Here is a 55,869-nt window from a genome sequence, read left to right on the forward strand (position 1 = left end):
GGCCCGGCCTCCCCGGCCCGCCCGGCCGGCCGGGCGGAGGCGGACCGTTCAGCCCACCGGCATGTCCGCCGTCGTCGGGAGTTCCGCTCGTACGGTGAAGCCGCCGCGCTCTCCGGCGGTCGCGGCCAGGGTGCCGCCGGCCGCCGCGAGCCGTTCCGTCAGGCCCTTCAGGCCCGTGCCGCCCACCGCGCCGGGCGGTGGGGCGTCGGAGCCGCGCCCGTCGTCGGTCACCGTCAGCCGCACCCGTTCCCCCGTCCCCGTGACCGCGATCTCGCACTGGCGGGCCTGGCTGTGGCGCACCGCGTTCGTCACCGCCTCCCGGACCACCCACCCCAGCAGCGCCTCCGTCTGCGCCGCGAGCGGCGGCCCCGAGCGACGCACCACGGGTTCGATGCCCGCCGCGCTCAGCGCGGAGCGCGCCCGGTCCAGTTCGGTGGACAGGCTGCCGTCCCGGTACCCGGTGACGGCCTCGCGGATCTCGGTGAGCGCCTGCCGCCCCACCGACTCGATGTCGGTGATCTGGGACAGCGCCGCGTCCAGGTCGCGCGGCGCCAGCCGCCGCGCCGCCTCCGACTTGACCACGATCACCGACATGGTGTGCCCGAGCAGGTCGTGCAGATCGCGGGAGAAGCGCAGCCGCTCCCGCTCCACGGCCCGGTGCGCCAGTTCCTCCCGCGCGGCGCGCAGTTCGCGCACCGCCTCGGACAGGGAGAGGATCGCCGCCGTCACCATCGTCGAGATCCAGCTGGCGTACGCGATGGTCATGCCGTCCCAGCCGTCGTGCGCGCAGGACACCACCCCGGCGAGCACGGCCACCCCGGTGCCCACCGCCTTCAGCCGCGGCCCGCGCACCACGGCGCCCGTGGCCAGCCCCAGCAGCGGGAAGAACAGCAGCCAGTTGTCGCCGTACGCGATGGCCAGCCCGCAGGTCACCGCGGCCATCAGGCCGAGGGCCAGCCATGTGGAGCGCGCCTGCCGCTTGTCCTTGTCGAACGCCCGGAAGGCGACGTAGATGTAGAGGGAGTTGAAGGTGAGCAGGCCGAGGCCGCCGATAAACGGGTTCGGGGTCGTGCCCTGGAAGATGTTGGAGAAGGCGCCCAGGCCCATGAGCAGCCAGGGCAGCAGCGTGTAACCGCTGGGCGGCGGTCCCGGGTCCTCCTGCGCCTTCTCGCACCGGCGGGCCTCCCGCGAGCGCGCCGCCCGCGCCCGGCCCGCCTTCGCCACTGCCCGCCATGCCCGCAGCCGGCATCTGACGCCGTCTCCCCATGTCATGCTCGAATTCCCCCGATCGGTCCGTCCGGTCGGCTCGTCCCGCCACCGCGGCGGCACGACGCGCCGGTCATGTCCCCGACACTACGGGTGCCGGCCGGTGTCCGGCAGATGCGCTTGTACGGACCTCGGCAGGACAAATGTCACGGCCGCCGGAGGCGGGACACGCGGATCTGACGAGGCGTCAGGAGTCTTCACAACTGCGGACCGCTCGGCTATACAGAGGACCGCCGGACTGGAACGCGTTTCAGTTCACGGGTTCCGGTCCCGCCCCGTGTCGACCTCGGTGCGGCCGACGGTGCGGACAGCCGCACCGAGGTCTCCAGCGACGTCAGGAGCCCCATGCCCATCGACGCAGCCCAGGCCCTCGCGGCCGAGCCCCGGACCGGCGACATCTCCTGGACCGCCAAGGACGTCCAGCTCTACCACCTCGGCATCGGCGCGGGCCGCCCCGCCACCGACCCCGACGAGCTGCGCTACACCCTGGAGTCCCGGCTGCACGTCCTGCCGAGCTTCGCCACCGTGGCCGGCTCCGGCGCACCCGGTGTGATCAGCGGGCTGTCCATGCCCGGCGTCGACGTCGACCTCGCACGCGTCCTGCACGGCGGGCAGTCGCTGACCGTGCACCGGCCGATCCCGGCCCAGGGCACCGCGACGGCCACCTCCCGTGTCGCCGCCGTCCACGACAAGGGCAAGGCGGCCGTCCTGGTCCTGCGCACCGACGTCGAGGACGCCGACGGGCCGCTGTGGACCAACGACGCCCAGATCTACGTACGAGGGGAAGGCGGCTGGGGCGGCGACCGCGGGCCGTCCGCCCGCCTGGACGCGCCCACCGGCGAGCCCGAGCGGGTCGTCGAGCGGGCGGTCCGCGAGGACCAGGCGCTGCTGTACCGCCTCTCCGGCGACTACAACCCGCTGCACGCCGACCCCGAGTTCGCCAAGGTCGCCGGCTTCGACCGGCCCATCCTGCACGGGCTGTGCACGTACGGCATGACCCTGAAGGCCGTCGTCGACACGCTGCTCGGCGGGGACGTGACCCGGGTGCGCGCCTACAGCACGCGGTTCGCCGGGGTCGTGTACCCGGGGGAGACCCTGCGCATCCGCCTGTGGCCTGCGGCGGGTTCCGTACGGGTGGCCGTGAGCGCCGTCGAGCGGGACGACGCCCCCGTGCTCGCCGACACCGTCGTCCACCATTCCTGACACCCGCACGCGGAGGGGACCATGCGCGCAGCCGTACTGCACGAGACCGGCCAGGACAAGCTGGAGGTCCTCGACGACGTCGAGGCGGTGGGCTTCGGCCCCGGCAAGGTGAGGATCCGGGTGCGCGCCACGGGGCTGTGCCACTCCGATCTGTCGGCGATGAGCGGGGTGCTGCCGCAGCCGGCGCCTTTCGTGCCGGGGCACGAGGGGGCGGGCGAGGTGCTGGAGGTCGGCGAGGGCGTCACGCGCCTCCAGCCGGGGGACCGGGTGCTGGTGTGCTGGCTGCCCGCCTGCGGGGCGTGTCCCGCCTGCCGCCGCGGGCAGAGCGAGCTGTGCCTGGCCGGGTTCATGAACGCGGGCACCCCCAACTTCCGTCGCCCCGGCGGCGACGTCTTCGGGTTCGCCGGGACCGGCACCTTCGCCGAGGAGGTCGTCGTCGACGCCGGGTGCGCGGTGCCGATCCCGGACGACGTGCCCTTCGACATCGCCGCGCTGATCGGCTGCGGGGTGACCACCGGGCTCGGCGCCGTGTTCAACACGGCCGATCTCCAGGCCGGTTCCTCCGTCGCCGTCATCGGCTGCGGCGGCGTGGGCATCTCGGTCGTGCAGGGCGCGCGGCTGAGGGGCGCCGCCGAGATCGTCGCCGTCGACCCGGTGGCCTCCCGGCGCGAGGCGGCCCTCGGCTTCGGCGCGACCCGGGCCGTCGCCCCCGAGGAACTGCCCGAGGCCAAGCAGCAGATCACCGGCGGCGAGGGCTTCGACCACGTCTTCGAGGTCGTCGGCCGCTCCACCACCGCCCGCACCGCCTACGACAGCACCAGGCGCGGCGGCACCCTCGTCGTGGTCGGCGCCGGAGCCATGGACGACATGCTCCAGCTCAACATGTTCGAGCTGTTCTTCGACGAGAAGCGCATCCTGCCGTCCCTGTACGGCGGTGGCGACGTGATCCGCTCCTACGAGCGCACCATCGCCCTGTGGCGGGCCGGACGCATCGACCTGGCCGGGCTGATCACCCACCGCGTGCCGCTGACCGGGATCAACGAGGCGCTGGAACAGATGCGCACCGGGACCGCCCTGCGCACCTGCGTCGAGATCTGAGGTGGTGGTGATGGCACGGCCGCTGCAGGGCCGCTGCGCGATCGTCACCGGCGCGGGCCGCGGGCTCGGCCGCGCCGAGGCGCTGGAACTGGCCCGGCTCGGGGCCGCCGTCGTCGTCAACGACTACGGGCAGCCCGGACGGGACGGCACCGGAGCGGCCTCGGCCGGTCCCGCCGAGGAGGTCGTCGCCGAGATCCGCGCCGCGGGCGGCACCGCGCTCGCCCACACCGGGGACGTGGCCGACTTCGACCAGGCCCGAGAGCTGGTCGAGACGGCCGTCGCTCGGTTCGGCGCGCTGGACATCCTCGTCAACAACGCGGGCATCCTGCGCGACCGCATGGTCTTCTCCATGGCGGAGGAGGAGTGGGACGCGGTGATCCGGGTCCACCTCAAGGGGCACTTCAACACGACCCGGTTCGCCGCCGCGCACTGGCGACAGCGGTCCAAGGCGGCCGGTGGCCCGGTGTACGGGCGGATCGTGAACACCTCCTCGGAGGCGTTCCTCGCCGGTTCCGCCGGCCAGCCCAACTACGCGGCGGCCAAGGGCGGCATCGTCGGGCTGACGACGTCCACGGCCCTCGCGCTCGCCAAGTACGGCGTCACCGCCAACGCCATCTGCCCGCGCGCCCGCACCCGGATGACCGAGGACGTCTTCGCCTCCCTCGCCCGCCCCGACGCCGGCCTCGACCCGCTGGCCCCGGAGCATGTCGCCCCGCTCGTCGGCTATCTGGCCTCCCCGGCGGCGGGCGGGATCAACGGGCAGCTGCTCGTCGTGCACGGCGGCATGGTCGCGGTGATGGAACGCCCGCGGGTGCGGGGGAAGTTCGACAGCAAGCAGGAGGCCTTCACCTACGACGAGCTGGACGCCGTACTGACGCCGTACTACGCGGAGCGGCCGGCGGGGGAGACGTTCGCGGCGGCGGAGGTGCTGGGGCTGCGGCGCGGCACCCCCTGAGCGGTGCGCGCCCCCGGGAACCCCCCCGCCGAAACGCGGAACGGCCCCGCCCGGTCGAGGGCGGGGCCGTTCACGCAGGCGCCGTCAGGCCGCCGTTTCGGCCTGTTCGGCCGGCTTGCGGTGGCGGCCGCGGGGGGCCGTCTCGCTGTCCTGCGTCGAGACCTGACCCCACTCACCCCGTCAAACATGATCTTTCGTACAGCCGGGCGAGTGTAACCGGCGCACCTCGGGCGGAATCCAGCCGCACACGCCAACCGGCACCAGTTCGTTACAAGTCGTCCCAACGGCCCCTGCAGGACGGCGGGGGCCGGATTCCGGTGGCTGGGTGGGCTTGCCGGGGTGTCTGTGTGGCGCGCGTGGCAGGGGAGGGGACCGGGGGCCTGGGGTGGCCTGCGGCGGTCGTGTGTGGCGGCCGGTGGTGCTTGGCCACCGGTCGTGCCAGGCGTGCCTGCCGCACGGGCACGGGCCGGGCCCCGGGGCGGCTGGGCTGGCTGCCGTGGGGTCTGTGTGGCGTGCGGTGGCTGGGGAGGGGGCCGCGCCCCGGGTGACCTGCGGCGCCCGCCCGTACCGGCCGGTGCTACTTGGTCACCAGTCGTGCCAGCGGTGCCTGCTGCAACGGCACCGGCCGGGGTGTCGTGGGCTCCGCCGGGGGCTGGGCGGGCTCCTCGGGTGGCTGTGCGGTCAGGGGTGGCACGGTGACGCGGGCGAGGCCGCAGGGGACCTCCTCGGTGGTGTACGGCAGTCGCAGCTCGCCCTCGCGGGTGAGCAGCCCGGTGCCCGTCAACCAGCCCGCCGGCGCCGCGAGATGGCGCACCTGCCGCTCGGCCGGCCGCCACACCCCGGCCCAGGTGCCCAGCGGCCCGTCGATGCGCAGCGCCACCGCGCACGCCTCGGGCGTCAGCACCTGCCCCGGCTGGATCGCGAACGGCGTCACCCGGCACTCCGGCAGCCTGAGGCTCTCCGGGAACCGCACCGGCAGGGTGCTGCCCAGCACGCCCCAGCCCAGCCGGGGCACGCCGCCCGGATCCGGCGCGTCCGAGGAGATCAGCAGCAGCCCGCTGTCGGGGTCGGCGATCAGCACCCGGTCGTCGCTGGCCTCGGTGATCTGCAGCAGCGGCGACACCTCGCCGCCGCGCCCCAGGTCCACCACGACCGCCTTGGTGCGCCCGCCGGTCTCCCGGTCCAGCGCCAGCATCCGCCCGGCGTGGTCCAGCCACACCCCGCCCGAGCACCGCCCGGGTACCTCGGCGAGCCGCTCCGGTCCGAACGCCCCGCCCGCGACCAGCCACACCGCGCTGGAGCGCGGGCCCACGGCCAGGGCGTACGCCCGCTCGCCGCCCGGCGCCGGCGGCAGCAGCCGCAGCGTGCCGTCCCCCGGGACGGACACCGCGCCCAGCGGCAGCTCACCGGTGCCGGGGCCGGTGGGGTAGAGGAGGCAGAAGTCGTACCGCCCCTCGACCCGGCGCTTGATCAGCACCCGGCCGTCCGCCAGCGGCTGCACCTCGGTGCCGGGCTCCTCGGGCTGGTTCCCGGGCAGCGGTACCGCGTAGGGCTCGGGGCCGGACAGGGTCCAGCGCTCCGGGAAGGCGGACTCGCCCTCGTGGGCGAGGCGCGCGCCGTAGCCGCCGTCCACCGTGAGCACGCACCCGGGCCGCGGGGAGAAGCCGTCCTCGTCCGCCGCGGCGGGCTCGATAGCACAGGCCGTCATGGTTCGGTCACCTCCGGCGACGAAGCTAGTTTTCGCACGCACGGACGTGGCACCCGGGCGGCCCCGCCTTCACACATAAGGGTGGTGCAGAAGCGATTCGTCTGAGGAAACCGGGGCGAATGTGCTGAGTGGCCCACACCCGGTCACAGGGGCGACGACAGCTGTACAGGGGGGCAGATCAGCCAGGTAGCCTTGCACCCGTGCCCCGTCTGTCAGAAGTCATCGCCGCGCTGGAGAAGCTGTGGCCCGCCGAGCGGGCCGAGTCCTGGGACGCGGTCGGCACCGTCGTGGGCGACCCCGACCAGGAGGTCACCCGGGTCCTGTTCGCCGTCGACCCCGTGCAGGAGATCGTCGACGAGGCGGTCAAGCTCGGCGCCGACCTGCTGGTCACCCACCACCCGCTCTATCTGCGCGGTACGACCACGGTCGCGGCCTCCCACTTCAAGGGCCGCGTCGTGCACACGCTGATCAAGAACGACATCGCGCTGCACGTGGCCCACACCAACGCCGACACCGCCGACCCGGGTGTGAGCGACGCCCTGGCCGGCGCGCTGGACCTGCGCGTCGTACGGCCGCTCGTGCCCGACCCGACCGACCCCGACGGGCACCGGGGCCTCGGCCGGATCTGCGAACTGGACCACCCGCTGCCGCTGCGCGAGTTCGCCGCCCGCGTCGCCGAACGCCTGCCCGCCACCGCGCAGGGCATCCGCGTGGCCGGCGACGCCGGGGCCACCATCCGCACGGTCGCCGTCAGCGGCGGCTCCGGCGACAGCCTCTTCGACCAGGTGCGCGCGGCCGGCGTCGACGCCTTCCTGACCGCCGACCTGCGCCACCACCCGGCGAGCGAGGCCGTCGCCCACAGTCCTCTCGCGCTGCTCGACGCGGCGCACTGGGCCACCGAGTGGCCCTGGTGCGAGCTGGCCGCGAGCCAGCTCGACGAGATCTCCGACCGGCACGGATGGGACCTGCGCGTCCACGTCTCGAAGACGGTCACCGACCCCTGGACCAGCCACTCCCCGTCACCTGGAGCCCCCAACTGAACGCCGCGCCTGCCGACCAGATCCGACTCCTCGACGTCCAGGCCCTGGATGTGCGCCTGCAGCAGCTCGCGCACAAGCGGAAGTCGCTGCCCGAGCACGCCGAGATCGAGTCCCTGAACAAGGACCTCACCCAGCTGCGCGACCTGCTCGTGGCCGCGCAGACCGAGGAGAGCGACACCGCCCGCGAGCAGACCAAGGCCGAGCAGGACGTCGACCAGGTCCGCCAGCGCGCCGCCCGCGACCAGCAGCGCCTGGACTCCGGCGCCGTGACCTCGCCGAAGGACCTGTCCAACCTCCAGCACGAGATCGCCTCCCTCGCCAAGCGCCAGGGCGACCTGGAGGACGTCGTCCTGGAGGTCATGGAGCGCCGCGAGGCCGCCCAGGAGCGGGTGAGCGAGCTGACCGAGCGGGTCGCCTCCGTCCAGGCGAAGATCGACGACGCGACCGGCCGCCGGGACGCCGCGTTCGAGGAGATCGACGGCGAGGCCGCCTCGGTCACCAAGGAGCGCGAGGTCGTGGCCGCGGCCGTGCCCGCCGACCTGATCAAGCTGTACGACAAGCTGCGCGAGCAGCAGGGCGGCATCGGCGCGGCCAAGCTGTACCAGCGCACCTGCCAGGGCTGCCGCCAGGAGCTCGCCATCACCGAGCTGAGCGAGATCCGCAAGGCCGCGCCCGACACGGTGGTGCGCTGCGAGAACTGCCGCCGCATCCTGGTGCGCACGGCCGACTCCGGGCTGTAAGGAGCCGTACGGGTGCGGGAGTTCATCGTCGAGGCCGACGGCGGGTCGCGGGGCAACCCCGGCCCGGCCGGGTACGGCTCCGTGGTCCGGGACGCGGCGAGCGGGCAGACGCTGGCCGAGCGGGCCGAGTACATCGGCGTCGCCACGAACAACGTGGCCGAGTACCGGGGGCTGCTCGCCGGGCTGCGCGCGGCGCACGAGCTGGACCCGTCCGCCTCGGTGCACGTACGGATGGACTCCAAGCTCGTCATCGAGCAGATGTCGGGCCGCTGGAAGATCAAGCACCCCTCGATGAAGCCGCTCGCGGCCGAGGCGGCGACAGTGTTCCCGCCCGGGCAGGTCACCTACGAGTGGATCCCGCGCGAGCGCAACAAGCACGCCGACCGCCTGGCCAACGAGGCGATGGACGCGGGCGGCCGGGGCGAGCAGTGGACGGCGTCGGCGTCCCGGGCCGAGCTCGACGCCGGGCCGGCCGTACCGGAGCCGTCGGGTCCGCCGGGGGACGCGGCGGCGGGTGCGGCGCGGGTACGGGAAGCGCTGGCCGAGGGGCGGGGCGCCGCCGTGACGGACTCCGGTGCCAAGGCCGACGCCGACGTGCGCGCCGCGCGCACCGTGGCGTCCGCCGGACCTTCGGCCGGACCCTCCGCCGGACCCGCCGCCGGTCCCGCCGGTACCGCTGCCGGGACCTCCACCGGACCCGCCACCGGGACCTCCGCCAGCCCCTCCGCCCCGGTCACCACCGCCGAGAACTCCGCCCCCGGCTGGGGTTCGGCCCCCGACCTCGGCGCTCCCGCCACCTTCGTCCTGCTGCGCCACGGCGAGACGCCGCTCACCCCGCAGAAGCGGTTCTCCGGCAGCGGCGGCAGCGACCCCGCCCTCTCCGACGTCGGCCGTGAGCAGGCCGAACGCGTGGCCGCCGCGCTCTCCCGGCGCGGCACGATCCAGCACATCGTCGCCTCCCCGCTGGCCCGCACCCGCGAGACCGCCGGCATCGTCGCCGCCCGGCTCGGTCTGGAGGTCACCGTCGAGGAGGGCCTGCGCGAGACGGACTTCGCCGCCTGGGAGGGGCTGACCTTCGGCGAGGTGCGCGAGCGCTACCCGGACGACCTCAACGCCTGGCTGGCCTCCCCGGAGGCCGCGCCGACCGGCGGCGGCGAGAGCTTCGCGGCCACCGCCACCCGGGTCGCGGCCGCGCGCGACAAGCTTATCGCCGCGTACGCCGGCCGGACGGTCCTGCTCGTCACGCACGTCACGCCGATCAAGACGCTGATCCGGCTCGCCCTCGGCGCCCCGCCGGAGTCGCTGTTCCGGATGGAGCTGTCGGCGGCCTCACTGTCCGTCGTGGCGCACTACGCCGACGGCAACGCCAGCGTCCGGCTGTTCAACGACACGGCACACCTGCGCTGAGCGCGGCCGCCTCGCGGGCCAGCCGTTCGACGCGCGGCCAGTCCCGGGCGGCCACCGCGTCCGCCGGGACCATCCAGCTGCCGCCGACACAGCCGACGTTGGGCAGCGCCAGGTAGTCCGGGGCGGAGTCCGGCGTGATGCCGCCCGTGGGGCAGAAGCGGGCCTGCGGAAGCGGGCCGGCCAGCGACTTCAGATAGGCCGTGCCGCCGGCCGCCCCCGCCGGGAAGAACTTCATCTCCCGCACCCCGCGCTCCAGCAGCGCCACCACCTCCGAGGCGGTCGACACCCCCGGCAGGAACGGCACCCCGGACCGCGTCATCGCCGTCAGGAGTACGTCCGTCCAGCCCGGGCTGACCAGGAACCGCGCCCCGGCCGCCACGCACCGCGACACCTGCTCCGGTGTGATCACCGTGCCCGCTCCGGCCACCGCGCCCGGCACCCCCCGCGCTATCGCCCGCACCGCCTCCAGGGCGGCGGGCGTCCGCAGGGTCACCTCGATCGCGGGCAGCCCGCCGGCCACCAGCGCCCGCGCGAGCGGCACGGCGTCGGCGGCGTCGTGAAGGACGACGACCGGGAGGATGGGGGCGAGGTCGAGCACGGAGGCAGGCGAAGACTCGGGCATGGCCTCATCCTGCCCGCCCGGTGCAGAGTGCGCAAAGGTCGTTGCAGAGGCTGCAACGCCAGGTCAATGGATCTCGTCCACCAGCACATCCAGCGACCACGCCCGCCCCGACTTCGCCGGCGCCTCCGCCTCGACGACGTAGCCCAGGTCCCGCAGCGCCTCCACCAGCCGCGCCGGATCCTCGGGCACGGCACCGGCGGTCAGCAGACTGCGCACGATCCGCCCCTTGGTCGCCTTGTTGAAGTGGCTGACCACCTTCCGGGTCGGCGCGTGCAGCACCCGCACCGTGGCCGTCCGCCCCGCGACCTCGCCCTTCGGCTTCCACGCCGTCGCGTACGCCGCCGAGCGCAGGTCCAGCACCAGGCCGTCCCCGGCCGCCTCCGGCAGCACCTCGGCCATCGGCGTGCGCCAGTACGCGCCCAGCGCCCCGAGCCCCGGCAGCTTCACACCCATCGAGCAGCGGTAGGAGGGGATCGCGTCCGTCACCCGCACGGCACCCCACAGCCCCGAGAACACCAGCAGCGACCCCGCCGCCCGCTCCCGGGCCGCCGCGTCCAGCGAGGCCAGGTCCAGGGCGTCGTAGAGCACCCCCGTGTACACCTCACCGGCGGGCCGCGCACCGGCCTCGCGCAGCGCGGCGTTCTTCGCGACCTCGCCGCGCAGCCCCTCGCTCAGCCCGAGCACCACGCGCGCCTTCTCCTCGTCGGCGGCGCACAGCTCGACCAGCTCCTCCAGCACGGCCGCGCGCGCGGCGGTGAGCCCGGGCAGCGACAGCGACTCCAGCGACAGCGGAGCGCCGGGGCCGGAGGGCGCCTTGCCCTCGGAGGGCGGGAGAAGGACGAGCACGGGATTTCTCCTTATCAGGGGGGACCGCCACAGCGTACGGCGTGCCGCCCGCTCGCCCTCGCCCTACCGTGGCGGTATGCCACGCCGCCCCGTCCGTGTGACCGGCACACCCCAGGGCCCGCTGCGTACCGCCCTGGCCGCCCTGCGTGCCCGGCTCGGCGTTCCCGAGGCGTTCCCGCCCGAGGTGCTCGCCGAGGCCGAGCGGGCCGCGCGGGACCCGGTGCTGCCGGAGTCCGACGCCACCGACGTCCCGCTGTTCACCATCGACCCGCCCGGCTCGACCGACCTCGACCAGGCCCTGCACCTGTCCCGGCAGGGCAGCGGCTACCGGGTGCGGTACGCCATCGCCGACGTGGCTGCCTTCGTCGTACCGAACGGGCCGCTGGACCGCGAGGCGCACCGGCGGGTGTTCACCCTGTACTTCCCCGACGGCCGCGTCCCGCTGCACCCGCCCGTGCTCAGCGAGGGCGCCGCGAGCCTGCTGCCCGGGCAGACCCGCCCCGCCGCGCTGTGGACCATCGACCTCGACGGCGACGGCCGGACCCGCGCCGTCGACGTCCGCCGCGCCCTGGTGCGCAGCCGGGCCAGGCTCGACTACGCGGGCGTGCAGCGGCAGATCGACGCGGGCACCGCCGAGGAGCCGCTCGCCCTGCTCAGGACGGTCGGGCGCCTGCGCGAGGCGCTGGAGACCGAGCGCGGCGGCATCTCGCTCGCCGTGCCCGAGCAGGAGATCGTCGAACGCGACCACACCTACGAACCGGTCTACCGCGCCCCGCTCCCCGCCGACGGCTGGAACGCCCAGATCTCCCTGCTCACCGGCATGGCCGCGGCCGAGCTGATGCTGGCGCACGGCACGGGCGTCCTGCGCACGCTGCCGCCGACCCCGCTGGGCGCCGTCGACCGGCTGCACCGCACCGCGTTCGCGCTGCACATCGACTGGCCGCCGCACGTGTCGTACGCGCAGCTGGTCCGCTCCCTCGACCCGCACCGGCCGCGCCACGCGGCGTTCCTCCAGGCGTGCGCCACGGTGATGGGCCACGCCGAGTACACCGTCTTCCGCGACGGGCACATCCCGGAACTGACCACACATGCCGCGGTCGCCGCGCCGTACACCCACTGCACCGCGCCCCTGCGCCGCCTCGTCGACCGCTACACCACCGAGATCGCGCTCGCCGCCTGCGCCGGGCAGGACCCGCCCGACTGGGTGCTCGCCCGGCTGGGCGTGCTGCACGACCGGATGACCGAGGGCGGCCGGCTGGCGAGCAAGGTCGACCGGTCCTGCGTCGACCTGGTCGAGGCGGCGGTGCTCCAGGACCGGGTGGGGGAGGTGTTCGAGGGCTGCGTGGTGGAGCTGACGGACCACCGCGGCACCGTGCAGGTCGAGTCCCCGGCGGTCATCGGCGAGATCAAGGACGCGGGCCCCGACACGCTGGGGGAGCGGCTGCGAGTACGGCTCACCCAGGCCGATCCCCAAGCGGCGAAGGTGAGCTTCGTACCGGCGTGAGCGTTGCCTGACGGTGGGGTTCGTCGTGTGCCACGATCGAGGGAACGGTTCCCGATCTCTCGGACGGGTGATCAGGCGGTCCCGGACCGACATGGACTTCTCCGGGAACAAGGGCCTGACACTGAAGGGCGCGGAGGTGTTCCCGAAGAACCACGCGATCCCGGACATCACGTTCGCCCCCATGGAGTCGGGACTCTTCAGGGCCGCGGATTCCTGGATGGCCTGTGACGGCGTGGCCATGGTGGTCGAGGTGACATCCATCAAGCCGCAGACCGACCGTGAGGCCAAGCGCCGCTGCCACGCCCGCGGAGGCATTCCGCTGTACCTACTCGTCGAACGTGAAGCCTCCATGGTGACGTTGTTCAGCGACCCGGCCGGCGACGACTACCGCAGGCTCCTCAAGCGCGCCTTCGGTGATCCGCTGTCGCTCCCCGAGCCGTTCGGCTTCGGCCTGGACACCAAGGACTTTCTCTGAGCCCTCCGACGTTGCACCCCCTGGGGAAACCAAGGGGTGCACGGATGAACGGACGCGAAGAGGCACGCTGGACCAGGGCACGCCTGGGGCGCTGCGGGCCGCCGCTGGACCTGCTCACCGCCTCTTTCGACCGGCACGTCTACGCCCCGCACGCGCACGAGGAGTACACCGTCGGCGTGTGCGTCGGCGGCTCCGAGGTGATCGCCTACCGCGGCGGCCGCGTCCACGCCGGGCCCGGCTCGATCGTCGTCCTCGCGCCCGGTGAGATGCACACCGGAGGCCCGGCCACCCCCACCGACGGCTACGCCTACCGCGCCCTGTACGCGGCGCCCGGCCTGCTCACCGACGGCATGCTCGGCGGACTGCCGCACTTCAGGGAGGCTCTGCTCGACGACGCCGAGCTCGCCGCGGCCCTGCGTCTGACCCACACCGAGCTCGCCGCCTGCCCCGATCCGCTGGAGGCCGAGTCCCGTCTGCCCTGGCTGCTGACGGCCCTGGCCCGCCGCCACTCCACGGCCCGCGCGGCGAGCGACGCCGTCCCGGGCGCCGACCGCATCGCCGCGGCCGTCCGCGACCGCCTGGCCGACGAGCTCCTCGCCCCGCCCTCCCTCGCCGACCTCGCCGCCGACCTCGGCCTGTCCCGCTACCAGCTGCTGCGCGCCTTCCGTACGGCGACGGGGGTGCCGCCGTACGCCTGGCTGGCCCAGTACCGGGTGACCCGGGCGCGGGGCCTGCTGGAGTCGGGCCTGCGCCCCGCCGAGGTCGCGGGCCTGGTGGGCTTCGCCGACCAGGCCCATCTCACCCGCTGGTTCCGCCGGGTCCTCGGGGTGACCCCGGCGGCGTACCGCAACAGCGTTCAAGACGCACGGTGAGGCCCTGGCCGAAACTCGCCGTATGACTGCACGCGGCTGGTTCCTGTTCTCCCTCATGGGAGTGATCTGGGGCATCCCCTATCTCATGATCAAGGTGGCGGTGGACACGGTGTCCCCGGCCACCGTGGTGTTCGTACGGTGCGCCCTCGGCGCGGCCCTCCTGCTTCCCTTCGCCCTGCGGCAGCCCGGCCTGGCCCGCACCGTGCGCACCCACTGGCGCCCCCTGCTGGCCTTCGCGTGCATCGAGATCATCGGCCCGTGGTTCACGCTCACGGACGCCGAACGCCATCTGTCCAGCTCGACGGCGGGCCTGCTGATCGCCGGCGTCCCGATCGTCGGAGTCGCTCTGGCCCGGTTCTTCGGCAGCCACGAACGCCTCGGCATACGACGCCTGACCGGCCTCGCCCTCGGCCTCGCCGGCGTCGGCGTGCTCACCGCCCCGCACCTGACCGGCGGCGACGCCCGCTCTCTGGCCGAGGTGCTGCTGACGGTGATCGGCTACGCCACGGCCCCGCTGATCGCGGCGCGTCACCTCAAGGACGTCCCGTCCCTGCACCTGACAGCCCCTTGCCTGGCACTGGCGGCGCTGGTGTACGCCCCCGCTGCGGCGGCCACCTGGCCGTCCGAGACGCCCTCGGCGTCCGTCCTCGCCGCGCTGGCCGGCCTCGGCGTGATCTGCACGGCGGTGGCCTTCGTCGCCTTCCTGGAACTGATCAAGGAGGCCGGCCCGACCCGGGCCACGGTGATCACCTACGTCAACCCGGCGGTCGCGGTGGCCGCGGGCGCGCTCTTCCTGGACGAGCGTCTGACGGCGACGATCGCCGTCGCCTTCACCCTGATCCTGGCGGGCTCGGTGCTGGCCACGGCCGCGGCTCCGGCGAGGCCCGGACGCCCGGTACCATGGTCCACACGGCAGACGAGCCGGGCGGACGGCCGCGTGGAGTCCCCTTGAGGGGCTTCCCGAGGAACGTCCGGGCTCCACAGGGCAGGGTGGTGGCTAACGGCCACCCGGGGTGACCCGCGGGACAGTGCCACAGAAAACAGACCGCCGGGGGCCTCGGCCCTCGGTAAGGGTGAAACGGTGGTGTAAGAGACCACCAGTGCCCAGGGTGACCTGGGCAGCTAGGTAAACCCCACCCGGAGCAAGGTCAAAAGGGAACGCTCCTTCGCAAGGAGGGGCGGACCTGCGCGGACGTTCGAGGGCTGCCCGCCCGAGTCCGCGGGTAGACCGCACGAGGCCGGCGGCAACGCCGGCCCTAGATGGATGGCCGTCGCCCCGGGCTCCGCGAGGAACCCGGGGAACAGAACCCGGCGTACAGCCCGACTCGTCTGCCCCCCGCGCTCTCGCGCCCGCACCCTCACCTGTGAACAGGTCGAGGGGCGCCGGCGTGATCGAGACCCCCCACCCCCACTCCCGGCGCCGTACTGCCGTACCCCGGCGACCTCGCACCCCGAGCGCCGGGGCGCCGCACGATGTTCTCCTCGCGTAGACGCCGTGGCCCCCAACCCTTCGCTCAGCGGCAGGGTTTGACGGTCGGTCAACTGTTCGCCCGATGATACGATCACCGGACTTGCGGAGCGGGCGCGTCCACTCGCATGGACGGGATCATCAGCCGGCCGTCAGTCGCCTGAAGAGAGTCTTATGACGGAATACACAGCGAACCCGGTGCTCTGGGCGCTTCTCGTCCTTCTCATCGCCGCCGTAGCCCTCGTCGTCCGCCAGCGCAAGGCGGCCCGGGCGCTCGGACAGGAGATCGAGGGACTCAAGGCCCACTACTCCGACCTGGAGAACCACTACACCCAGTCCGTCCAGGCCGCCCAGGAGGAGGCCGAGGAGGCGACCAAGACCGTACTGAAGTCCGCGATGCGGACCCTGCAGGGCCTCGCCGCGGAGCAGCAACTGGTCCTCTCCCGGCTGCAGGAGAAGTACGGCGACTCCGCCATCCTGCAGGACCTGCTGGAGATCGACCACACCAACTCGCAGTTCGGCCGGCGGGCCCAGTCCATCGCCGTGCTCTGCGACGGCTGGCTCGGCCGCCACCGCGACGTGGCGTCCGTCTACGACGTGGTGCGCAGCGCACAGGGCAGGATCCGCCACTTCCGGCGGGTGGACATCCTCTCCCAGGTCGACTTCGGCATCACCAGCCGGGCCGTCGAGCCGGTGGCGCTGGCCCTGGCCGAGCTGCTCGACAACGCCACCAGCTACTCCAGCCCCGACACCGTCGTAGAGATCAACATCCGCACCGTGCCCAAGGGCATCTGCATCGTCGTTGACGACGCCGGTGTCGGCATGAACGACGAGGAGCGGGCCCGCGCCGAGGGCCTGCTGTCCAGCCGGCGGGTCAAGGGCGTGTCCGGGCTCGGCAACCCCCCGCAGTTCGGCTTCGCGGTGATCGGCGTGCTCTGCGAACGCTTCGGCTTCGAGGTGTCCGTGGACTCCTCCTCCCCGTACGGAGGTGTCCGCGCGGTCGTCCTGCTGCCGCACGAGCTGCTGACCGCCATGCCCGAGCAGAAGGCGCCGGCCCACACCATGCCCACGCACGCCGTGCCCCACTCCAGCGGGCCCGAGCCCGCGCTGACCGCGTCCGCCACCGCGGACGGCCTGCCCCGCAGGCGCCGCAAGCGGCCGATGGCGATCGTGCCCGGCAGCGCGCCGGACACCCGCACCTCCGGCCGCTCCGGTGCCGAGACGGCCGCGATCATGGGCGCGTTCCAGCGGGGCACGCAGTCCGGCCGCGCGGCGCGCGACGAGGCGGGCCCTACGAGCAGCACACGTGGTGCAAGCAGCGAAGGACATGAGGTCTCGTGAACGACGATCTGTCATGGATGCTCGACAGCGCCCTGGAGATTCCCGGGGCTCTGCACGCGGTCCTGATCTCGGCCGACGGTCTGTTGATGGCCCGGACGAAGGACTTCGACAAGGACGACGCCGACCGGGTCGCCGCCGCGATGAGCGGGGTGCAGTCCCTCAGCCGGTCGCTCGGCTTCTTCTGTGAGGACCCCCGGCACGCCTGGCGCCAGACCCTGGTGGAGTTCGACGGCGGCTGGGTGTTCCTGATCTCCGCCGGCGAGGGCGCCTACCTGGGCGTGTCCGCCGCCCCGGACGTCGACATGCAGGACATCACCTTCCGCATGCAGCAACTCGTCGGCCAGCTCGGCAAGGTGCTGGCCGCGCCGCCGCGCGAAGACCTCGGCGTGCACTCATGAGCGGCTACGAGGACTGGGAGCCCGAGGCCGCGCCCTTAGTGCGTCCGTACGTCATCACCAAGGGGCGCGGACTGCCCGACGACGAGCAGCTCTCCCTGATCACCCTCGTCACGGCGGCTCCCGAAGAGGGACAGCGGCCCACCCGGCTGTCGCCCGAGGAACAGCGGCTGCTGGACATCTGTTCCGCCGGCTACCTCTCGGTCGCCGAGATCGCGGGGCACACCCGGCTGCCGCTCGGCGTCGTGAGGATCCTCCTCGCCGCCCTGGCGGAGGGCGGCTACCTCATCACCCGCCCGCCCGTGGCCCGTGCCCCCCTCGCCGACCGGGAGATCCTAGAGGAGGTACTGAATGGTCTCCGCGCCAAGTTCGGCTGAGCCCGCCCGGCTCGGTGCGCAGGCGTACGTCCGCGGCGGTGCCGACCAGACCGCGGTGAAGATCCTCGTCGTCGGTCACTTCGCGGTGGGCAAGACCACCTTCATCGGCTCGATCTCCGAGATCGAGCCGCTGTCCACCGAGGAGACCATGACCCGGGCGGGGGAGGGGATCGACGACCTCAAGGGCGTGACCGGCAAGACCACCACCACGGTCGCCATGGACTTCGGCCGCCTCACCATCAGCGACCGGGTCGTGCTGTACCTGTTCGGCACCCCCGGACAGACGCGGTTCGTGCAGATGTGGGAGGACATGGCCCGCGGCGCGCTCGGCGCGCTGGTGCTCGTCGACCCGGAGCGGCTCGCGGACTCCTTCCCGGTGATCGACCTCATCGAGCACTACGGCCTCGACTACGCCATCGCCGTCAACCACTTCGACGGCTCCCCGCTGCGCGACGAGGCGGCCCTGCGCGAGGCGCTGGACCTGCTCCAGGACACCCCCGTCGTGACCTGCGACGCGCGCGACGAGCAGTCGTCGGCCGCCGCGCTGACCACGCTGGTCCGCTATCTGCTGGATCGCGCGCGGTAACGCTCCGCTGGGGTGCGGTATCGCTCCGCTGGGGTGGGGTGACGTGTTTCGGCCGCGGCGTCGTCGTGGCTGGTCGCGCAGTTCCCGCGCCCCTGCGGGGCGCTCCGCGCCCCCGGGACGTCGCTCCCTCACCCCCGGCACACCCCCAAGGAACTGACATGGACGCTCACACCCCCGCCCCGGTGCCCCCGCCCGGGTGCCCGGCGCACGGCTCCGGCGGCCGGGTGCCGCTGTACGGGCCGGAGTTCGCGGCCGACCCGCAGGCGTACTACGCCTATCTGCGCCACTACGGGGCCGCCGCGCCCGTCGAGCTCGCCCCGGGCGTCGAGGCGACCCTCGTCACCGACTACACCGCGGCCCTGCAACTCCTCCAGGACTCCGGCACGTTCCGCAAGGACGCGCGCCGCTGGCGGGCCATGAACGAGGGCAAGATTCCCGCCGACAGCCCGGTCGCGCCCCTGCTGTCCTACCGGCCCAACTGCATGTTCGCCGACGGCGCCGAGCATCTCCGGCTGCGCCAGGCGGTCACCGACTCCCTGGCCCGCGTCGATGTACGGCGGCTGAGCCGCAGCACCGAGCAGATCTCCACCTACCTGATCGACCAGTTCGCCGGACGCGGCTCGGTCGACCTGTGCGGCGACTACGCCAAGCAGCTGCCGCTGTTCGTCTTCAACGAGCTCTTCGGCTGCCCGGCCGACATCGGTGACCGGGTGCTGTTCGGCAGCTCCGGAATGTTCGACGGCGTCAACGCCGAGAAGGCCGTCGGAGTGATGTTCGCGGCCATCGGCGAGCTGGTCGCGCTGAAGCGGGCCAAGCCGGGCGACGACGTCACGAGCTGGCTGATGCAGCACCAGTCGGCGCTCACCGACGAGGAGATGGTGCACCAGCTCGCGCTGCTGCTCGTCGCGGGCAACGAACCGCTGCGCAACCTCATCGGCAACACCCTGCACCGCCTGCTCACCCACGACGCCTACGCCCACCGGGGCGGTCTGATCGACGAGGCCCTGGACGACACGCTGTGGGAGAACCCGCCGCTGCAGAACCTGGCGCCCCACTACCCGGCCGTGAACCTGGAGTTCGCCGGACAGCAGCTCCAGGCCGGCGACCTGGTGCTGGTCAGCTTCGCGGCCGCCAACACCGGCCCCGCGCTGGCCTCCGCCCGGGAGGCGGGCAGCAACCGGGCGCACCTGGCGTGGAGCGCGGGCCCGCACGCCTGCCCGTCCAAGGAGCCGGCGCGGCAGATCACCGTCACGGCCGTGGAGAACCTGCTCAACCGGCTGCCGGACATCGAACTCGCCGTCCCGGCCGACAGCCTCACCTGGCGCCCCGGGCCCTTCAGCCGTGGCCTCGTCGCCCTCCCGGCCCGGTTCACCGCGGCCGCGACCGCCGGCCGTGCCCCGGCCGCGCCGCACACGCCGAGCCCGTCGGTCCCAGCGCCCGAGGCCCCGCGCAAGCAGGAACGCGGCGGCCTGTGGAGCCAGTTCCTCACCTGGCTGTCGAAGTAGCCGGAAAAGAGGGGGTGATCCAGACAACACCCGTCAACTCCCGCCCCTTGCATGACGGTTAAACCAGGGGGGTAGTGAGGAACGCGGTAATCCGCTTCCTCACGAGACAAGGGAGGTGTCGTGGGACGAATATCCGCCGACGCCGCTTTCATACAACGCCCCCCGACGAAGGACACGCCGATACCCGCCCCCGCCGGCGGGTATCGGCATGAGAAGGAAAGACCCGGCACCCTGGGCGAACGCACGGCCGGCCAGCTCAGACGGCTCGCCGCCGTCGTCGGACTCGACCCGGACGACGCGGACGCCTACGCCGACGCCCTGCTCACCCTCCTCGGGCCGGTGGCCCAGCGGCCGCTGGACCTGCCACCGCCCTCGGCCACCTTCCTCTCCGACGACCACACCCCCGTCGAGTTCTCCCTCTCCTTCACCCCCGGTGCGGCCCCCGTGCTGCGTGTCCTGCTCGATCCCGGCTGTGGCGCAGGCAGCCTGGCGCGGGCGGGGCGCGTCGGCCTGGAGGCCGTCCGGGCGATGGCCCGCCGCTGGAACTTCGGCACCGACCGGCTTGAGGAGCTGGCCGACCTGTTCCTGCCGTCCACCGTCGAAGGCCCGCTGGCCCTGTGGTGCGCGCTGGAACTGCGCCCGGGCGGCACCCCGCAGGTGAAGGTCTACCTCAACCCGGCGGCAGGCGGCCCCGAGGCAGCCGCCGCCACCGTCCGCGAGGCCCTGCACCGGCTCGGTCACGGCAAGGCGTACGACGCCCTGCCGTCCGCCGACCGTCCGCTGTTCTTCGCCCTCGACCTCGGCGACTGGGCGGAGCCCCGGGTGAAGGTCTACCTCGCCCACCACGGCCTGACCGCCGCCGAGGCCGGCGGCCTGTCCCGGATGGCGCCCGGTCCCGCGCCCGCGGAGATCGAGGAGTTCTTCACCCTCGCGGGCGGCATGGACGCACGGCTGGACCGTCGCCCCGGCCAGTCCTGCCACGCCTTCACGGAGACGGCCACGGGACTGCCCAGCGGCTTCACCCTGTACGTCCCGGTGCGCGAGCACGTCGCCCACGACGGGGAGGCCCTGGAGCGGGCGCGAACGCTGCTGACCCGCTACGGCATCGACCCGGCCCCGCTGGCCCGCTCCCTGTCCGCCGTCACCACCCGCCGCCTCACCGACGGCGTGGGCCTGGTCGCCTACCTGGCCCTGGCCCACCAGCACGGCCGCCCGCCACGGGTGACCGTGTACGTCTCCTCGGAGTGCTACCGGATCCGCCCCCCGGCCGCGGTGCCGGTGACCGAGACCGTCGGCTGACCCCGGCGCGCAGGCTCCCCCGAGGCACGACCGCCGGGGGAGCCGGCCCGTCACCCGCGCTGCAACTCGGCCAGGTACGCGCCGACGTCCACCTGGATCGAGGCGCCCTCACGGCTGCCGTACCGCTCGGCGATGCCGGTGAGGTAGGCGTCGATCTCCTTGCGCATGACGTCCTCGGCCGGCAGGGACACCTCGCCGTCCACCAGCTCCGCCACCCAGCGGGCCTGCGCCTCCACGAGCCGCGTGATCGAGCCGACGGGCCGGATCAGACCGACGAAGTACAGCCCCGGGTGCCCGGGCGCCACGATCCGCTTGTACAGCTCCACCACGCCCCGCTCGTCCGCCGGGCAGCCGGCCGGCAGGAACGGGAACGCCATGCGGAACCCGGTGCAGTACACGACGGCGTCGGCCGCCACGCTGCTCCCGTCGGAGAAGACCACACGGTCGCCGTCCAGGGACTCGATCGCCGGCTTCGGGACGACGGCGCCGTGCCGGATACGGCTGAGGATCTCGTCGGAGATGGTCACGGCCGACGAGAAGATCGGATGGTCCGGCTCCGGCAGCCCGTAGTCCGCCAGCCTTCCCCGCGCCACCAGCAGCGCGTTCTCCACGAACCGGCGCTGCTCGGGGAAGGACATCGCGGTGAACCACGGCGCCTCGGCGATGAGGTCCACGGACATGCCGAACAGCTGCTTGGGGATGATGTGCAGTCCCCGCCGCACGGACAGCCAGGTCCTGTCGGCGTACCGGGACAGATCGGCGGCGATGTCGACGGCGGAGGCGCCGAGCCCCACCACGACCACCCGCCGGCCGGCGAAGTCGCTGCCGTCCCGGTAGTCCATGGAGTGCAGAATCGATCCGCCGAACGTGTCGGCGCCGGGCGGCAGCTGCGGCATCGCCGGCAGGGTGTTGTGCCCCGAGGCGACGACCACCTGCGAGAACACCCTCTCCCTCACGCCCCCGGCGTCCCGGCTGCGCACGACCCACCTGCCGCCCGCGTCCGGCCGTACGGAGAGCACCTCGGTCCGCAGCTCGATCCGGTCCGACAGCCCGGCCCACTCGGTGAAGGCGCGCAGATAGGCGGCCACATCGCTGTGCCGGGGGTAGAGGGGCAGCTCGGCACCCATGGGGAAGTCGGCGTAACCGGTGAGCTCCTTGGCGCTGTTCAGATGCAGGGCCAGATAGGCGGGCCCCCGCTCCCCGGCCCCGGGCTGCCGCCAGATCCCCCCGACATCCGGTGCCTTCTCCAGGCACACGAAGTCGATGCCGCGGGCGTTGAGCGCGTGTGCGGCCGCCAGTCCGGACAGGCCCGCACCGATCACGCACACGCTCACGCGGCCCCCCACGCAATGGTCACCAATCGTTTTCGCACGGGCATTGACTGCCCATCGAACACTTGAATCACACCGGCCACACCGTGGCATGCGCCACTACGGCCCCTCGACCGCGAGCGAGCGCCGGGTGACGCGCTCCAGATGCCGCGCGAACACGTCCCGGGCCTCCGGCGTCAGCGTGCGCAACGCGACCAGAGCCGTGATGACGACGTCGCACAGCTCGCCCTGCACGTCCTCCCAGGTGTGGCTGGTCCCCTTGCGGGGGTTGTGCCCCGTGGCACCGATCACGGCCTGGGCGACCTCACCGACCTCCTCGGACAGCTTGATCACCCGAAGCAGCAGCCCGTCGGCGCCGCCCGCCTCCCGGTGCTCCTCCAGCCACCCCCACAACTGCTCGACGGCACCCCACAGCTCGACGTCAGGCTCACTCATGCCGGGCAGCCTGCCACGCCGGCCCCGACGGACGGCTCTAGTCCTCCTCGAACAGGGCCTCCTGCTCGCCCTCCCGCTGCCGGCGCAGCTGCTTGACGCGGGCGCCGATGACGAGGGCGGTGCCGAGGCCCGTCGCGGCCAAGGCGACCGGGACCATCCAGCCGCGGTTCACGGCGTGGCCCAGCACCGCGTCGAGGGAAAGCCGGCCGGGACCGGTGACGGCGAGGCCGGCGGCGGTCAGGCCCAGGGAGGCGGCGTACTCGTAGCCGCCGCTCTGGGCGAAGAAGCCGTTGGGGGCGTGCACGGCGGCGGCTCCCGCCATCGCGCCGGCCGCGGACGCGCCGGCGGCCGGGGTGGCCAGGCCCATCGCCAGCAGCACGCCGCCACCGGTCTCGGCCAGGCCGGCCGCCATCGCGCTGGCCTTGCCGGGCCGGTAGCCGACGGACTCCATGAACTGCCCGGTCCCCTCCAGGCCGTGCCCGCCGAACCACCCGAACAACTTCTGCGTCCCGTGCGCGACCAGCACACTGCCGGTGCCCAGCCGGAGCAGCAACAGCCCCAGATCACGTCGATCGAACGTCACGCTAACTCCCTGGCCGGCGGAACATCACCCTCCCAAGGTGCCACCGAATCCCCTGCCCCACCTCTCGCGACCCCCCGTTCGGGTACCGAGAGCTGCGGCGGACCGGAGGTGGGCTACGCAGCCCGGCGTCGACTTGTGCCCGGCGCTGCGGCGGCCCGGGGGCGGGTGGCGCAGCCCGGCGCGACGGGGTGCCGCTGCGCCCACCCGTGCCGCCCCAGCGGCACGACTGCCCGCAGCTATGCGGATACGGGTGCCGCCCCCGCGCGGCGGCGGCACCCGTGCCGGTAGCGGCGACGGCCCGCAGCCGCGTACGGCGGGAGGGGACGGGGTGGGGGGTGTCCGCCCGCAGCGGCCGGCACCGCCAACGGCACCCGTGTCGGGGACAGTGGGCCGGACCGAGGACGGATACCCCCACCCCGGCCCCGACCCACCCACCGGCCGGAGGCGCTACGCACGCCACGACGCGACCGCAACGGGCCGCCGCAGGCATATAAGGGGCGCGGGGAACTGCGCGACCAGCCACAACGCAACCCGCAGGCGAAATGTACGGCAGCCGCCCCACCGCGCTCGGTGCGCACCCCGTAGGGCCCACCCCCTCCCGACGCGCAGTGGAACGGCTGCCGTCTCCCCCCTCGGTATTGGCTTACGGAACCCCCGTGCCCCAACTGTGAAGCTCTAGTGAAGGAAAGTTGAGCATACGTCGACCACCCCCCGCAATGGGCCGGATATCCAAATTCCGCTTCTCCCGGTCGAAGCACCCAACCCCAGAGCCCCCTCAGCCCCGCCCCACATACGGCATCGTCGTAGCCAGCACCGTCGCGAACTGCACGTTCGCCTCCAACGGCAACTCCGCCATGTGCCGCACGGTGCGCGCCACATCGGCCACGTCCATCACCGGCTCAGGAACCACGGAACCGTCCGCCTGCAGCGCCCCGGTCTGCATACGGACCGTCATGTCCGTCGCCGCGTTGCCGATGTCGATCTGCCCCACCGCGATCCGGTACGGCCGCCCGTCCAGCGACAGCGCCTTCGTCAGCCCCGTCAGCGCATGCTTCGTCGCCGTGTACGGCGCCGAGTGCGGCCGGGGCACATGCGCCGAGATGGAGCCGTTGTTGATGATCCGCCCACCCTGCGGCGACTGCTCCTTCATCTGCCGGTACGCCGCCTGGGCGCACAGGAACGCCCCGTTGAGGTTGGTGTCCACCACATGCCGCCAGGCGTCGTAGGGCAGTTCCTCCACCGGCACCCCGCCCGGCCCGAACGTGCCGGCGTTGTTGAACAGCAGGTCCACCCGCCCGAACCGCTCCACGGTCGCGGCGAACAGCGCCGTCACCGACTCCGGTTGCGTCACATCCGTCGGCACGGCCAGCGAGGCGCCCTCCGGCACCAGCCCCGCCGTCTCCTGAAGACTCTCGACGCGACGCCCGGCCAGGGCCACGGACCAGCCCGCGCGCAGCAGCTCCACCGCGACAGCGCGTCCGATGCCGGACCCGGCGCCGGTCACCACGGCGACCCCGCGCTGTTCGGTAACTCGTTCAGCGTTCATGCTGCGGAAGCGTAGACAAGAGTCCACGTTCCGAAACTCTCATTCCGCCATCCGAACGCGCCATCCGAATGCCGTCCGAACGCCATCCGAACGGCATACGAACGTCATACGAGCGCCACGGCCTCCCCCGTGGGATCCCCCGCCTCGCTCGGATAGCGGACACCGACCCGGCCCCGGATCGCGTCCAGCGTCCGCATCACCGCGAGCGTGCCGTCCAGCGGCACCAGCGGCGACTCCGTCTCACCCGCCCGCAGGGCCCGCATGACCTCCTTCGCCTCGTGCCGCAGGCTGGTGCGCGGCCCGTCGGCCGGGTCGGCGGCGAACTCCTCGGGGTCCTTGCCGTCGCGGTGCAGCACGAAGCGGTCGGGGTGGAAGAAGCCGTTCGGGATGTCGATGCGGCCCGCCGAACCGGTCACCGACGCGGTGACCGCCGTACCGCCGACGATGGAGCAGTGCAGCGAGGCCAGCGCTCCGGAGTCCCAGGACAGCACCGCCGCGGTCTGCAGGTCGACGCCCTCGGGGGAGAGCACCGCGCGGGCCGTGACGTCGGACGGCTCACCCAGCAGCAGCTGCGCGAAGGACACCGGGTAGACGCCGAGGTCGAGCAGCGCGCCGCCGCCCTGAGCCGGGTCGCGCAGCCGGTGCGCGGGCGGGAACGGCCCGGCGAGCCCGAAGTCGGCCTGGACCGTGCGCACCTCGCCGATCGCCCCGTCGTCGACGAGGTCCTTCAGGCGCCGCACCAGCGGGTTGCAGTACATCCACATGGCCTCCATCAGGAAGCGCCCGTGCTCGCGGGCCAGCGCCACCAGCTCCCCGGCCTCGCGGACGTTCAGCGTGAACGGCTTCTCGCACAGCACGTTGCGCCCGGACGTCAGGCACAGCCCGGCCGCCGCCCGGTGCGCGGCGTGCGGGGTGGCGACGTACACCACGTCCACGTCCGCGTCCTCGGCGAGCGACCGCCAGTCGCCGTACGCCCGCTCGATCCCGAACCGTTCCGCGAACGCCTCCGCCGACTCCTCGGACCGCGAGGCCACCGCCACCACCCGCGCGTCCGGCAGATCGACCAGGTCCGCCGTGAACGCGGCCGCGATCCCGCCGGTCGCGAGAATGCCCCACCGCACGCCGTCCGCCGTCATACCCGCCCCACCCTCTGTTGCGTCTTCAAGCAGTCGTTCCGAGCTGAGAGCATAGGGGCCGATCCGGCGCCGAGGGAGTTCGAAAGGGAGGGCGCATGTCCGAGGGAGGGGCCCCGATACCGCAGGCCGCGCAGCCGGTCGTCGGCACGGGCACCGAGCCGCACACCCTGGCGGCGCGGCGGCGCACCGGATGGCTCGTCACCCTGGCCCTGGGCGGCCTGACCGCCACCCCGCCGCTCGCGATGGACATGTACCTTCCGTCGCTGCCGGAGGTCACCCGCTCCCTGCACGCGCCCGCCGCGACCGTGCAGCTCACGCTCACCGCCTGTCTGCTCGGCATGGCGCTCGGGCAGCTCGTCGTCGGCCCGATGAGCGACCGGTGGGGCCGCCGCAGGCCGCTCCTCGCCGGCCTCGCCGTCTACACCCTGGCCACCGTCCTGTGCGCGCTGGCGCCGACCGTGGAGCTGCTCGTCGCCTTCCGGCTGGCGCAGGGACTGGCGGGCGCGGCCGGCATCGTCATCGCCCGGGCCGTCGTGCGCGACCTGTACGACGGCGTGGCCATGGCCCGCTTCTTCTCCACCCTCATGCTGATCTCCGGCGTCGCCCCGATCGTCGCCCCGCTCATCGGCGGGCAGATCCTGCGCGTGACCGACTGGAGGGGCGTGTTCGTCGTCCTGACCGTGGTCGGGGCGCTGCTGGGCGGGCTGGTGTGGTTCCGGCTGCCGGAGACGCTGGCACCTGGGGAGCGGCACCGCGGTGGTGTCGCCGAGGCGCTGCACTCCATGCGCCGGCTGCTCGCCGACCTGCCGTTCACCGGCTATCTGCTGGCCGGCTCCTTCGCCTTCGCCGCGCTGTTCGCGTACATCTCCGCCTCGCCGTTCGTCGTCCAGGAGATCTACGGCGCCTCCCCGCAGACCTTCAGCCTGCTGTTCGGGCTGAACTCGGTCGGCCTGGTCGTCGTCGGCCAGATCAACGGCAAGGTGCTCGTCGGCCGGGTCCGGCTGGACCGGGTGCTGGCCGTGGGCCTGGTGGTCCTGGTCCTCGCCGCGACCGCGCTGCTGCTCATGACGGCCGGCGTGTTCGGGGACGTGGGGCTCGCCCCGGTCGCCGCCGCCCTGTTCGTGCTGATGTCCGCGATGGGCGTGACGCTGCCCAACACGCAGTCCCTCGCCCTGCTGCGCACCCGGCACTCGGCCGGCTCCGCCTCCGCCCTGCTCGGTACCTCCTCCTTCCTCGTCGGCGCGGTCGTCTCCCCGCTCGTCGGGATCGCCGGGGAGGACACCGCCGTCCCCATGGCCGTCGTCCAACTGGCGGCCGCACTGGTGGCGCTGGCCTGCTTCATGGGAATGTGCCGTCCCTGGAACACACGTGCGGACGCGGAGGGAGCAGGGAACTGAGCGCGCCGAGACTGCGCAGGGACACCGCCGAGAAGGCCTGCCTCGACCCCGAGGAGATGCGCCGCCTGGCCGCCGACGTGCACGCCCTCACCGCCGGGCCACGGCCCTGGGCGGCGGGCGCCGTCGTGGTCGCCGGGCGCGGGCCGGTCGTCGCCGTCGAGGAGGCGGCGGGCTGGGCGCTGCGGTACGCCGCGTACGACCCGGAGACGGACCGGGGCGTGGAGCTGCCGGAGCCGGAACGGGTGCCGATGACCGTCGACACCCCCTTCGACCTGGCGTCCCTCACCAAGCTCTTCACGGCGGTCGCGGCCGTGCAGCAGATCGAGCGCGGCACGCTCGGCATCGACGCCAAGGTCGGCGCCTACCTGCCCGACTTCCGCGCCGCCGCCGAGCACGGCGTCACCGTGCGGCAATTGCTCACGCACACCTCCGGCCTGCGCCCGGAGCTGCCGCTGTACGACTGCGTCAGCGACGCGGAGCGGCTGGGCCGGCTGCGCGCGGAGGAACCGGCGACGGAGCCCGGCAGGTACCTGTACTCCGACCTGAACATGCTGCTGCTCCAGCAGCTGCTGGAGCGGCTGACCGGCCGCCCCCTGGACGTCCTCGTCCGCGACGGCATCACCCGCCCGCTCGGTATGACGGCGACCGGTTTCGGCCCCTGCCCGGGCGCCGCCGCCACCGAGGACCAGCGGCGGCCCTGGGCCAAGGCGGACCGGGGCCTGCTGCGCGGCGTCGTGCACGACGAGAACGCGTGGGCGCTGGGCGGCGTCGCCGGCCACGCCGGGCTCTTCTCCACCGGCCGCGACCTGGCGGTCTTCTGCCGCGCCCTGCTCGCCGGCGGTTCCTACGGCCCCGCCCGCATCCTCGGTCCCGACTTCGTGGAGCTGCTGCTCACCCCGCCGGGCCTGGGCTTCGCCGTGGACCAGCCGTGGTTCATGGGCGAGCTCGCGGGCCGCGGCGCGGCCGGCCACACCGGCTTCACCGGTACCTCCCTGGTCCTGGACCCGGCCACGGACACCTTCCTCGTCCTGCTGGCCAACACGGTCCACCCGCGCCGTCGCCCCTCCGACAGCCGCCCCCGAGCGGCGGCGGCGACGAGGCTGGCCCGGGCGGTCCGGGGAGCGAAGGGACACCGCGGGACCTGAGAGAATTCCGGGGTGAATGCCCCCGTGTCCTCCTCTCCGGCCGAAACCCTGCGCGCCGGCCTCGCGCAGCTGCTCGACGGCCTGCCGCCCAAGCAGGCCGCGCGGGCCGTGGAGCGGCTGATCGCCCACTACCGCGGCGCCACCCCGACCGACGCCCCCATCCTGCGCGACCGGGCGGACGTGGCCGCCTACGCCGCCTACCGGATGCCGGCGACGTTCGAGGCGGTGCGCGCGGCGCTGGAGGAGTTCGCGGACGCGGCGCCCGACTGGACGCCCGCCGGCCACACCGACGTCGGCGGCGGCACCGGAGCGGCCACCTGGGCGGTCGAGGCGACCTGGCCGGGGGAGCGGCCGGTGACCGTGCTCGACTGGGCCGAGCCCGCGCTCGCCCTCGGCAAGGAGCTCGCCGCCGCCCGGCCCGCCCTGCGCGACGCCCGCTGGCAGCGCGCACGGATCGGCGCCGACCTGACGCTGGCCCCCACCGACCTGGTCACCGTCTCCTACGTCCTGAACGAGCTGACGGCGGCCGACCGCGCCGCGCTCGTCGACGCGGCGGCAGCGGCCGCGCAGGCCGTGGTCGTGGTCGAGCCCGGCACCCCCGACGGCTACGCCCGCGTCCTGGAGGCCCGCGCCCGCCTGATCGACGCCGGCTTCCGTATCGCCGCGCCCTGCCCGCACAGCGCCGGCTGCCCCATCGAGCCCGGCACCGACTGGTGCCACTTCTCCGCCCGGGTCAGCCGCTCCTCCCTGCACCGCCAGGTCAAGGGCGGCTCACTGCCGTACGAGGACGAGAAGTTCGCCTACGTCGCCGCCGCCCGCTTCCCCGTCGTCCCGGCGGCCGCCCGCGTCGTACGCCGTCCGCAGATCCGCAAGGGGCAGGTCCTCCTGGACCTGTGCGAGCCCGACGAGCGGCTGGGCCGCACGACGGTCACCAAGCGGCACGGCGACCTGTACAAGGCGGCCAGGGACGCCGAGTGGGGCGACGCCTGGCCGCCGCGGGAGCCGTAGCGGCTACCCGCGTTTCTCCTTCAGCCTGCGCAGCAGCTCCCGCTTCTGCGCCTGCGGGTCCGGATGGCCGCCGGCTCGTGCGGACCCGCCGCCGCCGCGCAGCGCCGCGCGGCCGAGGTTCTTCCGGGTGCCGCCGACACCCAGCATGCCGCCTGCTCCGCCTCGGGCCATGAGGAGCCTCCTTCCGATCACAGACAGAGACGATACGTACCGTCTCGCTAACGGCTTCCAGCCTCAGCGAGACGGACCGTCTTGTCAACCTGATAAGTTGCGCCCATGGCCACCAGCAAGCCCACCCCCGACACCAGCCGCCGCAGCGAGAAGTCCCGGCGGGCCATCTACGACGCCGCGCTCGCGCTCGTCGCCGAGGTCGGCTACCCCAAGACCACCGTCGAGGGCATCGCCGCCCGCGCCGGGGTCGGCAAGCAGACCATCTACCGCTGGTGGTCGTCGAAGGCGGACGTGCTGCTGGAGGCGTTCCTGGACCTGGCCGGCCGGACCGCCGAGGCGGCCGGGCAGGAGCCGTACGCCATCCCCGACACCGGCGACCTCGCCGCCGACCTCAAGGCCGTGCTGCGCGCCACCGTCGACGAACTCCTCGACCCCCGCTTCGAGGTGCCCTCACGCGCCCTGAGCGCCGAGGGCGTGGTCAACGAGGAGGTCGGCAGGCACTTCGTCGCCCAGCTCCTCGAACCCCAGCTCCAGCTGTACGTCGACCGCCTGCGCGCCGCCCAGTCCGCGGGCCAGGTCCGCCCGGAGATCGACCCGCGCATCGCCCTGGAACTCTTCGTCTCCCCGCTCGCCCAGCGCTGGCTGCAGCGCACGGGCCCGATCTCCTACGAGTACACCGACACCCTCGTCGACTACGCCTTGTACGGCCTCGCCCCGCGCTGAGGGTGTGCGGTACGTCTCGTCCGCGGTACCCGGGATGTCCGCACCGGCCCCCCGATGCACCGGATGGTGGGACCATAGGGCATGCTGTCGGCACCACAGCGAGGCGAGGGGATAGATGAGCGCGGAGTTCGGCGGTCGGAGGAGCCTGACGGGCAGACTCACCCAGTGGCTGCGGGGACGCGGCCCCGAGCGGCCCGCCGCCGAGGACGGCCGTGAGGCGCTGCTGCTCGCCGCCGCCCGGGCCGGACTGCCGCTCGCGCCCGCCGCGCACCCGGCGCCCGGCTACCGCTGCTCCTGCGACCGTGTGGGATGTCCCACCCCGGCCCGCCACCCGATCTCGTTCGCCTGGCAGACGCAGTCCACCACCGACCGGGCGCAGATCGAGCGCTGGGCCCGCCACCAGCCGCAGGCCAACTTCATCACCGCGACCGGCATGGTCCACGACGTCCTGGACGTCCCGCTGGAGGCCGGCCGCGAGGCCCTGGAGCGGCTGCTGGCCGAGGGGATCGACGTCGGCCCGGTGGCCGAGAGCGACGACGGCCGCATGCTGTTCTTCACCCTCACCCGGGGCACGCCCGAGGACGAGGACGAGTGGTGGCCGTGCGAGCTGGACTGCCACCCGGAGACCATGGCCGAGCACCCCGGTCTGCGCTGGCACTGCCGCGGCTCCTACGTCCTGGTCCCGCCCGCCCGCCTCCCCGGAGACGCCGGCGAGTCGGTCCACTGGCTCCGCGGCCCGGAACACCCCCTCCCCGACCCGCTGACGCTCCTGGAACCCCTGACAGACGCCTGCGCCCGCCACGCGACCCAGGACCCGACCCCCTGGCCCCTACGCCACTGACGCGCCGCGCCGACCAGGCGCCGCAGGCGCCTGGGGGCGCGGGGCTGTACCCGATATGCGGCTCCGCCGCGTGGGCGCGACCAGCCGCCCGAGGGCGCCGCAGGCGCCTGAAGGGGCGCGGGGAACTGCGCGACCAGCCACAACGCACCGTAACAGGCCGCCGCAGGCACCCCCGCAAGCCGCCGCAGGCAATCAGCTACCCTGCGCCGACGTCATCCCCTGCGTACGCCCCAGCACCGTCAGCCTCGCCCCGGCGGATCCCTTCCCCGGGTCCAGCGCGACCTCGTTGGAGACGAACTCCATCATCAGCGACTGCTTGATCTCCCCGGTGGTGAGAGCCAGCACGTCCCGGCCAGGGTTCGGCACGGACGCCCCCGCGGCAGCCGTCTGCTTCTGGTAGTGCCGGGACGCGAAGAACACCAGCGCCCCACCGTCCTCGGTCCGCAGCGCGAGCGGCGCGTAGTCGCCGCCGGACAGCGGCGAGTCGATGTACTGCGTGGCCAGCCCCGGACGCCGGGACTGCTTCTTGCGGTTCGCCCGCCACACACTGGTGTGCACCCCGTTGGCGAAGTCGGTGCCACCGTTCTGGAGATACGTCGTGTACCGCCGGCTCAGATCCTTCGGCGCGGCCACCAGATCCGCGGAGGCGGGGTCCACCGCCTGGGCGAAACCGTCCGCGTCCTTCTTGAACCGCGGCAGCGACGCCGGCTTCACGAGCGTCAGATACGCCACCTGCCAGGGCTCCCGCTCGTCGTGCCGCAGGAACACCATCAGCCAGCGGAGTTTGGAGGCCTTGTTGCCCTTGGCGTCCACCACGAACCACCGGGGCCAGCCGGCCTTCTTGGGGATCGTGTACTTCGCGTCCGACAGCACCAGCGGCGTGTGCGCCTTGTTGCCCTGCGGGTAGTTGGTGTGCCGGGCCTTCAGCCGCGCGGCGTCGATGTCGCCGAACGCCCCCGTGGCGAAGTCGGCGTCCAGGGAGGCGTCGTAGGCCTTGTCGGCCGCGTTGTACGCGGTCGTGAACTGCTGGAACGCCTTCGCGGCCTCTCCCTGCGTGGTGGCCGGGAGCACCTCGCGCTCCCCGTGCACCACCACGCACCCACTCGCGGTCAGCGCCAGCGCGGTCAACGAGGCCGCGGCAAGCGCCGCGCGCTCACGCCTGCGAAGCCGTCGACGGCTGGGAACCCTTGTCTCCCGTGTCATTGGGCTGCTTCACCTTCCCCTTCCCGGAGGCGAACCCTACCGGGGCGAGGAAGACGGCGAGCGTCGGGATCAGGTACAGCAGCCACACCGTGATCTGCAGGACCGTCGGATCGGGCTGGAAGTTGAACACGCCCTTGAGCAGCGTGCCGTACCAGCTGTCCGGCGGGATCGTGGAACTGATGTCGAAGGCCAGGTTGTTCAGCCCCGGCAGCCAGTCCGCCTCCTGCAGGTCGTGGAAGCCGTACGCCAGCACACCGGCCGCGACGACGACCAGCATGCCGCCGGTCCAGGTGAAGAACTTCGCCAGATTGATCTTCAGCGCGCCCCGGTAGAACAGCCAGCCCAGGAACACCGCCGTGGCCAGGCCCAGCGCGACGCCGATCAGCGGGCGCGGGGTGCCGTCGGAGGCGGCGTGCACGGACGCCCACACGAACAGCGCGGTCTCCAGGCCCTCCCGGCCGACGGCCAGGAACGCGGTCACCACCAGCGCGCCGGTGCCCATCTTCAGGGCCGCGTCCAGCTTGCCGTGCAGCTCGGACTTCAGATGCCGCGCGGTGCGCCGCATCCAGAACACCATCCACGTCACCAGGACCACCGCGAGGACGGACAGCGACCCGCCGAGCGCCTCCTGCGCCTTGAACGTCAGCTCCTGCGAGCCGAATTCGAGGACGCAGCCGAAGCCGAGCGCGATGGCCACCGCGATGCCGATACCGATCCAGATGGGCCGGATCGCGTCCCGCCGCCCGGTCTTGACCAGGTAGGCGATGAGGATGCAGACCACCAGGCTGGCTTCCAGCCCCTCGCGCAGGCCGATCAGGTAGTTGCTGAACATCGGCTACGCCTCCTCGGAGAACAGCGTCCGGCCCCACCAGTCGGCGGAGTCGCGGACACCGGGCGGGATCGCGAAGATCGCCGAACCCACGTGCTGGATGTACTCGTTGAGCGCGTCCATGCGCGAGAGGTTGCGCTGGATCGGGATGAACCCCTTGCGCACGTCACGCTGGTAGGCCAGGAAGAACAGGCCCGCGTCCAGCCGGCCGAGTCCGTCGGTGCCGTCGGTGAAGGAGTAGCCGCGGCGCAGGATCGTCGCCCCGTCGTTGGAGTCGGGGTGCGCGAGCCGTACGTGCGCGTCGGGCTTCATCGCCTTCAGGAACGGCTCGTCGCGCTCCTTGGCCTTGCCGACCGGGGCGCCCTCGCCCTTGTCGCGGCCGAAGACGTCCTCCTGCTCCTGCAGCGAGGTGCGGTCCCAGGTCTCGATGTTCATGCGGATGCGCCGGGCGACCAGATACGACCCGCCGGTCATCCAGTCGGTGCCGTCGCCCTCGCCGACCCACACGAACTTCTTCAGGCGGTCGGTCTCCGTTCCCGCGATGTTGCGGGTGCCGTCCTTGAACCCCATGAGATTGCGCGGGGTCTGCGCGTCCGGCGTCGTCGACGACGTCTTGCCGAAGCCGAGCTGGGACCAGCGGATGGCGACCTTGCCGAAGCCGATGCGGGCCAGGTTGCGGATGGCGTGCACGGCGACCTGAGGGTCGTCGGCGCAGGCCTGGATGCACAGGTCGCCGCCGCTGCGCGCCTTGTCCAGGTTGTCGCCGGGGAACTGCGGCAGGTCCATCAGGGCCTCGGGCCGCTTGTCCTTCAGGCCGAACTTGTCGAACAGCGACGGACCGAAGCCGATGGTCAGGGTGAGCCGGGACGGCTTGAGGCCGAGCGCCTCGCCGGTGTCGTCCGGCGGGGCCTCGGCGAGCCCGCCGTAGGCGCCCTCGCCGACCGCCTTGCCGGCCGTCATCCGCCGCGCCGCCTCGGTCCAGTCCTTCAGCATCTGCACGAAGGCGGCGCGGTCGGTCGTGGTGACGTCGAACGCGGCGAAGTGCAGCCGGTCCTGCACCGGCGTGGCGATACCGGCCTGGTGCTCGCCGTGGAAGTCGACGGCGCCGCCCGCCTCGGCGGCGGCCGGGGCCATGTCGTCGCCGGTGCGGGTCACCGCGACGGCGCCGCCGGCCACCGCGGCGCCGAGCGCCAGCCCGGCACCGCCCCAGCCGATCAGCGCGCGCCTGCTGGGCGTCCTGGCGCCGGTCTCCGTGTCCGTCATCGGTGGTCCTCCGGTTACTTCGCGACGGCGGCGGCGAGCTTGGACAGCGGCTCCGCCAGGGCGTTCACGGCGTCCGACAGCTGCTTGCGGTCACCGGCCCCGACCTTGTCGTAGGAGGTGAAGTCGTACGACTGCTTGTCGGCGCGGTACTTGTCGAGCAGCGTGTTCAGCGCGGCGAACTGCTTGTCCAGTTCGGCGGTGAGCGCCTTGTCGTTCTCCTGCGCGACCGGCTTGAGCAGCTCGTAGGACTTCTGCGCGCCCTCGACGTTGCCCTTGAAGTCGACCAGGTCGGTGTGCGAGTAGCGCTCCTCCTCGCCGGTGACCTTGCCGGTGGCGACCTCGTCGAGGAGCTCCTTGGCGCCGTTGGCCATGGAGGTCGGGGTGATCTCGGCGGTGCCGACGCGCTTCTGCCAGTCCTTGAGGTCGGTGACGAGCTGATCGGCGAGGACCTTCTCCTCGGCGCCGATCTTCCCGCCCTGCCACAGGGCCTTCTCCAGGCGGTGCCAGCCGGTCCACTTCTGGCCGGCCTCCAGGCCGTCCTCGCGGACGTCGACCTTGGGGTCGATGTCGCCGAAGGACTCGGCGACCGGCTCGGTGCGCTCCCAGCCGAGGCGGGAGGGCGCGTACGTCTTCTTCGCCGCCTCGACGTCCCCGGCCTTGACCGCCTTCACGAACGCCTCGACCTTGGGCAGCGTCTCGTCGGCCTGCGCCTGCGCGTAGGCGCGGTAGGCGGCGACGGCCTGGTCCAGGCGCGGGTCGCGCCGGGCGGTGGTCCCGCCGGTCACCTTGAGGGCCTGGCGTATGCCCTTGCCCTTCATGCCGGGCTTGCAGGCGATCTGGTAGGCGCCGGCCTTCACCTCGGCGGTGACCTTCTGCTTGGTGCCGGGGCCGATGTTCTCGCGCTCGGCGACGACCCGGTCGTCCGGGAAGAGGACGTAGACCTCGGTGACCTTGGAGCCCTTGTTCTCGATGGCGAGCTCGACGTGGCCGGCCGGGACCTCCTTCTTGGAGACCTCGCACTTGTCGTCGGTCGCGGTCACCTCGATGGCGTGGTCGCTGCTCTCGGCGTCGCTCTTCTGCGTGCAGCCCGTGACGGCGGTCAGGGCCGCCGCCGTGGCGACGGCGGCGGTGACGGTCAGTCTTGCGGCTCGCATGCGGGCTCCCGGCGGTGGCTGAAAAACGTGGTGTCGGGCCACACCAGGGTTGGTGAGGCTCGCCTAACTTAACCGAGGCTTACCTGCGTGATACCCCCGCATGCCGTGATTCACCTCTCATGGACGCTGTAAGGGCGCGACTTGATCACGGTGACTCAAAATAGATGTCAAAGAAAGGTCAAAGGGAATTCAAAGATTCCGCCTTGCCCGGCCCGGGACCTGCGGAGGCGGCCACAGGGGCGGGCCCGGCTGCCGACGAGGTGTCGGTGGCGGCACGCCGGGCGCACCGAAGCGCGGGCGGCGCATGATCGCGGTCGCCCGCTCCGCCACACTGGCCGTCGTGAAGCGGGTGAGCCGGGGGATCAGGGAAACGCTGCCGGGGGACGCACTGGTGCTGGCCGTGTCGGGGCGGACCGGCCCGCCGCCGTTGCGGTTCGAGCGGGCCGACGGCGGGCGGTGGCTGCTGCGGCAGGGCGAGCGCCCCCTTCTCGTCGGCCGGTTGACGGACGGCGGCTGCTGCCCGGACCTGCGGCTGCGCCGCCTCGACGGCTACCGCTCGCCGCTGCCCCCGCTGACCGCCGCCGCACAGCGCGCCCGCACCGCCTGGGCCCACCACTGCGCCCGCCTGCTGGAGGAGGCCCCGCACGGCCCCCTGCACGACGGCCGCTGGCACCTGCGCCGCCGCACCGCCTTCGAACCCGGCGTGTGGGGCGAGGACTACGTCACCACCTGGCCGGACGCCGAGCTCGGCCTGTGGTGCGCGGGCGGCTGGCACGGCGTCCTGCCGCTGCGCCCGCTCTCCCCGCCCGACGCCCCCCGGGTCAAGGCGTACCGCAGGCACGCCCGCGAGGGCAGCCTCGCGCCCGTCCTGCTGTGGTGGGTGTCCTTCCTCGACGGCTGGCTGATTCTCGACGGGCACGACCGCGCCGTGGCCGCGCTCGCCGAGGGCGCGGAGCCGGTGTGCGTGGAGCTGGTCCGCGCACCCGACGAGGCGGACAGCCGGCGCACCCTCGCGGAGGTGACCGAGGCGCACGAGCAGCTCATGGCGAGGCTGGACGCGCGCCCGCCGCACCCCGGCCACGCGGCGCAACGCGCCGCCCTGGAGCGCGGGTACGCCGACGCGCTCGGCTCCCTGCCCTACGAACCCGAGGGCACACGCGTGTGGCCGCTGCCCGGCGGCGCCCCCGCCTGGGACGTCCTGGCCGCCCGCGCGATGCTTGAATGCCCAGGTGACTGATTACGACGTACTGCGCGTCTTCTGCGCGCCGAACGGCGGCTACGGCAACGAACTCGGCGTCGTCCGCGACGGATCCCGGATGCCCGACGAGGCCGAGCGGCAGGCCTTCGCGGGCAAACTCGGCTTCAGCGAGACCGTGTTCGTCGACGACCCCGAGCGCGGCGTGATCGACATCTACACGCCCACCCTGCGGCTGCCGTTCGCCGGCCACCCGTGCGTGGGCAGCGCCTGGCTCCTGGACGTGCCCGAACTCGTCACGCCCGCCGGGGTGGTGGGCGCCCGTCAGGACGGGGAGTTCTGCTGGATCGAGGCCCGCGCGGAGTGGGCGCCGCCGCGCACCCTGCGCCAGTACGCCAGCGCCGCCGAGGTCGACGCCCTGCCCGTGCCGCCGCCGGGGGAGTGGATCTACGCCTGGGCGTGGGAGGACGAACCGGCCGGCCGCGTACGGGCCCGCGGCTTCCCCGGCCGCGACGACGGCATCACCGAGGACGAGGCGACGGGCGCGGCGGCCCTGCTCCTGACGGACCGACTCGGCCGCGCCCTGAACATCACCCAGGGCGCGGGCTCCCAGATCCTCACGGCCCCCCAGCCACACGGCTGGGTGGAACTCGGAGGCCGGGTGATCTTGGAACGCTGAGAGGGGGCGGGGACTGGGCTCGGCTGGAGCTGGAGCTGGAGCTGGAGCTGGAGCTGGGCGCCGGGCTCGGTGGGGCGGGGTGTTGAGTCGGTGTGCCGCGCGGCTCGTGGGTTCGGTCCGCTGCGTGGGGCGGGGTGGTGCGCAAGCGGTGGGGCGGGGTTCGCGGCCGTTCAGGTGGTAGGGCGGGCGCACGGGTGGCGGGGCGTGTGTGGGCGGTCGCGGCCGGGGACCTCTGGCGTGATCTGTCACCGACCCCCACAGGAGGGTTCCATGCGCATGCGCTCGGTTCTGGCCGCTGCTCTGCTGACCGTCACCCTGACCGCCGCGGGCGCGGCCACCGCCGCCGCGGCGAACCACGACCCGCGCCACGGCGTGGACGACGGCACCGACGTCTGCGCCGCCTACTACGGCGGCATCACCTCCGAGGGCGGCAACCTCGCCTGGGGCGGCTCCTTCTGCCGCGGCGACCTCGGCGACTGAGCCGACTGAGCCCTCCGCGGCACGGGCACGCCCCGGTTCGCCCTGTCGGGCACGGGCACGCCCGGTCCGCCCCCGGGCGCCGGCACGCCCTGGTCCGCCCCCCGGTGGGGCGGGTCCGGGGCGTGTGCCGTTCCGCGGCCGTTCACGCCGACAGCGGGAACTCCTGGCCCAGCGCCCGGAACACCGCGGTGTTCAACGCGAACGCCCGCTTGCACTCGGCGACGATCCGCTGCTTCTCCAGGTCGTCCACGCCTATGCCGTCCAGCAGCGCCCGGTAGTCCCGCTTGAACGCGGCCGGGTTGCCGATCCCGTCGAAGACGTAGAAGCGCACCCCGTCGCCCTTCCGCGCGAACCCCCACGTCCGCTCCGCCCGCCCGCGGATGATCTGCCCACCGGAGAGGTCGCCGAGGTAGCGCGTGTAGTGGTGGGCGACGTACCCGCCGGGCCAGCGCTCGGCGCACACCCGCACCCGGTCCGCGTACGCCCGTGTCGCCGGCAGCGCCGACAGGCCCGCCCGCCACTCCGGGCCGCGCAGGTGCGCCAGATCCCGCTCCAGCGCGGGCAGGCGCAGCAGCTCCGGTCGCACGAACGGCCCGGCCACCGGGTCCGACGCCAGCCGCCCGGCCCCCGCCTCCAGCGCCTCGTACACGAACCACAACTGCTCGGTGTAGCGCGCGTAGGCGTCGACGCCGAGCCGGCCGCCGAGCAGGTCGCTCATGAACGTCGAGGTCTCCGCCGCCATGTGCTGCTCGTGGGAGGCGGTGCGGATGACGGTGGAGAACGACTCCATGGACGACACTCCTAAGTTGCCGACGGTCTGTCGGTAAGTTTACCGACAGGCCGTCGGCAAAACATCAGCGCATGCACACGGCAAAAAGGCCCGCCCTCGCAGGAGGGCGGGCCACAGCGCGGGGTACGACGGCGTCAGGGCAGCGTCAGGATCTCCGCACCCGTCTCCGTGACCGCCAGCGTGTGCTCGAACTGCGCGGTCCGCTTGCGGTCCTTCGTCACGACCGTCCAGCCGTCGTCCCACATGTCGTACTCGTGCGTGCCGAGCGTCAGCATCGGCTCGATCGTGAACGTCATCCCCGGCTGGATCACGGTCGTCGCGTGCGGGCTGTCGTAGTGCGGGATGATCAGGCCCGAGTGGAACGACGAGTTGATGCCGTGCCCGGTGAAGTCCCGCACCACGCCGTAGCCGAAGCGCTTGGCGTACGACTCGATGACCCGGCCGATGACGTTGATCTGCCGGCCCGGCCGGACCGCCTTGATCGCCCGGTTCAGCGCCTCCCGGGTGCGCTCCACCAGCAGCCGGCTCTCCTCGTCGACGTCCCCGACCAGGTACGTGGCGTTGTTGTCGCCGTGCACCCCGCCGATGTACGCCGTCACGTCCAGGTTGACGATGTCGCCGTCGCGCAGCACCGTCGAGTCCGGGATGCCGTGGCAGATCACCTCGTTGACCGACGTGCACAGCGACTTCGGGAAGCCGCGGTAGCCCAGCGTGGAGGGGTAGGCGCCGTGGTCGCACATGTACTCGTGCGCCACCTTGTCCAGCTCGTCCGTCGTCACGCCGGGCGCGATCAGCTTCGCGGCCTCCTCCATCGCCTGCGCGGCGATCCGGCCCGCGACGCGCATCGCCTCGATCGTCTCCGGCGTCTGCACCTCCGGCCCGGTGTACGGCGTCGGCGCCGGCTTGCCGACGTACTCGGGACGGCGGATGTTTCCGGGCACGGAACGGGTGGGAGACAGCTCCCCTGGTACGAGCAGCGACTGGCCAGACATGCCAGCGAGTCTAACCAGCGGGCATGGGGGAACATGTCGGTGGCGAGAGGAGCGAGGCCATGGCCCTGTTCAAGAAGCGCACGGCGGGCAAGCCGGGCGAGTGGTACTACTGCCTGGAGCACAAGAAGGTGGAGGAGGGCCCGGAGTGCCCGGGCAAGGACCGCTTCGGACCCTACGCGTCCCGCCGGGAGGCGGAGCAGGCGATGGAGACGGCCCGCGAGCGCAACCTCCAGTGGGAGAACGACCCCAAGTGGCACGACGCGCCCGCCGGCGGGGCCACCGAGGACGACTGACCGGCACCCGGCTCAGCCGGAGAGCGCCTCGGCCGCGGCTGCGCGCTGATCGCGCAGCCGCACCGCGTGCTCGTTCGTCCGCACGTCGTACGCCATCAGCCGCGGCAGGCACAGCGCCAGCAGCCCCACCGCGCCCGCGCACAGCAGTCCGCCGGAGAAGACGGACGCCCGCACGCCCCACCACGCGGCGAAGCCGCCGGACCTGACCTGGCCGACCGTCGGCCCGACCGAGTACGACAGCAGCTCGATCCCGGCGAGCCGCCCGCGCAGCTCGTCGGGGATCGTCTGGTTCCACATGGCGGAGCGGAAGATGCCGCTGACCATGTCGCAGCCGCCCGCCACGGTCAGGAACAGCAGCACCAGCCATACGTCGCCGACGACCCCGGCGGCCGCGACCGCCAGGCCCCAGCCGGCGGCCGACAGCACCACCATCCGGCCGTGCCGGTGCACCCGCGAGGCCCATCCGCCGGTCAGGCTCACCAGCAGCGAGCCGAACGGCACCGCCGCGTACATCAGGCCCAGCGACCACTCGGCGTCCAGGTCGTCGGCGAGGAACGGCAGCACGGCCAGCGGCATCGCCAGGAACATCGCCGCCAGGTCGATCGCGTACGTGCCCAGCAGCTCCTTGCGGCTCCACGCGTACCGGGCGCCCTCCGCGATGGAGCGCAGGCTGGGTCTCACGGCCTCGTGCGCGGCCGGGGAGGCGGCGATGCGGACGACGTACGCCACGGACACGGCGAAGGTGGCGAGGTCCGCGGCGTAGGCCCAGCCGAGGCCGGCGTAGGCGACGACCAGGCCCGCGACGGCCGGGCCGGCGACGCCGCCCACGGTCCAGCGCAGCGAGTTCAGCGAGGCGGCCGCCGGCAGGTCGTCGTGCGCGACGATCCGCGGCCACAGCGAGTCCAGCGCGGGACGCTGCACGGACACCAGCGCGGAGGACAGGGCGGCGACGGCGTACAGCGGCCACACGGCGGGGTGCGGCAGCAGGGCGTTGAGCAGCAGCAGCGCGGACAGCAGGCCCTGTCCGGCCTCCGTCCACAGGATCAGCTTCCGCTTGTCGAAGGCGTCGGCCAGCGCGCCGCCGTACAGCCCGCACACCACCAGCGGCACGAGTTCCACGGCCCCGATGGCGCCCACCGCCGCCGCGGACCCGGTGAGCTCCTTCAGCTGCACCGGCAGCGCGACGAACGTCAGGAAGCTCCCGAAGTTCGAGATCAGCCCCGACATCCACAGCCGCCGGAAGTCGACGGAGGCCTTCCAGGGGGCGAGATCGGGCAACAGGGCACGGAGCCGCGAGCGGGTGGTCACGAGGGGACATGCTCAACGCGCGAACCGGGCCCGGGCAATCGCTTTTTCCCAGGGCGCGTCCGGGTTCTCCTGCGGGATGCGCCCTTCGACCGGGCCCGGGAAGAGAAGCCGGCACACGACGCCCCAGGCGCGGCTCTGGGCGCTGGGTGCGCTGGGACCGGGGTGCGGTAGTGGCTGCGGCGGGCGGGGGTGTCCGATGGCGCCGGTGGGTGGGGGGTCTGCCCTGGGGCAGTGGGGGCGGCGAGTGGTGCCCGAGGAGGCGGGGGGTGGCGGCTGCCACGGACCACCTTGCGGCAGGGGCTGCCGAGGTGTGCTGGGACCGTTTTCGGACCAGGGGCTGCGGCGGCCGGTGCCGGGACGCCGGGGGGAGGGTGGGTGCCGTAGGACCGGCCCGCGGCAGCGGCCAGGGCGGCGGCGTTTGGAGGTGCCGGGTGGGTGGGGGCTCACCACTGTGCCGGGGGCGGGGCCGTCAGGGACTCCGCCAGCCGGGTCAGGCGGTCGCGGAACCGGCGCCGTCCTCTCGGCGTGCCCGGGACCGGGCTCTCCCCGGCCGCCGCGCTCACCAGATGCTGCACCGTGTCCAGGTCCAGCTCCGCCCCCTGCGGCACCGTCAGCGTCTCGTGCGCCATGCCCGCCAGCTCCCCCTGCCCGCCGCCGAGCGCCAGCACCGTCACCCCGGACCGCCGGGCGTCGTGCACCCGCTGGAGCAGCGGCGCGGGCTCCTCGGGGGCCACGACGAGCAGCGTCTCGCCCCGCCGCGCCGCCTCGATCCGGCCCAGCCCGACCGCCAGATGCGCCGGGTCCGAGGGGCGGGCGTCGTGCCGCACCAGCGTCGGCGCCAGTTCCGGCGTCCCCGACCACGCGGCCTCGTCCGCGAGATGCGCCGCCAGATGCCACGGCTCGTACTCCGGCGTGCCCACGAGCAGCAGCCCGCCACCGTGCGACACGACCGAACCCCGCAGCGCCCCCGCGAACCTCCGGGTGGCCCCGAGCCACTCGGTCCCGGCGAGCACTTCCCGCAGCAACGCGACCCGTACGGCGTCCATGGGCCCGCATCCTCGCGCAATCGGGCCGCCGCGGCCCGCCGTTCACCCGGAATTCCCCCGACCCGGGGACGGGCCGGACGGCCGCTGCCGGGGGCCGGCCGGCCGGGGAGGGGCCGACGCATCGTCCCGCGCCCCGCCCTGCCGTGGGCGGACGTGTCGTCCGGCTGCCCCCGATCTGCGGTGGGCCGGCGTATAGCCGGCGCCCGGCCCGGCCGTGGGCCGACGCACCGTCCGGCGCTCCGCCCTGCCGTGGGCGGACGTGTCGTCCGGCTGCCCCGATGTGCCGTGGGCCGGCGTATGTCCAGAGCACAGCCCGGCCGTGAGCCGACCTATCGTCCGACGCCGGACCCGGCCGTGGGCCGACGCATCGTCCGGCGCCCGACCCGGCCATGGGCCGACGTATCGTCCGGCGCCCAGCCCGGTCATGCCGCAGATGTCCTGTCCGACCGCACCGCCCCGTCAGGGGGAACGTATTGTCGGGCCATGACCAATAGCGACAGCGCACAGAAGGCCCCCGCCAAGGACCCCTGGGACCTCCCGGACGTCTCCGGGCTCGTCGTCGGCGTGCTCGGCGGGACCGGTCCGCAGGGCAAGGGGCTGGCCTACCGGCTGGCCCGGGCCGGGCAGAAGGTGATCATCGGCTCGCGGGCCGCCGAGCGGGCGCAGGCCGCCGCAGACGAGCTCGGGCACGGCGTCGAGGGCGCCGACAACGCCGAGACCGCCCGCCGCAGCGACATCGTGATCGTCGCCGTGCCGTGGGAGGGCCACGCCAAGACCCTGCAGTCCCTGCGCGAGGACCTGGCCGGCAAGCTCGTCGTGGACTGTGTCAACCCGCTCGGCTTCGACAAGAAGGGCGCCTACGCGTTGAAGCCCGAGGAGGGCAGCGCCGCCGAGCAGGCCGCCGCCCTGCTGCCGGACTCACGGGTGACGGCCGCCTTCCACCACCTGTCGGCGGTCCTCCTCCAGGACCCGGAGATCGAGCAGATCGACACCGATGTGATGGTGCTCGGCGAGGTGCGCGCCGACGTGGAGATCGTCCAGGCCCTCGCCGGCCGCATCCCCGGCATGCGCGGCATCTTCGCCGGGCGGCTGCGCAACGCCCACCAGGTGGAGTCGCTGGTCGCCAACCTGATCTCCGTCAACCGCCGGTACAAGGCCCACGCGGGGCTGCGTATCACCGACGTATGAGCCATGGGGGACACTGGGGGAGGCCGGCGACGCCCACGGTGTCCCCCGACAGCACCGAGCGGACGCCGACCGCCCCGAACACCCGCTGACAGCGCGACCGCGGACAGCGCACGCGCTGCCGGCCCCGACGGTCCCGACAGGAGTCGACTTCCATGCCCCGCCTCGCCCTCTACGCCCTCGTCGTCTGCGTCCTCGCCGTGGCCGCGGCCGTCGTCTCCTTCGCCCAGGGCAGCTGGCTGGGCATCGTGTGGGTGCTGCTGGCGGGCCTGTCGTCCAACATGGCCTGGTACTACCGGCGGCGCGGCCGCACCGCGGCTCACCAGAACCGGTAGAGCTCACGGCCGGCGGAGGCGTCGACGTCGCTGACGCCCAGGCCGCGCAGGATCGCGTGGACCGCGTCGAAGAACGCTGTGTTGACCGACGGCACCCACAGCAGCGCGAACACGAACAGCAGCCCGAACGGCGCGTACGGCTCCACCTGCCGTTTCACCCCGGACGACAGCCACGGCTCGATCACCCCGTAGCCGTCCAGCCCCGGGACCGGCAGGAAGTTCAGGATCGCCGCCGTCACCTGCAGCAGCGCCAGGAACGCCAGCGCGTACCGGAAGACGGCGGGCATGCCGTCCGGCGAGCCGAGCCAGAACGGGGCCGTGCAGACGGCGGCGAACAGCACGTTCGTCAGCGGGCCGGCCGCCGAGACCAGACTGTGCCGCCAGCGACCGGGGATGCGGCCCCGCTCGATGAAGACCGCGCCGCCCGGCAGGCCGATCCCGCCCATGATCAGGAAGGCCACGGGCAGCACGATGCTCAGCAGCGCGTGCGTGTATCTGAGCGGATCGAGCGTGAGATAGCCCTTCGCGCGCACCGAGACGTCCCCGCTGTGCAGGGCGGTGCGGGCGTGCGCGTACTCGTGCAGGCACAGGGAGACGATCCACGCCGCCGTCACGAACAGGAACACCGCCACACCCGGCTGCTCGGCGAACCCCGTCCAGGCCGCCCATCCCGCCACCGCCGCGACGGCCGCGATCCCGACGAAGAGCGGACTGATCCCGTGCTCACCGCGCCGACCCGCGACGGCTGTCATGCGCCTCCCCCGCCTCTCCCGTGTCCCGTCTGCCCCGGTCCGCCCGACCGTACAGGCCGCACCGGGAAAACGTCTCGCGGTGGGCGCCCGGTTCCCGGGAAGGTGAGTCCATGGGCCTGTGGCATGTGTACTACGAGGGGTGGCAGCTGGAGTGCTGCGGTACGCCGTTCGCGCCGGGGGAGGAGGTGAGCTGGCCGCTGCTGCTGAACGACGCCGAGGACGTGCTCTGCGGAGGCTGGCACGATCAGCTGACCAAGATCACCGGGACGGTCGAGGACGTACCGGACGGAGAGGACGAGGAGGACGGCGAAGGCGGCACCGTGCGGGTGGTGCGGGAGGAGACCGGCCTGGTCGTCGCCCTCCCCGGGGACCCGGACGAGCCCGGCCGCAGCGCCCCGGGGGACTGGATCCGGCTGGTCGGCCTGCTCACGGCGGAGTCGCACGGCGACGGCGGCCCCGAGACCACGGGGACGGTCCGCGCCGTCCAGCTGCTGAGGCAGGGCTACGCACCGTCCGGCACCGGCGTATGGGTGCCCGTGCCGGGGGAGCGGTCCCTGCACCCGGTCCCGCGCAGCCCGAGGGGGTTCGCCGGCGGCGAGGTGGGCGCGGACGGCGTCCTTCGCAACGAGGCGGGCGTCATGGTCACGCTGGAGGTCCCGGGCACCGACTCCTGGCTGTCGTACGCCGTCCGCGAGGCCCGCGGCATCCCCCACGACCGGGCCGGGAGCGGCGCGGAGACGGCCGGTCTCACGGCCGAGGCGCTCGCGTCGCTGCTTCACTCCCTGAGCACGGTCCCGGCACGCTCCTGAGCCGGGGACATGGCCGGCCGGTCGAAACCGTGTGCCCGTTGCCGATCTCTCCGGAGAGAATGGAGCCCGTGCGCTACCGCATCCTCGGCACCACGCAAGCGCTCCGCCCCGACGGCTCGGCCGTCGCGCTCGGCGGGGCGCGGCTGCGTGCCCTGCTGACCGTGCTGGCCCTGCGGGCCGGCCGTACCGTGCCGGCGGCGCTGCTCGTGGAGGAGGTGTGGGCCGGCGACCCGCCCGCCGACGCGACCGGCGCGCTGCAGGCGCTGGTCGGCCGGCTGCGCCGGGCGCTCGGCGCGGACGCCGTGGCCTCCGCCGACGGCGGCTACCGGCTCACCGCCGTCCCCGACCACATCGACCTGCACCGCTTCGAGCGGCTGGCCGGCGACGGACTGCGCGCCCTGGCCGACGGCGACCCCGCCAAGGCGGCCGCCCTCCTGGACGACGCCCTCGCCCTGTGGCACGGGCCCGCCCTCACCGACCTGCCCGACCGCACCGCCGAGGCCGCCCGCTGGGAGACCCGCCGCCTGGACGCGCGGCGGGGCCGGCTGACCGCCGCGCTCGCGCTGGGCGAGGCCGACCAGGCGCTGCCCGAGCTGACCGCCCTGTGCGACGCCCACCCCCTGGACGAGCCGCTCCAGGTGCTGCGGCTGCGCGCCCTGCGCGACACCGGCCGCACCGCCCAGGCCCTCGCCGCCTACGACGAGATACGCCACCTCCTGGCCGACCGCCTCGGCTCGGACCCCGGCCCGCAACTGCGCGCCCTGCACGCGGAACTCCTCGCCACCGAACGCCCGGCCCCACCCCACGCGACCACCGCCCAGGCCCCTTCCGGCCATACGGCCACAGGCCATACGGCCACAGGCCATGCGGCCGCAGGCGATGCGGCCCCCACGCACGTGGCCGCCGGCCAGACAGCCCCTGCCCAGGCAGCCTCCGGCCAGTGGTCCCCTGCGCCGTCGGCCCCCGCCCACGCGACCCCCGGCCAGTCGGCCCCTGCCCAGTCGGCCCCCGCCCACGCAACCCCCAGCCAGTCGCCCCCCGCCCACACAGTCTCCAGCGCCCAGGGCACCCCTGCCCCGACCGCCCCCGTCCCGCAACCGCTCGGGAATCTCCGGGCCAGGCTCACCTCCTTCGTCGGGCGGGAGGCGGACATCGCGGCGATCCGGGAGGATCTCCGCACCGCCCGGCTGGTCACGCTGCTCGGGCCCGGCGGTGCCGGCAAGACGCGGCTGTCGCAGGAGGCCGCGGAGACCGTGCGGGACGCCGCCCGGGACGGGGTGTGGCTCGCCGAACTCGCGCCCGTGGACGACCCCGGCACCGTCCCCGAGGCCGTGCTGACCGCCGTCGGCGCCCGCGAGACCGTGCTGCGTGGTGCGGGTGCCGAGGAGCTGCGCGCCGTGTCCGAACGCCACGACGACCCCCTCGTGCGCCTCGCCGAGCACTGCGCCCGCCGCCGCATGCTGCTCATCCTCGACAACTGCGAGCACGTCGTGGACGCAGCCGCCCGCCTCGCCGAGGAACTCCTGGCCCGCTGCCCGGAGCTGACGGTGCTGGCCACCAGCCGCGAACCCCTCGGCGTACCCGGAGAGGTCCTGCGCCCCGTGGAGCCGCTGCCCGAGCCGGTCGCGCTGCGGCTGCTCGCCGAGCGCGGCGCGGCGGCCCGCCCCGGCTTCCGGGTCGACGCCGACGAGGAGACGGCGGCGGCCTGCGCGGAGATCTGCCGCCGCCTGGACGGCCTGCCGCTCGCCATCGAACTGGCCGCGGCCCGTCTGCGCATGCTGACCCCGCGCCAGATCGCGGACCGCCTCGACGACCGCTTCCGCCTGCTGACCTCCGGCAGCCGTACCGTCCTGCCCCGCCAGCAGACCCTGCGCGCGGTCGTCGACTGGTCCTGGGACCTGCTCGACGAGGACGAACGCGACGTGCTGCGGCGGCTGTCCGTCTTCGCCGGCGGCTGCGACCTGAGCGCCGCCGAAGCCGTCTGCGGTCCGGCCGCCTTCGACGCGCTCGCCTCCCTCGTCGACAAGTCCCTCGTCGTCGCCACCCCGACCGGCGAGGACGGCTCGATGCGCTACCGGCTGCTGGAGACGGTCGCCGAGTACGCCGCCGAACGCCTCGACGAGTGCGGCGCCCGCCCCGACGCCGAGCGCGCCCATCTGACGTACTACCGCGAACTCGCCCGCACCACCGACCCGCAGCTGCGCGGCCACGGCCAGCGCGCCGCGATCGAGCGCATCGAGCGGGAGTACGAGAACCTGCGCACCGCCCTGCGCCACGCCGTCGCCGCCCGCGACGAGCAGGAGGCGCTGTGCCTGGTGCTCTCCCTGTGCTGGTACTGGCAGATGCGCGACCTGCGCATCGAGACCCGCAACTGGGCCGCCGAGGTCATGGCCCTCGGCCCCGACCCGTTCACCGAACCGGTGCGCCCCGCCGCCCCGCTGTGGGAGCGCTGCACCGACGCGCCGCCGCCGATGACCGGCGAGATGCTCGCTGAGGCCCGCCGTGGCGTCCATCTGATCCATCTCGCCTGCATGGACACCGAGATGGACGCCTGGCAGACCCCGCAGGCGCAGGAGAAGCTGCGGATCGTCAGCCGGACGTACACCCCCGGCCTGCCGCAGGCGTGCCGTCCGCCGGGCTATGTCTGGTTCTTCGCCGTGGTGCTGAGCGGCGACCTCGACCGCATCCGCCTGATCGGTGACGCGGCCGTGGACACCTGCCGCACCCGCCCCGACCACGAGTGGGAGCTCGCCCTCTGCCTCCAGATGCGCGCCAACCTCCTCGCCAACCGCACCGACTGGGCCGGCGACGCCGCCGCCGACGCCGACGAGGCCCTGGAGATCTTCCAGCGCCTCGGCGACGGCTGGGGTGTCGCGGAGGCGCTGTCGGCGCGCGGCGAGGCCCGCGAGCGCAAGGGCGAGTACACGGCCGCCGCCGCCGACTACCAGGCCGCCATCGCCGCGGCCGAGCAGCTCGGCGCCCGCGCGCAGCAGGCCGTGCTCACCGCCCGGCTGGGCACCGCGCTGCTGGAGGCGGGTGATCCGGAGCGGGGTGAGGCGCTGCTGCGCGAGGTGATCGACCGGCCCGAGGGCACCGTCACCGAGGCCATGCCCGCCGCCCGGCTCTTCCTCGCCGGCTGGCTGAGCATCACCGGCCGCACCGCGGAGGCGCGTGAGCAGATCCGGCGGCTGCGGGAGGACTTCGGGCCGGCCTCCTTCTTCGTCTTCGACGGTTTCATCCGCAGCCAGGAGGCCTGGCTGGACATCGTCGACGGCGACCACGACGAGGCGCTGGTCAAGACCCGGCAGGCGCTGGTCCAGGCGAACGAGCCGCTGTCGCGCACGATCGTGCCGCACATGCGCCCCCTGTGCCTGGTCCTCGCGGCGGCCGCCCTGGCCGGCGCCGAGGGCGGGGCCCGCGCCCGGGACGCCGCCCGCTGCATGGGTGCCGCCGAGGCGCTGCTGCCGCCCGGCCATGTCCCCGGCTATGCCGAGCGCGCCGCCCGCGACCAGGCCGAGCGGGCCGTGCGGGCGGCGCTCGGCGACGACGAGGAGTACGCCGCCGCATACGCCGAGGGCGCCGGCCTCTCCCCCGAGGAGGCCGTCGCCCTCGTATGACGCGCACCGACGCCTACGCATCCGGCGTCAGTTCTTGGTGCGGAACTTGTGGATGGCGACCGGGGCCATCACCGCGGTGATCGCGACCGACCAGGCCACCGTCACCCACAGGTCGTGGGCGACCGGGCCGCCGATCATCAGGCCGCGCGCGGAGTCGGCGAGCGTGGACAGCGGGTTGTAGTCGGTGAAGGCCTGCAGCCAGCCCGGCATCGACTTCGTCGGCGCGAAGATCGACGAGCCGAACTGCAGCGGGAACAGCACCAGGAAGCCCATCGCCTGCACGGACTGCGCGTTCTTCAGCATCACGCCGAGGGTGAGGAACACCCACATGATGGAGGAGGCGAACAGCGCGGACAGTCCGACGGTCGCGAACAGCCCGGGCCAGTTGGTGATGTCGAACCCGACGAGCACGGCGACGATCATCAGCACGGCCGTGGCGAACAGCATCCGCCCCAGCTCCACGGTGATCTTCGCGAAGAGCACGGACCCGCGCCCGATGGGCAGCGTGCGGAACCGGTCCATGACACCGCTGTTGAAGTCCTGGCTGAAGCCGGTTCCGACGCCCTGGGACAGGGTCATGCTCATCATCGCGATCATGCCCGGGATGACGTACTGCACGTACCGGTCCTGGCCGCCGCCCAGCGCCTGCCCGATCGAGCCGCCGAAGACGTACACGAACAGCAGGGTGAAGACGACGGGCATCAGCAGCGCGTCGAACATCGACTCGGGGTCCTGCCGGATCCACAGCAGGTTGCGGCGGATGAGGGCGCCGGTGTGGCGCAGATGCCCGCGCAGCGGAATACGGACGTCGGTCGCGGTCGGGGCCGCGGTCGGGGTGGCGGTGGCGGCGCTCATACGGCGACCTCCTGGCGTGCGTCGGCGGGCGTGGCGTCCTGCGGGGCACCGGCGCGGTGTCCGGTGAGGGACAGGAACACCTCGTCCAGGCTGGGGAGTTCGGTGGTGATGGAGGACAGGGTGATGCCGCGCGCGGTGACCGCGCCGACCACGGCGGTCAGTTGCTCGTCGCTCAGGATCGGCACCAGCAGGGCGCCGCTCTCGCGGTCCACGGTGGTGGTGGCGAGCCCGGTGATGCCGAACTCGTCGAGCATCGCCGCGAGCGGTTCCAGCTCCCGCGGGTCCAGCGGCCGGACCCGCAGCGTGCGCCCGCCGACCTTCGCCTTCAGTTCCTCGATGCCGCCGCCGGCGATGACCTTGCCGCGGTCGACGACGGTCAGCTCGGAGGCGAGCTGCTCGGCCTCCTCCATGTACTGCGTGGTCAGCAGCACGGTGACGCCGTCGCCGACCATGCGCTTGACCTCGTCCCACACCTCGTTGCGGGTGCGCGGGTCGAGACCGGTGGTCGGCTCGTCCAGGTACAGCACCGCCGGGTGCCCGATCATGGACGCGGCGAGGTCGAGCCGCCGCCGCATGCCACCGGAGTACGTCCCCGCGGGCCGCTTGGCGGCCTCGGTGAGCGAGAACCGCTCCAGCAGCTCGTCGGCCCGGGCCCGGGCGTCCTTGCGGGACAGGTCGAGCAGCCGCCCGATCATGTACAGGTTCTCCCAGCCGGGGAGCTTCTCGTCCACCGAGGCGTACTGCCCGGTGAGCCCGATCACCCGCCGCAGCTGCCGGGGCTGCCGTACGACGTCGTAGCCGGCCACGCACGCCTGTCCGGCGTCCGGGGCGAGCAGGGTGGACAGGATGCGCACGAGGGTGGTCTTGCCGGCGCCGTTCGGCCCGAGGACGCCCATCACGGTGCCCTCGCGCACGTCCAGGTCGACGCCGTCCAGCGCCTTGGTCTCGCCGTAGTGCTTGACCAGTCCCCGCACGGTGACGGCGCTGCCCGCGCCGCCGGGGTTGTTGTCGATTCGCGTCATGCCCTCGACGGTGTCAGGCCCCACCGACAAACCACCGACAGAGCTCCGACAGCCCGCCGACGGCGCCGACATCCCGCCGACATGTCACAGACCGGCGCTCCGGAACGTCACAGGGGTACAGCCGTCCGAACCGGAAGGACACCGGGACATGAGCGACACCTCCGCCTTCAGCCGCATGCACGAGGCCGTGAACAGCGGCGACCTGGAGCTGGTCGAGAAGACCATCGACGAGGTCGTCGACCCCGGCCTGGTCTTCCACGCGCCCGTGCCGACGGGGGTGAGCGGGGTGCAGGCACTGAAGCAGGTGTGGCGGGTGCTGCTGACCGCGTTCCCCGACCTGCGCGTGGAGATCGAGGACGTGGTCACGCAAGGGGACAAGGCCGTCTACCGCAACACCGTGACGGGCACGCACCTGGGCGAGTACCGGGGCCTGGCGCCGACCGGCAGGTCCGTGCGGTACGCCGAGATGTTCATCGTGCGCCTGGCCGGGGGGCGTATCGCCGAGATCTGGGGTGTCGTCGACGTCCTGGCGCAGCTGCGGCAGCTCGGCGCCGTCGACGTGTGACGGGCAGGGGGCAGCCCCGCCGACCGGGGGACGTCGACGGGGCTGCCTGGTACCGCTGTGGCTTCGATGAACGGAGGCGGTCAGTGGACCGAGTGCTCCTCCAGCGGGAACGTTCCGCCGATGACGTCGTCGGCGAACGCCTTCGCCGCGTCACCCATCACGGACCGCAGGTCGGCGTACTGCTTGACGAACTTCGGCACCCGCCCGCCGGTCAGCCCGAGCATGTCGGTCCACACCAGCACCTGCGCGTCCGTCTCCGGGCCCGCCCCGATGCCGACGGTCGGGATGTGCAGCACCCGCGTCACCTCGGCGGCCAGCTCCGCCGGGACCAGCTCCAGCACCACCGCGAACGCGCCGGCGTCCTGTACGGCCTTGGCGTCCCGCAGCAGCTGCTGCGCGGCCTCCTCGCCGCGGCCCTGCACCCGGTAGCCCATCGCGTTGACGGACTGAGGGGTCAGCCCGATGTGCGCCATCACCGGGATGCCGGCCTCGACCAGCAGCCGGATCTGCTCGTGGGAGCGCTCACCGCCCTCCAGCTTCACCGCGCCGACCCCGGCCTCCTTCACCAGCCGGGTCGCCGAGCGCAGCGCCTGCACCGGCCCCTCCTGGTAGGAGCCGAAGGGCAGGTCGCCGACGATCAGCGCCCGCCGGGTGCCGCGGACGACGGCCGCGGACAGCATGGTCATCTGGTCGAGCGTGACGGGCACCGTCGTGTCGTAGCCGAGGTGACAGTTGCCCGCCGAGTCCCCGACCAGCAGGACCGGGATGCCGGCCTCGTCGAAGACGGACGCGGTCATCGCGTCGTAGGCGGTCAGCATGGGCCACTTCTCGCCGCGCTCCTTGGCCAGAGCGATGTCGCGGACGGTGATGCGGCGGTTGATCTTGCCTCCGTACAGCGCCTTGCTGCCGTCGGACGGCTTGTTCTGGGCAGCCGAAAGCTGCGTCATGGCAACGGCTCCTTACGTCATCTCGAAGCGCCCTGACGGCGTCCCCGGACCGCCTCCATGGTGGCACCTCGCGCTCCGGCACGGCTAGAGGGCCCCCGGATGGGGCGTGTCACCCCGGCCGGCGGTCACCGCCGACGTAAGAACCGGGTAAAAAGATTTACGATACGGTACGGTCTCGTATCGTAAGTGAGTACGCTCGCCGCATGACCACTCCCGCCGCATCCACCGACCGGATACCGGAAGCCGTGCACCGGCGCCGCTGGGCGATCCTCGGGGTCCTGATGCTCAGCCTGCTGATCGTCGTCCTCGACAACTCGATCCTGAACGTCGCGATCAAGACCATCTCCACCCCCGCCCCGACCGGCCTCGGCGCCACCCAGAGCGAGCTGGAGTGGGCGATCAACGCCTACACCCTGGTCTTCGCCGGCCTGCTGTTCACCGCCGGCCTGCTGGGCGACCGCCTCGGCCGCAAGAAGGTCCTGCTCGGCGGCCTCGCCGTGTTCGGCATCGGCTCGGCGCTGGCCGCCGAGTCCGGCTCGCCGACCCAGCTGATCGCGTTCCGCGCGCTGATGGGCCTGGGCGCCGCCTTCGTGATGCCCGCCACCCTCGCCGTCCTGATGAACGTCTTCGAACGTGAGGAGCAGCCCAAGGCCATCGGCATCTGGGCGGGCGGCGTCGGCCTCGCCATCGCCATCGGCCCGATCACCGGCGGTGTCCTGCTGGACCACTTCTGGTGGGGCTCGGTCTTCCTGATCAACGTGCCGATCGTGCTGCTCGCCCTGGCCCTGATGCTGTGGCTGGTGCCCGACTCCCGCGACCCGAACCCGGGCCGCGTCGACCCCGTCGGCGTGGTGCTCTCCGTGATCGGCCTCGTCCTGCTGGTCTACGGCATCATCAAGGGCGGCCAGCTCGCCGACTTCACCGACCCCAAGGTGCTGGCGACCATCGCGGCCGGTCTGCTGGTCCTCGCCGCCTTCGTGGTGTTCGAGAAGCGCAGCGACCACCCGTCCATCGACGTCACCTACTTCCGCAACAAGGTCTTCTCGGCCGCCATCGGAGCCATCGCGCTGGTGTTCTTCGCGCTGATGGGTGTGACCTTCTTCTCCGTCTTCTACACGCAGAGCGTGCGCGGCTACACCCCGCTGCAGACCGGTCTGCTGATGCTGCCGCTGGCCGCCGCCCAGATGATCTTCGCGCCGCGCGCCCGGCTGCTCGTCGACCGCTTCGGCAACCGGGCCACCACCACGGCCGGCATGCTGGTGATCGCCGCGATGCTGGCGGCGTTCGCCGCGCTGGACGCCGACACGCCCATCTGGCTGCTGGAAGTGATCTTCTTCCTGATGGGCACCGGCATGGCGCACATCATGACCCCGGTCAGCGTCGTCATCATGCAGGCCCTGCCGCGCGAGAAGGCCGGCTCGGCGTCCGCCCTCAGCAACACCTTCCGCCAGGTCGGCGGCGCCCTCGGCATCGCCGTGCTCGGCTCGGTGCTCTCCACCGCCTACCGCACCGGCATCGAGGACAAGCTCGGCGCGCTGCCCGCCGGGCTGCGCGAGACCGCGGGCGAGTCCATCGAGGCCACCCTGGGTGTCGCCGCCCGGCTCGGTCCGCGCGGCGAGGGGCTGGTCGGCCCGGCCAACGACGCGTTCCTGCACGCGATGCACGTCACCGCCCTGTGCGGCGCGGCCGTCGCGGTCCTCGGCGCGCTGGTGGTGGCGCTGTTCCTGCCCGGCCGCCCGACGCAGGGTCAGCAGGGCGAGAAGGAGCCGCATTTGGTCACGGCCGGGGAGTAGCGGGCGGCGACCGCTGTGGCCGGGGGAGAATCCCCGCAGGCCACCACGGACGAAGGGACGACACGAAGTGAGCCTTGCCGACAGCCCGAGCGCGGCCCCGGTCCGGGGCCGGCCCCGCAGCGAGGCCGTGGAGCGCGCCATTCTCGAAGGGGCCATGAAGCTCCTGGAGGAGGGCGTGCCGCTGGCCGAGCTGTCCATCGAGCGCATCGCGCGCACGGCGGGCGTCGGCAAGGCCACCATCTACCGCCGCTGGAGCGGCAAGGAGGAGCTGTTCGTCGACGTCATCCGGGCCGCCGAGCCGCCGGACCCGGAACTGCCCGGCACGTCGATGCGCGACGACCTGATCGCCCTGCTGGAGTCGCTCAGGCAGCGCGCCCTGGCCAGCCGTTCCTCCGCTCTGCTGCACAACGCGCATGTCCAGATGAAGTCCAGCCCGAGGATCTGGGCGGCCTACCACGCGAACGTCATCGTGCCCCGCCGCAACATGGGCCTTGAGGTGCTGCGCCGCGGCCGGCAGGGCGGCGAGATCCGCGCCGACGTGGACCTCGAACTCGCCAACGACATGTTCGTCGGCCCCGTCCTGATGCGCACCCTGCTGCGTCCCGAGGCGGATCTGCCCGAGGGCCTGGCGGAACGCATCGTCGACACGGTCATGGAAGGACTACGCCCCGTCAGTTCCCAGCCGTAATGTGCAGGTTTCGTCACAACCACCGCGCCCGGGGCGCGAACCGGAACTCCGCACGCCGCCCCACTCGTCCCACTGCCCGTACGGCCGTCGCAAGACGGCAGGGACGGAGCCGATCATCCCCTAGGGTCGTAACAGGCGCGGGGGACGACGGTGTGCACGGCAGGTAGTGAGGCGACGGTATGGCGCAGCAGGCATACGTGACGGAGACGGCGAACGGCGGCTCGGCGGACGAGCGGCAGGGATTCCGGCTCCGGCGCGTGGCGGGCCGCCTGCTGCAGCCCTGGCGCGGGGACGCGCGGATCTGGCGGCGCGGCATCCTGCTGGCCGCCGTCGCGGTGGCCCTCGCCCTGGTGATGCTGGTGCACTCGCGCATCCCGAACACGTTCGGCAATCTGGGCAGCCTCACCGAGACGTTTCTGCCGTGGCTGGGCGTGCTGATCCCCCTGCTCCTCGTGGGAGCGCTGCTGCGCCGTTCGGCCACGGCCCTGATCGCGGTGGTCCTGCCGTCGGTCGTCTGGCTGAACCTCTTCGGCGGGCTGCTCACCGACAAGTCGGGCACCGGCGGCGACCTGATGGTGGCCACCCACAACGTCAACGCCGACAACCCCGACCCCTCGGGCACCGCCCGCGAGGTCGCCGCGTCGGGCGCGGACATCCTCGCCCTGGAGGAGATCAAGGCCTCCGCGGTCCCCACCTACGAGCAGGCGCTGTCGGCCACGTACAAGCACCACGCCGTGGTCGGCACGGTGGGCCTGTGGAGCAAGTACCCGCTCTCCGACGTGGCGGCGGTGGACATCCGGCTGGGCTGGAAGCGCGCGATGCGGGCCACGGTGGCCACTCCGCAGGGCCCGCTGGCGGTCTACGTCGCCCACCTGCCGTCGGTCCGCGTCAAGGCGGCGGCGGGCTTCACCGCCCGGCAGCGCGACAAGAGCGCCGACGCCCTCGGCGAGGCCATCGCCGACGAGCGAGTGCCCCGGGTGATCCTGCTCGGCGACCTCAACGGCACCATGAACGACCGCGCCCTGAACGCGGTGACCTCCCAGATG

The 55,869-nt window shown here is 73.3% G+C and carries 53 protein-coding genes, 1 other RNA gene and 2 pseudogenes (1 of these 56 only partly in view); 34 read left to right on the forward strand and 22 right to left on the reverse strand.

What is annotated here, in order from left to right:
- Positions 1-48: 48 nt before the first annotated feature.
- The gene (locus C3489_RS12625; RefSeq protein WP_103781867.1) at positions 49-1,272 is read right to left on the reverse strand and encodes a sensor histidine kinase; all 1,224 of its coding nucleotides are present in this window, start codon (positions 1,270-1,272) and stop codon (positions 49-51) included.
- A 339-nt stretch (positions 1,273-1,611) separates the two neighbouring features.
- On the opposite strand from C3489_RS12625, the gene C3489_RS12630 reads away from it, so the two are divergent.
- The 3 genes from C3489_RS12630 to C3489_RS12640 are packed head-to-tail and all read left to right on the forward strand — an operon-like array spanning position 1,612 to position 4,522.
- Positions 1,612-2,469, forward strand: a complete 858-nt coding sequence (locus C3489_RS12630; protein ID WP_103781868.1) for a MaoC/PaaZ C-terminal domain-containing protein — start codon at positions 1,612-1,614, stop codon at positions 2,467-2,469.
- Positions 2,470-2,490: 21 nt separating this feature from the next.
- The gene (locus tag C3489_RS12635; RefSeq protein ID WP_103781869.1) at positions 2,491-3,567 is read left to right on the forward strand and encodes a Zn-dependent alcohol dehydrogenase; all 1,077 of its coding nucleotides are present in this window, start codon (positions 2,491-2,493) and stop codon (positions 3,565-3,567) included.
- 10 nt (positions 3,568-3,577) lie between these two features.
- The gene (locus C3489_RS12640; protein ID WP_103781955.1) at positions 3,578-4,522 is read left to right on the forward strand and encodes a 3-oxoacyl-ACP reductase; all 945 of its coding nucleotides are present in this window, start codon (positions 3,578-3,580) and stop codon (positions 4,520-4,522) included.
- Between the two features lie 577 nt (positions 4,523-5,099).
- Here C3489_RS12640 and C3489_RS12645 read toward each other — a convergent pair.
- Positions 5,100-6,230: a hypothetical protein gene (locus tag C3489_RS12645; RefSeq protein WP_103781870.1), complete on the reverse strand. Its 1,131-nt coding sequence runs from the start codon at positions 6,228-6,230 to the stop codon at positions 5,100-5,102.
- A 200-nt stretch (positions 6,231-6,430) separates the two neighbouring features.
- Between C3489_RS12645 and C3489_RS12650 the strand changes: the two genes are divergently transcribed.
- Genes C3489_RS12650 through C3489_RS12660 form a run of 3 tightly spaced genes read left to right on the forward strand, consistent with a single transcriptional unit; the run spans position 6,431 to position 9,417 of the window.
- Positions 6,431-7,270 (forward strand): Nif3-like dinuclear metal center hexameric protein, encoded by an 840-nt coding sequence (locus C3489_RS12650; RefSeq protein WP_103781871.1) that lies wholly within the window; start codon positions 6,431-6,433, stop codon positions 7,268-7,270.
- A complete protein-coding gene (locus tag C3489_RS12655) occupies positions 7,267-8,010 on the forward strand; it encodes a zinc ribbon domain-containing protein (RefSeq protein WP_103781956.1) in 744 nt (247 codons plus the stop codon). The genes C3489_RS12650 and C3489_RS12655 overlap by 4 nt, the downstream gene beginning before the upstream one ends.
- Positions 8,011-8,022: 12 nt before the next feature.
- Positions 8,023-9,417 (forward strand): bifunctional RNase H/acid phosphatase, encoded by a 1,395-nt coding sequence (locus C3489_RS12660; RefSeq protein WP_103781872.1) that lies wholly within the window; start codon positions 8,023-8,025, stop codon positions 9,415-9,417.
- Here the strand turns inward: C3489_RS12660 and C3489_RS12665 are convergent.
- Together C3489_RS12665 and yaaA are read right to left on the reverse strand one after the other, a co-directional pair.
- The gene (locus tag C3489_RS12665; protein WP_103781873.1) at positions 9,392-10,039 is read right to left on the reverse strand and encodes a bifunctional 4-hydroxy-2-oxoglutarate aldolase/2-dehydro-3-deoxy-phosphogluconate aldolase; all 648 of its coding nucleotides are present in this window, start codon (positions 10,037-10,039) and stop codon (positions 9,392-9,394) included. The genes C3489_RS12660 and C3489_RS12665 overlap by 26 nt on opposite strands.
- 63 nt (positions 10,040-10,102) lie before the next feature.
- Positions 10,103-10,885 (reverse strand): peroxide stress protein YaaA, encoded by a 783-nt coding sequence (yaaA, locus tag C3489_RS12670; RefSeq protein WP_103781874.1) that lies wholly within the window; start codon positions 10,883-10,885, stop codon positions 10,103-10,105.
- Between the two features lie 76 nt (positions 10,886-10,961).
- Between yaaA and C3489_RS12675 the strand changes: the two genes are divergently transcribed.
- From C3489_RS12675 to C3489_RS12730, 11 genes and pseudogenes are all read left to right on the forward strand, one after another.
- Entirely contained in the window at positions 10,962-12,389 is a 1,428-nt protein-coding gene (locus C3489_RS12675) for an RNB domain-containing ribonuclease (RefSeq protein WP_103781875.1), read from the forward strand.
- Between the two features lie 58 nt (positions 12,390-12,447).
- Positions 12,448-12,864: pseudogene (locus C3489_RS12680) on the forward strand (Uma2 family endonuclease); the annotation flags it as partial.
- A gap of 44 nt (positions 12,865-12,908) precedes the next feature.
- Complete coding sequence (locus C3489_RS12685) at positions 12,909-13,736, forward strand: AraC family transcriptional regulator (RefSeq protein WP_103781876.1); 828 nt, start codon at positions 12,909-12,911, stop codon at positions 13,734-13,736.
- 85 nt (positions 13,737-13,821) lie between these two features.
- Positions 13,822-14,538, forward strand: a pseudogene (locus C3489_RS40020) (DMT family transporter); the annotation flags it as partial.
- 115 nt (positions 14,539-14,653) lie between these two features.
- An RNA gene (gene rnpB, locus C3489_RS12700) (RNase P RNA component class A) lies at positions 14,654-15,068 on the forward strand.
- Positions 15,069-15,378: 310 nt separating this feature from the next.
- Complete coding sequence (locus C3489_RS12705) at positions 15,379-16,545, forward strand: ATP-binding protein (protein WP_103781878.1); 1,167 nt, start codon at positions 15,379-15,381, stop codon at positions 16,543-16,545.
- Complete coding sequence (locus C3489_RS12710; RefSeq protein WP_103781879.1) at positions 16,542-16,943, forward strand: roadblock/LC7 domain-containing protein; 402 nt, start codon at positions 16,542-16,544, stop codon at positions 16,941-16,943. The genes C3489_RS12705 and C3489_RS12710 overlap by 4 nt, the downstream gene beginning before the upstream one ends.
- Entirely contained in the window at positions 16,940-17,317 is a 378-nt protein-coding gene (locus tag C3489_RS12715; RefSeq protein ID WP_103781880.1) for a DUF742 domain-containing protein, read from the forward strand. The genes C3489_RS12710 and C3489_RS12715 overlap by 4 nt, the downstream gene beginning before the upstream one ends.
- A complete protein-coding gene (locus C3489_RS12720; protein ID WP_103781881.1) occupies positions 17,292-17,903 on the forward strand; it encodes an ATP/GTP-binding protein in 612 nt (203 codons plus the stop codon). The genes C3489_RS12715 and C3489_RS12720 overlap by 26 nt, the downstream gene beginning before the upstream one ends.
- Before the next feature lie 158 nt (positions 17,904-18,061).
- Positions 18,062-19,408, forward strand: a complete 1,347-nt coding sequence (locus C3489_RS12725; RefSeq protein ID WP_103781882.1) for a cytochrome P450 — start codon at positions 18,062-18,064, stop codon at positions 19,406-19,408.
- 120 nt (positions 19,409-19,528) lie between these two features.
- Positions 19,529-20,707: a tryptophan dimethylallyltransferase family protein gene (locus C3489_RS12730; RefSeq protein WP_258054674.1), complete on the forward strand. Its 1,179-nt coding sequence runs from the start codon at positions 19,529-19,531 to the stop codon at positions 20,705-20,707.
- 50 nt (positions 20,708-20,757) lie between these two features.
- Here C3489_RS12730 and C3489_RS12735 read toward each other — a convergent pair whose 3' ends face one another.
- The 5 genes from C3489_RS12735 to C3489_RS12760 form a co-directional block, all read right to left on the reverse strand.
- Positions 20,758-22,041 (reverse strand): NAD(P)/FAD-dependent oxidoreductase, encoded by a 1,284-nt coding sequence (locus tag C3489_RS12735; protein ID WP_103781959.1) that lies wholly within the window; start codon positions 22,039-22,041, stop codon positions 20,758-20,760.
- A gap of 96 nt (positions 22,042-22,137) precedes the next feature.
- Complete coding sequence (locus tag C3489_RS12740; protein ID WP_103781883.1) at positions 22,138-22,473, reverse strand: MazG-like family protein; 336 nt, start codon at positions 22,471-22,473, stop codon at positions 22,138-22,140.
- Between the two features lie 37 nt (positions 22,474-22,510).
- Positions 22,511-23,056, reverse strand: coding sequence for a DoxX family protein (locus C3489_RS12745; protein ID WP_103781884.1), 546 nt, complete (start codon positions 23,054-23,056; stop codon positions 22,511-22,513).
- A 775-nt stretch (positions 23,057-23,831) separates the two neighbouring features.
- Positions 23,832-24,602, reverse strand: coding sequence for an SDR family oxidoreductase (locus C3489_RS12755; RefSeq protein ID WP_103781886.1), 771 nt, complete (start codon positions 24,600-24,602; stop codon positions 23,832-23,834).
- A gap of 104 nt (positions 24,603-24,706) precedes the next feature.
- Entirely contained in the window at positions 24,707-25,738 is a 1,032-nt protein-coding gene (locus tag C3489_RS12760; protein WP_103781887.1) for a Gfo/Idh/MocA family protein, read from the reverse strand.
- Between the two features lie 95 nt (positions 25,739-25,833).
- On the opposite strand from C3489_RS12760, the gene C3489_RS12765 reads away from it, so the two are divergent.
- Genes C3489_RS12765 through C3489_RS12775 form a run of 3 tightly spaced genes read left to right on the forward strand, consistent with a single transcriptional unit; the run spans position 25,834 to position 29,288 of the window.
- A complete protein-coding gene (locus C3489_RS12765) occupies positions 25,834-27,135 on the forward strand; it encodes a multidrug effflux MFS transporter (protein ID WP_103781888.1) in 1,302 nt (433 codons plus the stop codon).
- Positions 27,087-28,280, forward strand: coding sequence for a serine hydrolase (locus tag C3489_RS12770; protein ID WP_181139649.1), 1,194 nt, complete (start codon positions 27,087-27,089; stop codon positions 28,278-28,280). Before C3489_RS12765 ends, C3489_RS12770 begins: the two co-directional genes overlap by 49 nt.
- A gap of 12 nt (positions 28,281-28,292) precedes the next feature.
- Positions 28,293-29,288, forward strand: a complete 996-nt coding sequence (locus tag C3489_RS12775; RefSeq protein WP_103781890.1) for a small ribosomal subunit Rsm22 family protein — start codon at positions 28,293-28,295, stop codon at positions 29,286-29,288.
- 3 nt (positions 29,289-29,291) lie between these two features.
- Here the strand turns inward: C3489_RS12775 and C3489_RS38665 are convergent, their stop codons facing one another.
- On the reverse strand, positions 29,292-29,459 hold the full coding sequence (locus C3489_RS38665; RefSeq protein ID WP_181139650.1) for a DUF6243 family protein: 168 nt from the start codon (positions 29,457-29,459) through the stop codon (positions 29,292-29,294).
- A gap of 105 nt (positions 29,460-29,564) precedes the next feature.
- On the opposite strand from C3489_RS38665, the gene C3489_RS12780 reads away from it, so the two are divergent.
- Positions 29,565-30,182, forward strand: coding sequence for a TetR/AcrR family transcriptional regulator (locus C3489_RS12780; RefSeq protein WP_103781891.1), 618 nt, complete (start codon positions 29,565-29,567; stop codon positions 30,180-30,182).
- A gap of 115 nt (positions 30,183-30,297) precedes the next feature.
- A complete protein-coding gene (locus tag C3489_RS12785) occupies positions 30,298-31,023 on the forward strand; it encodes a bifunctional DNA primase/polymerase (protein ID WP_103781892.1) in 726 nt (241 codons plus the stop codon).
- Between the two features lie 192 nt (positions 31,024-31,215).
- On the opposite strand, the gene C3489_RS12790 is transcribed toward C3489_RS12785, so the two are convergent.
- Genes C3489_RS12790 through efeO form a run of 4 tightly spaced genes read right to left on the reverse strand, consistent with a single transcriptional unit; the run spans position 31,216 to position 35,472 of the window.
- Positions 31,216-32,151, reverse strand: a complete 936-nt coding sequence (locus tag C3489_RS12790) for a hypothetical protein (RefSeq protein WP_374936736.1) — start codon at positions 32,149-32,151, stop codon at positions 31,216-31,218.
- 25 nt (positions 32,152-32,176) lie between these two features.
- On the reverse strand, positions 32,177-33,058 hold the full coding sequence (efeU, locus tag C3489_RS12795; protein WP_103781894.1) for an iron uptake transporter permease EfeU: 882 nt from the start codon (positions 33,056-33,058) through the stop codon (positions 32,177-32,179).
- 3 nt (positions 33,059-33,061) lie between these two features.
- On the reverse strand, positions 33,062-34,318 hold the full coding sequence (efeB, locus tag C3489_RS12800) for an iron uptake transporter deferrochelatase/peroxidase subunit (protein ID WP_103781895.1): 1,257 nt from the start codon (positions 34,316-34,318) through the stop codon (positions 33,062-33,064).
- Positions 34,319-34,332: 14 nt separating this feature from the next.
- Entirely contained in the window at positions 34,333-35,472 is a 1,140-nt protein-coding gene (gene efeO, locus C3489_RS12805; protein ID WP_103781896.1) for an iron uptake system protein EfeO, read from the reverse strand.
- A 340-nt stretch (positions 35,473-35,812) separates the two neighbouring features.
- Here efeO and C3489_RS12810 point away from each other — a divergent pair, with 340 nt between their 5' ends.
- The 3 genes from C3489_RS12810 (at position 35,813) to C3489_RS12820 (ending at position 37,826) form a co-directional block, all read left to right on the forward strand.
- Entirely contained in the window at positions 35,813-36,709 is an 897-nt protein-coding gene (locus C3489_RS12810) for a hypothetical protein (protein ID WP_258054675.1), read from the forward strand.
- Positions 36,702-37,346, forward strand: a complete 645-nt coding sequence (locus C3489_RS12815) for a PhzF family phenazine biosynthesis protein (protein ID WP_103781897.1) — start codon at positions 36,702-36,704, stop codon at positions 37,344-37,346. The genes C3489_RS12810 and C3489_RS12815 overlap by 8 nt, the downstream gene beginning before the upstream one ends.
- 270 nt (positions 37,347-37,616) lie before the next feature.
- Positions 37,617-37,826 (forward strand): hypothetical protein, encoded by a 210-nt coding sequence (locus C3489_RS12820; RefSeq protein WP_103781898.1) that lies wholly within the window; start codon positions 37,617-37,619, stop codon positions 37,824-37,826.
- A 142-nt stretch (positions 37,827-37,968) separates the two neighbouring features.
- Here the strand turns inward: C3489_RS12820 and C3489_RS12825 are convergent, their stop codons facing one another.
- Both C3489_RS12825 and map read right to left on the reverse strand, forming a co-directional pair.
- Complete coding sequence (locus C3489_RS12825; RefSeq protein ID WP_103781899.1) at positions 37,969-38,616, reverse strand: heme oxygenase (biliverdin-producing); 648 nt, start codon at positions 38,614-38,616, stop codon at positions 37,969-37,971.
- Positions 38,617-38,750: 134 nt separating this feature from the next.
- Complete coding sequence (gene map / locus C3489_RS12830; protein WP_103781900.1) at positions 38,751-39,608, reverse strand: type I methionyl aminopeptidase; 858 nt, start codon at positions 39,606-39,608, stop codon at positions 38,751-38,753.
- Between the two features lie 59 nt (positions 39,609-39,667).
- On the opposite strand from map, the gene C3489_RS12835 reads away from it, so the two are divergent.
- A complete protein-coding gene (locus C3489_RS12835) occupies positions 39,668-39,901 on the forward strand; it encodes a hypothetical protein (protein WP_181139651.1) in 234 nt (77 codons plus the stop codon).
- Between the two features lie 12 nt (positions 39,902-39,913).
- On the opposite strand, the gene C3489_RS12840 is transcribed toward C3489_RS12835, so the two are convergent.
- Both C3489_RS12840 and C3489_RS12845 read right to left on the reverse strand, forming a co-directional pair.
- Positions 39,914-41,134, reverse strand: coding sequence for an MFS transporter (locus C3489_RS12840; protein WP_374936737.1), 1,221 nt, complete (start codon positions 41,132-41,134; stop codon positions 39,914-39,916).
- Between the two features lie 518 nt (positions 41,135-41,652).
- Complete coding sequence (locus C3489_RS12845) at positions 41,653-42,255, reverse strand: hypothetical protein (protein ID WP_103781903.1); 603 nt, start codon at positions 42,253-42,255, stop codon at positions 41,653-41,655.
- A gap of 483 nt (positions 42,256-42,738) precedes the next feature.
- Here C3489_RS12845 and npdG point away from each other — a divergent pair, with 483 nt between their 5' ends.
- Both npdG and C3489_RS12855 read left to right on the forward strand, forming a co-directional pair.
- A complete protein-coding gene (gene npdG / locus C3489_RS12850; RefSeq protein ID WP_103781904.1) occupies positions 42,739-43,443 on the forward strand; it encodes an NADPH-dependent F420 reductase in 705 nt (234 codons plus the stop codon).
- Between the two features lie 152 nt (positions 43,444-43,595).
- Positions 43,596-43,775, forward strand: a complete 180-nt coding sequence (locus tag C3489_RS12855; protein WP_103781905.1) for a hypothetical protein — start codon at positions 43,596-43,598, stop codon at positions 43,773-43,775.
- Here C3489_RS12855 and C3489_RS12860 read toward each other — a convergent pair.
- Complete coding sequence (locus C3489_RS12860) at positions 43,760-44,527, reverse strand: site-2 protease family protein (RefSeq protein ID WP_103781906.1); 768 nt, start codon at positions 44,525-44,527, stop codon at positions 43,760-43,762. The genes C3489_RS12855 and C3489_RS12860 overlap by 16 nt on opposite strands.
- Before the next feature lie 110 nt (positions 44,528-44,637).
- Here C3489_RS12860 and C3489_RS12865 point away from each other — a divergent pair, with 110 nt between their 5' ends.
- Both C3489_RS12865 and C3489_RS12870 read left to right on the forward strand, forming a co-directional pair.
- Positions 44,638-45,336 carry a DUF6578 domain-containing protein gene (locus tag C3489_RS12865; protein WP_103781907.1) on the forward strand — a complete coding sequence of 233 codons (699 nt, stop codon included), beginning with the start codon at positions 44,638-44,640 and terminating at the stop codon, positions 45,334-45,336.
- A gap of 59 nt (positions 45,337-45,395) precedes the next feature.
- Positions 45,396-48,953 (forward strand): BTAD domain-containing putative transcriptional regulator, encoded by a 3,558-nt coding sequence (locus C3489_RS12870; protein ID WP_103781908.1) that lies wholly within the window; start codon positions 45,396-45,398, stop codon positions 48,951-48,953.
- A gap of 27 nt (positions 48,954-48,980) precedes the next feature.
- On the opposite strand, the gene C3489_RS12875 is transcribed toward C3489_RS12870, so the two are convergent.
- Together C3489_RS12875 and C3489_RS12880 are read right to left on the reverse strand one after the other, a co-directional pair.
- Entirely contained in the window at positions 48,981-49,808 is an 828-nt protein-coding gene (locus C3489_RS12875) for an ABC transporter permease (protein ID WP_103781909.1), read from the reverse strand.
- Positions 49,805-50,830, reverse strand: a complete 1,026-nt coding sequence (locus C3489_RS12880; protein WP_103781910.1) for an ATP-binding cassette domain-containing protein — start codon at positions 50,828-50,830, stop codon at positions 49,805-49,807. The genes C3489_RS12875 and C3489_RS12880 overlap by 4 nt, the downstream gene beginning before the upstream one ends.
- Before the next feature lie 148 nt (positions 50,831-50,978).
- On the opposite strand from C3489_RS12880, the gene C3489_RS12885 reads away from it, so the two are divergent.
- A complete protein-coding gene (locus tag C3489_RS12885; RefSeq protein ID WP_103781911.1) occupies positions 50,979-51,395 on the forward strand; it encodes an ester cyclase in 417 nt (138 codons plus the stop codon).
- 80 nt (positions 51,396-51,475) lie between these two features.
- On the opposite strand, the gene panB is transcribed toward C3489_RS12885, so the two are convergent.
- Positions 51,476-52,342: a 3-methyl-2-oxobutanoate hydroxymethyltransferase gene (gene panB / locus C3489_RS12890; protein ID WP_103781912.1), complete on the reverse strand. Its 867-nt coding sequence runs from the start codon at positions 52,340-52,342 to the stop codon at positions 51,476-51,478.
- A gap of 203 nt (positions 52,343-52,545) precedes the next feature.
- Here panB and C3489_RS12895 point away from each other — a divergent pair, with 203 nt between their 5' ends.
- The 3 genes from C3489_RS12895 to C3489_RS12905 form a co-directional block, all read left to right on the forward strand.
- Positions 52,546-54,135: an MFS transporter gene (locus C3489_RS12895; protein WP_103781913.1), complete on the forward strand. Its 1,590-nt coding sequence runs from the start codon at positions 52,546-52,548 to the stop codon at positions 54,133-54,135.
- 67 nt (positions 54,136-54,202) lie between these two features.
- Positions 54,203-54,823: a TetR/AcrR family transcriptional regulator gene (locus C3489_RS12900; protein WP_258054676.1), complete on the forward strand. Its 621-nt coding sequence runs from the start codon at positions 54,203-54,205 to the stop codon at positions 54,821-54,823.
- 179 nt (positions 54,824-55,002) lie between these two features.
- Positions 55,003-55,869 carry the 5' portion of an endonuclease/exonuclease/phosphatase family protein gene (locus C3489_RS12905; RefSeq protein ID WP_103781915.1) on the forward strand. Its footprint extends 186 nt past the window's final position, so 867 of the gene's 1,053 nt are visible here — the first part of the coding sequence; the start codon lies at positions 55,003-55,005; the stop codon falls past the right edge of the window.

The sequence above is a fragment of the Streptomyces sp. Ru71 genome, from assembly GCF_002920535.1.
In the GTDB taxonomy this organism is placed as follows: domain Bacteria; phylum Actinomycetota; class Actinomycetes; order Streptomycetales; family Streptomycetaceae; genus Streptomyces.

Coding starts and splice junctions, on each gene's coding strand:
- C3489_RS12625 (WP_103781867.1), bottom strand. CDS start 1,272: ATGACATGGGGAGACGGCGTCAGATGCCGGCTGCGGGCATGGCGGGCA.
- C3489_RS12630 (WP_103781868.1), top strand. CDS start 1,612: ATGCCCATCGACGCAGCCCAGGCCCTCGCGGCCGAGCCCCGGACCGGC.
- C3489_RS12635 (WP_103781869.1), top strand. CDS start 2,491: ATGCGCGCAGCCGTACTGCACGAGACCGGCCAGGACAAGCTGGAGGTC.
- C3489_RS12640 (WP_103781955.1), top strand. CDS start 3,578: ATGGCACGGCCGCTGCAGGGCCGCTGCGCGATCGTCACCGGCGCGGGC.
- C3489_RS12645 (WP_103781870.1), bottom strand. CDS start 6,230: ATGACGGCCTGTGCTATCGAGCCCGCCGCGGCGGACGAGGACGGCTTC.
- C3489_RS12665 (WP_103781873.1), bottom strand. CDS start 10,039: ATGCCCGAGTCTTCGCCTGCCTCCGTGCTCGACCTCGCCCCCATCCTC.
- C3489_RS12675 (WP_103781875.1), top strand. CDS start 10,962: ATGCCACGCCGCCCCGTCCGTGTGACCGGCACACCCCAGGGCCCGCTG.
- C3489_RS12685 (WP_103781876.1), top strand. CDS start 12,909: ATGAACGGACGCGAAGAGGCACGCTGGACCAGGGCACGCCTGGGGCGC.
- C3489_RS12705 (WP_103781878.1), top strand. CDS start 15,379: ATGACGGAATACACAGCGAACCCGGTGCTCTGGGCGCTTCTCGTCCTT.
- C3489_RS12715 (WP_103781880.1), top strand. CDS start 16,940: ATGAGCGGCTACGAGGACTGGGAGCCCGAGGCCGCGCCCTTAGTGCGT.
- C3489_RS12720 (WP_103781881.1), top strand. CDS start 17,292: ATGGTCTCCGCGCCAAGTTCGGCTGAGCCCGCCCGGCTCGGTGCGCAG.
- C3489_RS12725 (WP_103781882.1), top strand. CDS start 18,062: ATGGACGCTCACACCCCCGCCCCGGTGCCCCCGCCCGGGTGCCCGGCG.
- C3489_RS12740 (WP_103781883.1), bottom strand. CDS start 22,473: ATGAGTGAGCCTGACGTCGAGCTGTGGGGTGCCGTCGAGCAGTTGTGG.
- C3489_RS12755 (WP_103781886.1), bottom strand. CDS start 24,602: ATGAACGCTGAACGAGTTACCGAACAGCGCGGGGTCGCCGTGGTGACC.
- C3489_RS12760 (WP_103781887.1), bottom strand. CDS start 25,738: ATGACGGCGGACGGCGTGCGGTGGGGCATTCTCGCGACCGGCGGGATC.
- C3489_RS12765 (WP_103781888.1), top strand. CDS start 25,834: ATGTCCGAGGGAGGGGCCCCGATACCGCAGGCCGCGCAGCCGGTCGTC.
- C3489_RS38665 (WP_181139650.1), bottom strand. CDS start 29,459: ATGGCCCGAGGCGGAGCAGGCGGCATGCTGGGTGTCGGCGGCACCCGG.
- C3489_RS12780 (WP_103781891.1), top strand. CDS start 29,565: ATGGCCACCAGCAAGCCCACCCCCGACACCAGCCGCCGCAGCGAGAAG.
- C3489_RS12785 (WP_103781892.1), top strand. CDS start 30,298: ATGAGCGCGGAGTTCGGCGGTCGGAGGAGCCTGACGGGCAGACTCACC.
- efeU (WP_103781894.1), bottom strand. CDS start 33,058: ATGTTCAGCAACTACCTGATCGGCCTGCGCGAGGGGCTGGAAGCCAGC.
- efeB (WP_103781895.1), bottom strand. CDS start 34,318: ATGACGGACACGGAGACCGGCGCCAGGACGCCCAGCAGGCGCGCGCTG.
- efeO (WP_103781896.1), bottom strand. CDS start 35,472: ATGCGAGCCGCAAGACTGACCGTCACCGCCGCCGTCGCCACGGCGGCG.
- C3489_RS12820 (WP_103781898.1), top strand. CDS start 37,617: ATGCGCATGCGCTCGGTTCTGGCCGCTGCTCTGCTGACCGTCACCCTG.
- C3489_RS12825 (WP_103781899.1), bottom strand. CDS start 38,616: ATGGAGTCGTTCTCCACCGTCATCCGCACCGCCTCCCACGAGCAGCAC.
- map (WP_103781900.1), bottom strand. CDS start 39,608: ATGTCTGGCCAGTCGCTGCTCGTACCAGGGGAGCTGTCTCCCACCCGT.
- C3489_RS12835 (WP_181139651.1), top strand. CDS start 39,668: ATGGCCCTGTTCAAGAAGCGCACGGCGGGCAAGCCGGGCGAGTGGTAC.
- C3489_RS12845 (WP_103781903.1), bottom strand. CDS start 42,255: ATGGACGCCGTACGGGTCGCGTTGCTGCGGGAAGTGCTCGCCGGGACC.
- npdG (WP_103781904.1), top strand. CDS start 42,739: ATGACCAATAGCGACAGCGCACAGAAGGCCCCCGCCAAGGACCCCTGG.
- C3489_RS12855 (WP_103781905.1), top strand. CDS start 43,596: ATGCCCCGCCTCGCCCTCTACGCCCTCGTCGTCTGCGTCCTCGCCGTG.
- C3489_RS12860 (WP_103781906.1), bottom strand. CDS start 44,527: ATGACAGCCGTCGCGGGTCGGCGCGGTGAGCACGGGATCAGTCCGCTC.
- C3489_RS12865 (WP_103781907.1), top strand. CDS start 44,638: ATGGGCCTGTGGCATGTGTACTACGAGGGGTGGCAGCTGGAGTGCTGC.
- C3489_RS12870 (WP_103781908.1), top strand. CDS start 45,396: ATGGAGCCCGTGCGCTACCGCATCCTCGGCACCACGCAAGCGCTCCGC.
- C3489_RS12875 (WP_103781909.1), bottom strand. CDS start 49,808: ATGAGCGCCGCCACCGCCACCCCGACCGCGGCCCCGACCGCGACCGAC.
- C3489_RS12880 (WP_103781910.1), bottom strand. CDS start 50,830: ATGACGCGAATCGACAACAACCCCGGCGGCGCGGGCAGCGCCGTCACC.
- C3489_RS12885 (WP_103781911.1), top strand. CDS start 50,979: ATGAGCGACACCTCCGCCTTCAGCCGCATGCACGAGGCCGTGAACAGC.
- panB (WP_103781912.1), bottom strand. CDS start 52,342: ATGACGCAGCTTTCGGCTGCCCAGAACAAGCCGTCCGACGGCAGCAAG.
- C3489_RS12895 (WP_103781913.1), top strand. CDS start 52,546: ATGACCACTCCCGCCGCATCCACCGACCGGATACCGGAAGCCGTGCAC.